The sequence below is a fragment of the Micromonospora sp. SD12 genome, assembly GCF_052068495.1.
GTDB lineage: Bacteria > Actinomycetota > Actinomycetes > Mycobacteriales > Micromonosporaceae > Micromonospora > Micromonospora echinofusca.
The window spans coordinates 56,431-112,198 of sequence record NZ_JBQHDF010000004.1 but is presented as its reverse complement, the minus strand read 5'-3'; the positions used below and the strand labels follow the sequence as shown (position 1 = coordinate 112,198).

51 protein-coding genes (2 of these 51 running past the window's edge) are annotated in these 55,768 nt (G+C 75.4%); 27 read left to right on the top strand and 24 right to left on the bottom strand.

All coding sequences use genetic code 11. From position 1 onward, the window contains the following. On the top strand, nt 1–682 hold the 3' portion of the coding sequence (locus ACTMS2_RS10405; RefSeq protein WP_441175230.1) for an anhydro-N-acetylmuramic acid kinase. Its footprint begins 488 nt before the window's first position; only the last 682 of its 1,170 coding nucleotides appear in the window; the start codon falls outside the window, past its left edge; its stop codon occupies nt 680–682. 117 nt (nt 683–799) lie between these two features. Then, complete coding sequence (gene dxs, locus ACTMS2_RS10400; protein WP_441175229.1) at nt 800–2,752, top strand: 1-deoxy-D-xylulose-5-phosphate synthase; 1,953 nt, start codon at nt 800–802, stop codon at nt 2,750–2,752. A gap of 69 nt (nt 2,753–2,821) precedes the next feature. Here the strand turns inward: dxs and ACTMS2_RS10395 are convergent, their stop codons facing one another. Beyond that, the gene (locus tag ACTMS2_RS10395) at nt 2,822–4,015 is read right to left on the bottom strand and encodes a hypothetical protein (protein WP_441175228.1); all 1,194 of its coding nucleotides are present in this window, start codon (nt 4,013–4,015) and stop codon (nt 2,822–2,824) included. Nucleotides 4,016–4,204: 189 nt separating this feature from the next. Between ACTMS2_RS10395 and ACTMS2_RS10390 the strand changes: the two genes are divergently transcribed. Next, nucleotides 4,205–6,154: a hypothetical protein gene (locus tag ACTMS2_RS10390; RefSeq protein WP_441175227.1), complete on the top strand. Its 1,950-nt coding sequence runs from the start codon at nt 4,205–4,207 to the stop codon at nt 6,152–6,154. Further along, nucleotides 6,154–7,944 carry a hypothetical protein gene (locus ACTMS2_RS10385; protein ID WP_441175226.1) on the top strand — a complete coding sequence of 597 codons (1,791 nt, stop codon included), beginning with the start codon at nt 6,154–6,156 and terminating at the stop codon, nt 7,942–7,944. The genes ACTMS2_RS10390 and ACTMS2_RS10385 overlap by 1 nt, the downstream gene beginning before the upstream one ends. Before the next feature lie 9 nt (nt 7,945–7,953). Here ACTMS2_RS10385 and ACTMS2_RS10380 read toward each other — a convergent pair whose 3' ends face one another. After that, nucleotides 7,954–9,825, bottom strand: coding sequence for a hypothetical protein (locus ACTMS2_RS10380; RefSeq protein ID WP_441175225.1), 1,872 nt, complete (start codon nt 9,823–9,825; stop codon nt 7,954–7,956). A 106-nt stretch (nt 9,826–9,931) separates the two neighbouring features. Here ACTMS2_RS10380 and ACTMS2_RS10375 point away from each other — a divergent pair, with 106 nt between their 5' ends. Next, on the top strand, nt 9,932–11,233 hold the full coding sequence (locus ACTMS2_RS10375) for an outer membrane protein assembly factor BamB family protein (RefSeq protein WP_441175224.1): 1,302 nt from the start codon (nt 9,932–9,934) through the stop codon (nt 11,231–11,233). After that, on the top strand, nt 11,230–12,513 hold the full coding sequence (locus ACTMS2_RS10370; RefSeq protein ID WP_441175223.1) for an outer membrane protein assembly factor BamB family protein: 1,284 nt from the start codon (nt 11,230–11,232) through the stop codon (nt 12,511–12,513). Before ACTMS2_RS10375 ends, ACTMS2_RS10370 begins: the two co-directional genes overlap by 4 nt. A gap of 40 nt (nt 12,514–12,553) precedes the next feature. Here the strand turns inward: ACTMS2_RS10370 and ACTMS2_RS10365 are convergent, their stop codons facing one another. Then, the gene (locus ACTMS2_RS10365) at nt 12,554–13,762 is read right to left on the bottom strand and encodes a peptidase C39 family protein (RefSeq protein WP_441175222.1); all 1,209 of its coding nucleotides are present in this window, start codon (nt 13,760–13,762) and stop codon (nt 12,554–12,556) included. A 151-nt stretch (nt 13,763–13,913) separates the two neighbouring features. Here ACTMS2_RS10365 and ACTMS2_RS10360 point away from each other — a divergent pair, with 151 nt between their 5' ends. The 4 genes from ACTMS2_RS10360 (at nt 13,914) to ACTMS2_RS10345 (ending at nt 16,864) form a co-directional block, all read left to right on the top strand. Further along, complete coding sequence (locus ACTMS2_RS10360) at nt 13,914–14,582, top strand: response regulator transcription factor (RefSeq protein ID WP_441175221.1); 669 nt, start codon at nt 13,914–13,916, stop codon at nt 14,580–14,582. Between the two features lie 74 nt (nt 14,583–14,656). After that, nucleotides 14,657–15,826 (top strand): sensor histidine kinase, encoded by a 1,170-nt coding sequence (locus tag ACTMS2_RS10355; protein ID WP_363897417.1) that lies wholly within the window; start codon nt 14,657–14,659, stop codon nt 15,824–15,826. A gap of 247 nt (nt 15,827–16,073) precedes the next feature. Then, complete coding sequence (locus tag ACTMS2_RS10350; RefSeq protein ID WP_441175220.1) at nt 16,074–16,481, top strand: VOC family protein; 408 nt, start codon at nt 16,074–16,076, stop codon at nt 16,479–16,481. Next, nucleotides 16,478–16,864 (top strand): VOC family protein, encoded by a 387-nt coding sequence (locus ACTMS2_RS10345; protein ID WP_441175219.1) that lies wholly within the window; start codon nt 16,478–16,480, stop codon nt 16,862–16,864. The genes ACTMS2_RS10350 and ACTMS2_RS10345 overlap by 4 nt, the downstream gene beginning before the upstream one ends. Nucleotides 16,865–16,917: 53 nt before the next feature. On the opposite strand, the gene ACTMS2_RS10340 is transcribed toward ACTMS2_RS10345, so the two are convergent. From ACTMS2_RS10340 to ACTMS2_RS10325, 4 genes are all read right to left on the bottom strand, one after another. Further along, nucleotides 16,918–17,955 (bottom strand): hypothetical protein, encoded by a 1,038-nt coding sequence (locus ACTMS2_RS10340; RefSeq protein WP_441175218.1) that lies wholly within the window; start codon nt 17,953–17,955, stop codon nt 16,918–16,920. 158 nt (nt 17,956–18,113) lie between these two features. After that, nucleotides 18,114–20,183: a 3-hydroxyacyl-CoA dehydrogenase NAD-binding domain-containing protein gene (locus ACTMS2_RS10335; protein ID WP_441175217.1), complete on the bottom strand. Its 2,070-nt coding sequence runs from the start codon at nt 20,181–20,183 to the stop codon at nt 18,114–18,116. Further along, the gene (locus ACTMS2_RS10330) at nt 20,180–21,376 is read right to left on the bottom strand and encodes a thiolase family protein (protein WP_441175216.1); all 1,197 of its coding nucleotides are present in this window, start codon (nt 21,374–21,376) and stop codon (nt 20,180–20,182) included. The genes ACTMS2_RS10335 and ACTMS2_RS10330 overlap by 4 nt, the downstream gene beginning before the upstream one ends. Before the next feature lie 259 nt (nt 21,377–21,635). After that, nucleotides 21,636–22,964, bottom strand: a complete 1,329-nt coding sequence (locus ACTMS2_RS10325) for a ribonuclease D (protein WP_441175215.1) — start codon at nt 22,962–22,964, stop codon at nt 21,636–21,638. Between the two features lie 205 nt (nt 22,965–23,169). Between ACTMS2_RS10325 and ACTMS2_RS10320 the strand changes: the two genes are divergently transcribed. Together ACTMS2_RS10320 and ACTMS2_RS10315 are read left to right on the top strand one after the other, a co-directional pair. Beyond that, nucleotides 23,170–24,366: a trypsin-like peptidase domain-containing protein gene (locus ACTMS2_RS10320; protein ID WP_441175214.1), complete on the top strand. Its 1,197-nt coding sequence runs from the start codon at nt 23,170–23,172 to the stop codon at nt 24,364–24,366. Between the two features lie 76 nt (nt 24,367–24,442). Further along, nucleotides 24,443–25,279, top strand: a complete 837-nt coding sequence (locus ACTMS2_RS10315) for a hypothetical protein (RefSeq protein ID WP_441175213.1) — start codon at nt 24,443–24,445, stop codon at nt 25,277–25,279. 17 nt (nt 25,280–25,296) lie between these two features. Here the strand turns inward: ACTMS2_RS10315 and ACTMS2_RS10310 are convergent, their stop codons facing one another. Beyond that, the gene (locus ACTMS2_RS10310; protein ID WP_089001365.1) at nt 25,297–25,869 is read right to left on the bottom strand and encodes a DUF3000 domain-containing protein; all 573 of its coding nucleotides are present in this window, start codon (nt 25,867–25,869) and stop codon (nt 25,297–25,299) included. A gap of 181 nt (nt 25,870–26,050) precedes the next feature. Here ACTMS2_RS10310 and hemE point away from each other — a divergent pair, with 181 nt between their 5' ends. From hemE to hemQ, 3 genes are read left to right on the top strand one after another with little or no spacing between them, the layout of a single operon-like run. Continuing rightward, entirely contained in the window at nt 26,051–27,148 is a 1,098-nt protein-coding gene (gene hemE, locus ACTMS2_RS10305; protein ID WP_441175212.1) for a uroporphyrinogen decarboxylase, read from the top strand. Between the two features lie 5 nt (nt 27,149–27,153). Beyond that, on the top strand, nt 27,154–28,563 hold the full coding sequence (hemG, locus tag ACTMS2_RS10300) for a protoporphyrinogen oxidase (RefSeq protein WP_441175211.1): 1,410 nt from the start codon (nt 27,154–27,156) through the stop codon (nt 28,561–28,563). Further along, a complete protein-coding gene (gene hemQ, locus ACTMS2_RS10295; protein ID WP_101414747.1) occupies nt 28,560–29,261 on the top strand; it encodes a hydrogen peroxide-dependent heme synthase in 702 nt (233 codons plus the stop codon). The genes hemG and hemQ overlap by 4 nt, the downstream gene beginning before the upstream one ends. 69 nt (nt 29,262–29,330) lie before the next feature. Here the strand turns inward: hemQ and ACTMS2_RS10290 are convergent, their stop codons facing one another. The 3 genes from ACTMS2_RS10290 to ACTMS2_RS10280 form a co-directional block, all read right to left on the bottom strand. After that, nucleotides 29,331–30,404: a lytic polysaccharide monooxygenase auxiliary activity family 9 protein gene (locus ACTMS2_RS10290; RefSeq protein ID WP_441175210.1), complete on the bottom strand. Its 1,074-nt coding sequence runs from the start codon at nt 30,402–30,404 to the stop codon at nt 29,331–29,333. Nucleotides 30,405–30,514: 110 nt separating this feature from the next. Further along, nucleotides 30,515–30,973 (bottom strand): GNAT family N-acetyltransferase, encoded by a 459-nt coding sequence (locus ACTMS2_RS10285; RefSeq protein WP_441175209.1) that lies wholly within the window; start codon nt 30,971–30,973, stop codon nt 30,515–30,517. A 37-nt stretch (nt 30,974–31,010) separates the two neighbouring features. Then, nucleotides 31,011–31,271: a Prokaryotic metallothionein gene (locus ACTMS2_RS10280; protein ID WP_089001359.1), complete on the bottom strand. Its 261-nt coding sequence runs from the start codon at nt 31,269–31,271 to the stop codon at nt 31,011–31,013. Nucleotides 31,272–31,432: 161 nt separating this feature from the next. On the opposite strand from ACTMS2_RS10280, the gene ACTMS2_RS10275 reads away from it, so the two are divergent. The 3 genes from ACTMS2_RS10275 to ACTMS2_RS10265 all read left to right on the top strand — a co-directional run bounded on the left by ACTMS2_RS10275 (nt 31,433) and on the right by ACTMS2_RS10265 (nt 33,232). Next, nucleotides 31,433–31,708, top strand: a complete 276-nt coding sequence (locus ACTMS2_RS10275; RefSeq protein ID WP_089001358.1) for an isoamylase early set domain-containing protein — start codon at nt 31,433–31,435, stop codon at nt 31,706–31,708. Nucleotides 31,709–31,829: 121 nt separating this feature from the next. Beyond that, nucleotides 31,830–32,594 (top strand): lytic polysaccharide monooxygenase, encoded by a 765-nt coding sequence (locus tag ACTMS2_RS10270; RefSeq protein ID WP_441175208.1) that lies wholly within the window; start codon nt 31,830–31,832, stop codon nt 32,592–32,594. A 68-nt stretch (nt 32,595–32,662) separates the two neighbouring features. Next, nucleotides 32,663–33,232 (top strand): DUF305 domain-containing protein, encoded by a 570-nt coding sequence (locus tag ACTMS2_RS10265; RefSeq protein ID WP_441175207.1) that lies wholly within the window; start codon nt 32,663–32,665, stop codon nt 33,230–33,232. A gap of 53 nt (nt 33,233–33,285) precedes the next feature. Here the strand turns inward: ACTMS2_RS10265 and msrB are convergent, their stop codons facing one another. Beyond that, nucleotides 33,286–33,699, bottom strand: coding sequence for a peptide-methionine (R)-S-oxide reductase MsrB (gene msrB, locus ACTMS2_RS10260; RefSeq protein WP_441175206.1), 414 nt, complete (start codon nt 33,697–33,699; stop codon nt 33,286–33,288). 47 nt (nt 33,700–33,746) lie between these two features. Between msrB and ligD the strand changes: the two genes are divergently transcribed. Next, a complete protein-coding gene (gene ligD / locus ACTMS2_RS10255) occupies nt 33,747–34,772 on the top strand; it encodes a non-homologous end-joining DNA ligase (RefSeq protein ID WP_441175205.1) in 1,026 nt (341 codons plus the stop codon). A 69-nt stretch (nt 34,773–34,841) separates the two neighbouring features. Here the strand turns inward: ligD and ACTMS2_RS10250 are convergent, their stop codons facing one another. Beyond that, a complete protein-coding gene (locus ACTMS2_RS10250) occupies nt 34,842–35,135 on the bottom strand; it encodes a hypothetical protein (protein WP_441175204.1) in 294 nt (97 codons plus the stop codon). Nucleotides 35,136–35,304: 169 nt separating this feature from the next. On the opposite strand from ACTMS2_RS10250, the gene ACTMS2_RS10245 reads away from it, so the two are divergent. From ACTMS2_RS10245 to ACTMS2_RS10230, 4 genes are read left to right on the top strand one after another with little or no spacing between them, the layout of a single operon-like run. Further along, on the top strand, nt 35,305–38,496 hold the full coding sequence (locus ACTMS2_RS10245; RefSeq protein ID WP_441175203.1) for an FtsX-like permease family protein: 3,192 nt from the start codon (nt 35,305–35,307) through the stop codon (nt 38,494–38,496). Nucleotides 38,497–38,536: 40 nt separating this feature from the next. After that, nucleotides 38,537–41,248 carry an FtsX-like permease family protein gene (locus ACTMS2_RS10240; protein ID WP_441175202.1) on the top strand — a complete coding sequence of 904 codons (2,712 nt, stop codon included), beginning with the start codon at nt 38,537–38,539 and terminating at the stop codon, nt 41,246–41,248. 2 nt (nt 41,249–41,250) lie between these two features. After that, entirely contained in the window at nt 41,251–42,249 is a 999-nt protein-coding gene (locus ACTMS2_RS10235; RefSeq protein WP_441175201.1) for an ABC transporter ATP-binding protein, read from the top strand. Nucleotides 42,250–42,308: 59 nt separating this feature from the next. Next, entirely contained in the window at nt 42,309–43,004 is a 696-nt protein-coding gene (locus tag ACTMS2_RS10230; protein ID WP_441175480.1) for an ABC transporter ATP-binding protein, read from the top strand. A gap of 47 nt (nt 43,005–43,051) precedes the next feature. Here ACTMS2_RS10230 and ACTMS2_RS10225 read toward each other — a convergent pair whose 3' ends face one another. Further along, on the bottom strand, nt 43,052–43,504 hold the full coding sequence (locus tag ACTMS2_RS10225) for an N-acetyltransferase family protein (protein WP_441175200.1): 453 nt from the start codon (nt 43,502–43,504) through the stop codon (nt 43,052–43,054). Nucleotides 43,505–43,578: 74 nt separating this feature from the next. Here ACTMS2_RS10225 and ACTMS2_RS10220 point away from each other — a divergent pair, with 74 nt between their 5' ends. Beyond that, nucleotides 43,579–44,091, top strand: a complete 513-nt coding sequence (locus ACTMS2_RS10220; protein ID WP_441175199.1) for an ion channel — start codon at nt 43,579–43,581, stop codon at nt 44,089–44,091. Here ACTMS2_RS10220 and ACTMS2_RS10215 read toward each other — a convergent pair. Beyond that, complete coding sequence (locus ACTMS2_RS10215) at nt 44,018–45,607, bottom strand: alpha/beta hydrolase (protein WP_441175198.1); 1,590 nt, start codon at nt 45,605–45,607, stop codon at nt 44,018–44,020. The genes ACTMS2_RS10220 and ACTMS2_RS10215 overlap by 74 nt on opposite strands. Nucleotides 45,608–45,640: 33 nt before the next feature. Next, complete coding sequence (locus ACTMS2_RS10210) at nt 45,641–46,753, bottom strand: ATP-dependent DNA ligase (RefSeq protein ID WP_089003615.1); 1,113 nt, start codon at nt 46,751–46,753, stop codon at nt 45,641–45,643. Between the two features lie 136 nt (nt 46,754–46,889). Between ACTMS2_RS10210 and ACTMS2_RS10205 the strand changes: the two genes are divergently transcribed. Both ACTMS2_RS10205 and ACTMS2_RS10200 read left to right on the top strand, forming a co-directional pair. Beyond that, on the top strand, nt 46,890–47,102 hold the full coding sequence (locus tag ACTMS2_RS10205; RefSeq protein WP_089001347.1) for a hypothetical protein: 213 nt from the start codon (nt 46,890–46,892) through the stop codon (nt 47,100–47,102). A 155-nt stretch (nt 47,103–47,257) separates the two neighbouring features. Continuing rightward, a complete protein-coding gene (locus ACTMS2_RS10200) occupies nt 47,258–47,680 on the top strand; it encodes an SRPBCC family protein (RefSeq protein ID WP_441175197.1) in 423 nt (140 codons plus the stop codon). Here ACTMS2_RS10200 and ACTMS2_RS10195 read toward each other — a convergent pair. Continuing rightward, complete coding sequence (locus tag ACTMS2_RS10195) at nt 47,655–48,146, bottom strand: GNAT family N-acetyltransferase (RefSeq protein ID WP_441175479.1); 492 nt, start codon at nt 48,144–48,146, stop codon at nt 47,655–47,657. The genes ACTMS2_RS10200 and ACTMS2_RS10195 overlap by 26 nt on opposite strands. 89 nt (nt 48,147–48,235) lie before the next feature. Between ACTMS2_RS10195 and ACTMS2_RS10190 the strand changes: the two genes are divergently transcribed. Next, the gene (locus tag ACTMS2_RS10190) at nt 48,236–48,739 is read left to right on the top strand and encodes a DUF1990 family protein (protein WP_441175196.1); all 504 of its coding nucleotides are present in this window, start codon (nt 48,236–48,238) and stop codon (nt 48,737–48,739) included. 20 nt (nt 48,740–48,759) lie between these two features. Here the strand turns inward: ACTMS2_RS10190 and ACTMS2_RS10185 are convergent, their stop codons facing one another. The 7 genes from ACTMS2_RS10185 to ACTMS2_RS10155 form a co-directional block, all read right to left on the bottom strand. Continuing rightward, a complete protein-coding gene (locus ACTMS2_RS10185; RefSeq protein WP_441175195.1) occupies nt 48,760–49,680 on the bottom strand; it encodes a DNA-3-methyladenine glycosylase family protein in 921 nt (306 codons plus the stop codon). Between the two features lie 167 nt (nt 49,681–49,847). Next, nucleotides 49,848–50,468 (bottom strand): hypothetical protein, encoded by a 621-nt coding sequence (locus tag ACTMS2_RS10180; protein ID WP_441175194.1) that lies wholly within the window; start codon nt 50,466–50,468, stop codon nt 49,848–49,850. A gap of 253 nt (nt 50,469–50,721) precedes the next feature. After that, nucleotides 50,722–51,501: an anti-sigma factor family protein gene (locus ACTMS2_RS10175; protein WP_441175193.1), complete on the bottom strand. Its 780-nt coding sequence runs from the start codon at nt 51,499–51,501 to the stop codon at nt 50,722–50,724. Beyond that, entirely contained in the window at nt 51,498–52,196 is a 699-nt protein-coding gene (locus ACTMS2_RS10170; protein ID WP_101414767.1) for a sigma-70 family RNA polymerase sigma factor, read from the bottom strand. The genes ACTMS2_RS10175 and ACTMS2_RS10170 overlap by 4 nt, the downstream gene beginning before the upstream one ends. A 108-nt stretch (nt 52,197–52,304) precedes the next feature. Beyond that, nucleotides 52,305–53,162, bottom strand: coding sequence for a spermidine synthase (locus tag ACTMS2_RS10165; protein ID WP_441175192.1), 858 nt, complete (start codon nt 53,160–53,162; stop codon nt 52,305–52,307). Next, on the bottom strand, nt 53,162–54,121 hold the full coding sequence (locus ACTMS2_RS10160; RefSeq protein WP_089001339.1) for a hypothetical protein: 960 nt from the start codon (nt 54,119–54,121) through the stop codon (nt 53,162–53,164). Before ACTMS2_RS10160 ends, ACTMS2_RS10165 begins: the two co-directional genes overlap by 1 nt. A gap of 37 nt (nt 54,122–54,158) precedes the next feature. Further along, a protein-coding gene (locus ACTMS2_RS10155) for an AAA family ATPase (protein ID WP_441175191.1) crosses the window boundary here: on the bottom strand, nt 54,159–55,768 show its 3' portion. It continues 865 nt past the right edge of the window; the window shows 1,610 of its 2,475 coding nt (coding positions 866–2,475); its start codon lies off the right edge, out of view; it ends in the stop codon at nt 54,159–54,161.

Here is a 55,768-nt window from a genome sequence, read left to right as displayed (position 1 = left end):
GCGCGCCGCGCTCAACCTGGGCGGCATCGCCAACCTCACGGTCCTCGCGCCGGGCGCGCCGGTGCTCGGGTACGACGTCGGGCCCGCCAACGCGCTGCTCGACGCGGCGGCCCGCCGCCTCCTGGGCCGGCCCTGCGACCTCGACGGCGCCCGCGCGGCGGCCGGTCGGGTGCACCCCGGCCTGCTGGAGCTGCTGCTCGCCGAGCCGTACTACGCGGCGCCGCCGCCCAAGTCGACCGGCAAGGAGCTGTTCCACGCCGACTACCTGGACGCCCGGCTGGCCGCCCTCGGCGAGGCGGTGCCGGCCGACGACGTGCTGGCCACCCTGACCGAGCTGACCGCCCGGGTGGTGGCCGCCGAGTGCGACCGGCACGCCGTGGCGGAGGTGGTCGCGGCCGGCGGCGGCGTGCGCAACCCGACGCTGATCGCCCGGCTGGCCGCCCTCGGGGCGGGGCGCTGGCGGCTGCGCACCACCGACGAGCTGGGGGTGCCCGCGCAGGCCAAGGAGGCGTACGCGTTCGCGCTGCTGGGCTGGCTCTCCTGGCACGGGCTGCCCGGCGCGCTGCCCTCGGTGACCGGCGCCACCCGGGCCAGCGTGCTGGGCTCCTGGACCCCGTCCGGCCCGGCGTACCGGGGCGTCCCGGCCGTGGCGGCGCCCCGGCGGCTGCGGGTCGTGTCCTGACCGCCCCGGGCGCCCGCGATCCATCCGGCGCCTGACCTGGCGCTCAGCGCCCCCGGCGGGTGGGCGGTCGTCCGGGCCAGGCTGCGGAGTACCGGACGGCCGATAGACTCTTGCGTCATGAGCGTTGAAGAGGGCACGGTCCACCACACCGGGCTGCTGGCCACCGTCCGGGGTCCGCAGGACGTCAAGCGGATGTCCGTCGAGGAGTTGGACGTCCTCGCCGCCGAGATCCGGGACTTCCTGATCGCCAAGGTCTCGCGCACCGGCGGGCACGTCGGTCCCAACCTGGGCGTGGTGGAGCTCACCCTGGCCATGCACCGGGTCTTCGACTCCCCGCGCGACCGGCTCCTGTTCGACACCGGCCACCAGGCGTACGTGCACAAGATCCTCACCGGCCGGCAGACCGGCTTCGACCGGCTGCGTCAGCGCGGCGGCCTCTCCGGCTACCCGAGCCAGGCCGAGAGCGAGCACGACCTCATCGAGAACTCGCACGCCTCCACCGCCCTGTCCTACGCCGACGGCCTGGCCAAGGCGTACGCCCTGCGGGGCGAGCAGCGCAGCGTGGTCGCCGTGGTGGGCGACGGCGCGCTCACCGGCGGCATGTGCTGGGAGGCGCTCAACAACATCGCCACCGCCCGCAACCCGCTGGTGATCGTGGTCAACGACAACGGCCGGTCCTACGCGCCGACCATCGGCGGCCTCGCCGACCACCTCTCCTCGCTGCGGCTCAACCCCGGCTACGAGAAGGTGCTCGACACCGTCAAGGAGGCGCTCGGCTCGACGCCGCTGGTCGGCCGGCCGATGTACGAGGTGCTGCACGCGGTCAAGCGGGGCATCAAGGACGCGGTCGCCCCGCAGGCCATGTTCGAGGACCTCGGCATCAAGTACGTCGGCCCGGTCGACGGGCACGACGTTGCCGCGGTCGAGTCGGCGCTGCGCGCGGCGAAGAACTTCGGCGGCCCGGTGATCGTGCACGCCGTCACCCGCAAGGGCTACGGCTACCGCCCGGCCGAGGAGGACGAGGCCGACTGCCTGCACGGCCCGGGCAGCGCCTTCGACATCGAGACCGGCAAGCTGGTCGCCGCCCCGTCGGTGAAGTGGACCCACGTCTTCGCCGACGAGCTGGTCGCGATCGCCGACGAGCGGCCCAACGTGGTGGGCATCACCGCCGCGATGGCCGAGCCGACCGGCATCGCCAAGCTCGCCCGCAAGCACCCCGACCGGGTCTACGACGTGGGCATCGCCGAGCAGCACGCGGCCACCTCGGCCGCCGGCCTGGCGCTCGGCGGGCTGCACCCCGTGGTGGCGGTCTACGCGACGTTCCTCAACCGCGCCTTCGACCAGGTCCTGCTGGACGTGGCCATGCACCGGCTGCCGGTGACGTTCGTGCTGGACCGGGCGGGCATCACCGGCCCGGACGGGCCCAGCCACTACGGCATGTGGGACATGTCCGTCTTCGGGGTCGTGCCGGGCCTGCGGATCGCCGCGCCCCGCGACGCCGCCACCCTGCGCGAGGAGCTGCGCGAGGCGGTGGCCGTCGACGACGGCCCGACCATCGTCCGCTTCCCGACCGGCACCGTCGCCGCCGACCTGCCGGCCGTGCGCCGCGTCGGCACCGTCGACGTGCTGACCGAGTCGGCGCGCAAGGACGTGCTGCTGGTCGCGGTCGGCTCGTTCGGGCACCTCGGCATGGAGGTCGCCACCCGGGTCGCCGGGCAGGGCTTCGGGGTCACCGTGGTCGACCCGCGCTGGGTGCGCCCGGTCCCGGCCGAGCTGGTCGAGCTGGCCGCCGGGCACCGGCTCGTGGTCACCGTCGAGGACGGCGTCCGCGTCGGTGGCGTCGGCGACGCCCTCGCCCAGGCGATGCGGGACGCCGACGTCCGGGTGCCGCTGAAGGACCTGGGCGTACCGGCCGACTGGCACCCGCACGGCACCCGCGCCCAGATCCTCGCCGACCTCGGCCTGACCGCGCAGGACGTGGCCCGCGACGTCACCGGCTGGATCTCCCGGCTGGACGTCGAGCCGGTCGAGCCGGTGATCACCGCCGACGACGCGACCGCGCAGAACTGAGCTGCCGACCGCCGACGGCGGGTGCCCCGGGCGACCGGGACACCCGCCGTCGGCGTTTCGCGTGCCGGGTCAGCGGCCGCCGAGGGAGCGGTAGTGCGTCTTCTCCGCCTCGGCGAGGCTGAACGTCTCCGAGCGGGTCGGCATCGGCACCACGACCAGCCCCGGTCGGTCCACCAGCCGCAGCGTGTCCGGCGGCGTCGACAGCGAACTGTCGGCGGTCGGCCGCCAGCTCAGCACGGCCAGCGGCTGCCCCGGCACCGGCAGCTTGTACGTCTGCAACGGGTGGGACCGGTCGGCGGGGGAGACCACCGGGGTGCCCCCGTCGGCGGGCCGGTAGACCACGGCGGTCATCGTGCCGTCGGCCGTCTCCCAGGTCAGCTGCTCCAGCTCCGCCGGCTCGCCGCCGCCGAGGGCGACCTCGCCCAGGGTGCGTACGGTCAGCTTGGTCATCGGCCACGACGACGGCACCGAGCGCGGCGCGTCCCGGTCGCCGATGCGCCGGGGGACGCTGCCGAACGGGCCCTCCTCGCCGGCGAGCACGCAGGTGTCCAGGCCGGTGAGGGCCCGCTTGCCGGAGCCGCTCTCGTCGCGTACGAGCGGGTAGCGCGGGTCGGTGGTGCCGGTGCCGAGGTCCAGCAGCCGGTCGGCGGCCCGGCCCCGGGGCAGCGCCCGGGTGGCCTTGAGCGTGGCGGTCACCGGCACCGCCCGGCAGGCCGGCACGTCCACCGGCTCGGTGAGGCCGTCGGTGTCCCGCAGGGCGCGGCCGTCCGGCCCGAGCAGCCGCTGCACCCGGCCCGACGTGAGGTAGCGCCGCCCGTCGGAGGTGTGCACGGGCAGCACGTCGGAGTAGACGAGGTAGCCGGGGTCCGTGTACTCGGCGGCGCGGGTGACCGCGTACCGGCCGCCCTCGGCGGTGACCTGGAGCAGCCAGGAGGCGCTCTCGCCGGGCACGTCGGCGGCCACCAGCGCCAGCGGCGCGCCGTCGACCTCGCCGGACCAGAGGATCCCGGACGTGGGCAGGTGCACCCGGTCGTCGGCCGGTGACCGCCAGTCGCGTACCGCCCCGGTCACGGCCGACCGGACGGTGTCGTCGCCCGCGAGCGTGCCGCGTGGCGGCCAGACCGTGAGGTCGCCGTCCAGGCTGTCGTAGCCGGCCCGCAGGTCGCCCGGCTGCCGGTCGGCCACCGGACCGCAGGCCGTCGTGGTGAGCAGCAGGGTCAGCAGTGCGGTGGCCGTGATGCCGCGCCGGCGGACTGGAGCCACCTGTACGCCCCCTCGATCGCCTCAGCCGTCGTTCAACGGAAAGCGCCATAGTACGAGATGTCGGATCACCGGGACGCGCCACCTCGCCGGCCGCCCGCGCCCAGGTCGGGGCCCCTGACCGACACGAACCACAGAGGACAGTGCCGTGGTTTCAGGGTGAATGTCCCGCTCGGGTAGACTCCGCCGACTGTGACGCCTGCCGAGACCCGCGCCGAATCCTGGTCGGAATCCGACGCCGCCGCGGCCCCCGCGTCCGAACCCGTGGCGCCGTCCGTGGGCCCCGGTGACCGTACGTCGGACGGGGCCGCCCGCGACGCCGAACCCGGCGTGGCCGCCGCGACGACCGACGCCGCCACCGGTTCCGGCGAGGCCGGCGGGGCGGACGCCGCGGCCCGGCCGCGACGGTGGGGCCGGCGGCGGCAGGACCTCACGGTCTTCGGCCTGTTCCTGCTCGCCGCGGTGTGGGTGACCAGCCAGATCTGGGTGGACCCGGCCGGCCGGGTGGCCTCGCTCTACAGCAGCGACCCCGCCCAGGTGCAGTTCTTCCTCGCCCACTCGGTACGTGTCGTGCTGCACGGCGAGTTCCCGTTCTTCACCGAGCAGTTCAACTACCCCGACGGGGTCAACCTGATGGCCAACACGGCCATCCTCGCGCTGGGCATCCCGATGGTGCCGGTGACGCTGCTCTTCGGGCCGGCCGTGACCTTCGTGGTGCTGGTCACGCTCGCGCTCGCCGGCACCGCCTCGGCCTGGTACTTCGTGCTCTCCCGGCACGTGGTGCGCAGCCCGCTGGCGGCGGCCGTCGGCGGCTGGTTCTGCGGGTTCTCGCCGGCGATGCTGTCGCACGCCAACTGGCACCCCAACATCATCTCGCAGTTCCTGCTGCCGTTCATCGTCTGGCGGGTGCTGGTCATCACCCGGTCCCGGCGACCGTGGCGCGACGGCGTGCTGCTCGCCCTCATGGTCACCGCCCAGGCGTTCATCAACGAGGAGATCCTGCTCTTCACGGCGCTCGCCTGCGGGGTCTTCCTGCTCGCCGTGCTCGCCCAGCGGCCCGCGCTCTGGTCGACGGCCTGGCGGCCCCTGGCCAAGGCCCTCGCGATCTGCACCGTGCTCGCCGGCTCGCTGCTGGCGTACCCGCTCTACGTCCAGTTCGCCGGGCCGATGGCGTACCACGGCCTGAGCGACGCGGTCCGCGACTACGGCAACGACATCGCGGCCTTCTTCGCGCCCGGCTCGCCGACGATCGGCGGCGACGAACGCGCCAACGTCAACCTCGCGCCGAACTACTCCGAGGAGAACGCCTTCTTCGGCTGGAGTCTCGCCCTGATCGCCGTCGGCATCGTGGCCTGGCTGCGCCGGGAGATGCTCGTGCGGGCGCTCGCCGCGACCGGGGCGTTCTTCGCGGTGCTCTCCCTCGGCGAGCGGGTGTCCTGGTGGGACCGCGAGCTGATCACCGGGCCCTGGGAGTGGCTGGTCCGGCTGCCGCTGCTCGACGCGGTGGTGCCCACCCGCTTCGGCCTGATCACCAGCGTGGTGGTGGGCATCCTGCTGGCGCTCGCCGTCGAGCGCTCCCGGGCGCTGCCGCTGGAGCGGCGGACGCTGCGTACGCTCACCGTGGCCGGCCTCGTCCTCGCGCTGCTGCCGATCGCGCCGATGCCGCTGAAGGTGACCTCCCGCCCGCCGGTGCCGGACTTCATCACCGCCGACCGGTGGCGCGGCTACGTCGGTGAGGACCAGACCCTGGTGCCGATCCCGGTGCCGAACATGGGACACACCCACGGCATGCGCTGGGCCGCCTCCACCAACCTCGACTTCAAGATCCCCGGCGGCTACTTCCTGGCGCCGCGCAACGGCAACACCGGCGACCCCGGCCGCTTCGGCGGCCGGCCCAGCGGCGTCGGGCAGCTGCTGGAGGAGGTCGCCTCGACCGGCCGCATCCCGAAGCTGGACGACCGGCAGCGCCGCCGCTCCCTCGACGAGCTGCGGCACTGGCGGGCGGCCATCCTCGTGCTCCCGGTCGGCCAGCACCACTCCGAGCAGCTGCGGCGCACCGTCGAGCAACTGGTCGGCCCCGGCCGCCGGGAGCTGGACGTCTGGGTCTGGGACGTCCGGGCGCTGACGGACCGACCGACCTGATGGCCGCCCCGGCGGCGACCGGCACCGCCGAGGCGACACCCGCCCGGCGGTCCCGCCGGCTGCCGGTACGCGCGCCGGACGCGCTGGTCGTCGCCGGCTACCTCGCCCTGGCGGGGCTGCTGACCGTCGGCCAGTGGGGCCGCCCCGGGCGGCTGTTCCACCAGGCCGGCGACCAGATCCTCTTCGAGTGGATGCTGTCCCGGGCGGCCCGGGCGGTGACCCGCCTGGAGAACCCGCTGTACAGCGCGGAGCTGAACGCCCCGGACGGGGTGAACCTGATGGCCAACACCTCCGTGCTGGGCCTGGGGGTGCCGCTGACGCCGGTCACCCTGCTCTTCGGCTCGCAGGTCGCGTTCCTGGTGGCCGTGGTCTGCTGCCTCGCCGGCACCGCGACCGCCTGGTACGCGCTGCTGCGCCGCCGGCTGGTCGAGTCCCGGGCCGCGGCGGCAGTCGGCGGTCTCTTCTGCGGCTTCGCCCCCGGCATGGTCGCGCAGGCCGGGGCGCACCTGCACATGGCGGCGCAGTTCCTCGTACCGGTGATCCTGGCGCTGGTGTTCCACCCCGACCCGCGCCGGCTGCGGCGGCACGGCACGCTGCTCGGGCTGCTGGTGGCGTACCAGGTCTTCCTCGGCGAGGAGGTGGCGTTCTTCCTGGTCCTCGCCGCCGGCACGTTCGCGGTGGCGTACGCGGCGGCCGACCGGGCGACGGCACGCCGGCTGGCGCCCGCGCTGCTCGGCCGGCTCGCGATCGGGACGGCCGTCGCGCTGCCGCTGCTGGCGTACCCGCTGTGGTTCCAGTTCTTCGGCCCCGGCCACTACCGGGGGATGCCCTTCCACGCGTACGGCTACCAGCTCGACGCCGCGTCCTTCACCGCCTCGGCACGGCAGACGGTGCTCGGCGACGACCACCTGCCCGGCCTGCTCGCGCCGAACCCCACCGAGGAGAACTCCTTCTTCGGCCCCGGGCTGCTGGTGCTCGCCGTGGTGATCGTGATCTGGCTGTGGCGCCGGCCGCTGGTGCGCGCGCTGGCCGCCTGCGGGCTGCTCTTCGCGCTGCTCTCGCTCGGCGAGCAGGTCCGCCTGGACGGCACCTCCACCGGCATCCCCGGGCCGTACCGGCTGGTCGCCGAGCTGCCGCTGCTCGACCACGCGGTGCCGGCGCGCTTCCCGTTGGTCTGCGTCCCGGTGCTGGGCATCCTGCTCGCCCTCTCCCTGGACCGGCTGCGCCCCGAGGCCGGGGCCGAGGCCCGGGTGGGTGCCGTGCCGGTGCGACTGCTCTGGGGCGGGGCGGTGGCCGCCGCGCTGCTGCCGCTGATCCCCACCCCGATCCGGACCGTGCCGGCCTGGCCCGTGCCGGCATTCGTGGCCGAGGGCGGCTGGCGGGCCCACGTGCCGCCGGGCCGGACCCTGGTCCCGGTGCCGCCGGTGACCGGCGCCGGGGTCAGCCCGGCGATGCTCTGGTCGGCCCGCACCGGGCTGGCCTTCCCGGCTCCGGGCGGCTACTTCATCGGCCCCCGGGCCGCCGACGATCCGACCGCCCGGTGGGGCGCCCCGGACCGCCCCACCGCCGCGCTGCTGCGCCGGGTCGCCGAGACCGGCGAGGTGCCGGTGATCACCGACGAGCACCGCCGGCAGGCGGTCGAGGACCTGCGCCACTGGCGCGCCGCCCTGGTGGTCCAGGGCGGCCTGCACCACGGCCACCCGGTGCGCCGTACGGTCGACGCGCTGCTCGGCCCGGGCCGGGAGGTGGCCGGCGCCCACGTGTGGGACGTCCGCCCGCTGGTGGGCTGACGACCCGGCTCAGCCGACGATCGGGCGGACGTCCCAGAGCCACACGTCGTCCACGCGCTGCGGCGGGCCGATCAGCGCGGTCATCAGCTCACGCAGGACCGCCTCGCGGGGATGTGCGCCGAGGACGACCACGGACGCCCGCCAGAAGCGCAGGTCCTCGACGGCCTGGCGACGGTTCTCCTCCGTCAGCGCGGGGACGGCGTTCTTGTCCATCGTGGAGTAGATCAGGGTGCTGGTCGGCCGGTTCGGCGCGCCGAAGACGCCCTCGCCCCGCTCGTTCGGCCCGATGAAGTAGCCGCCCGGGATCGGGAACGCGTGCTGCGTCAGGGCGCTCCAGCGCAGCGTGGGCAGACCGTGCACGTTGCTCGGGATGGGCACCGGCACCAGCGTCCGGCCGTCCGGCACGTACGGGCGCCAGCCGCCGGCGGTGATGAAGTGTGGCGGCGGCTCGACGGGCTGCGCCGGCAGCGGACGCGGGAACAGCGGCAGCACGGCGAGCGCGACGGCCGCGTACCCGACCGGGCGCAGCCAACGGCGGCGCGGCCCGGCGGCGTCGGCACCGGCCGCGCTGTCGTCGCCGTCGGTGCCGGCGCGGGGGGCCGGCACCGACGGGCGGCCGTAGCCGGCGACGGTGTCCCAGGCCAGGGCGAGCAGCACGCCGAGGGCCGCCGCCACCACCAGGGCCAGCCGGGTCGGCATCATCATCTCGACCAGCGGCAGGTCGTCGGAGATGTAGGCCCAGGGACCGTCCGTCTCCGTCTCCACCCCGTTGATCCGCACCTTCGGGCCGATCGAGGCCACCGTGAAGACCACCACCAGCACCGCGAGGATCCGGGCGGCGAGCGAGCGGCGGACCAGCAGCGCCAGGGCCACCACCGACAGCAGCACCAGCGGCCAGCCGAACCAGGTGTTCTGCTCGGTGAGCCCGATGGTCTTCTCCACGGCCTCGTCGCCGGCCACGGTGTCCCGCGCGAAGGTGACGAAGGCGGCCAGGTCCTCGCCCCAACTGTGGAACACCCCGCCCTGCAAGCCCCGGTAGGACTGCGGGCCGTTGAACTGGAACCAGATCGGGTAGGCCGTCAGCAGCAGCGCCAACCCGCCGCCGACGCCGAGCGCGGCGGCGAAGGTGCCGGCCACCGCCCGCGTCCGCGCCGGGCGCATGATCGCGTACGCGAGCACGACGACCAGGCAGGCCAGCGCGGTGAGCAGCAGCATCTCCTCGTTGATGAAGATCTGGTACGCCACCAGCAGGCCGAGCACGATGCCGTTGCGCCGCCACCGGCCGGGCTCGCCGAGCCGGAGCACCCGCACCACGATCAGCGGCAGCAGGAAGTTCGACACGAAGTTGGGCTGGCCGTTGGCGTGGTGCACGATGCCCGGCGCGAAGCCGAGGAACGCGCCGCCGACGAAGGCCGCCGCGCGGGAGCGCACCAGGTGCCGCGACAGCATCCAGTACGACGTGCCGGCGGTCGCGGCCAGCGCGCCGCCCAGGTAGAGCGCGTACATGACCTGCGGGCCGAGGAGCATGGTCAGCGGCGCCAGCGGCAGCGTCACCCCGAGCAGCGAGGTGTTCGCCATCATGTTCACCCCGTCCGGGGCGTTCTGCCGCTCGGTGAACAGCGGGTTCTCCAGGTGCCGCACCGAGTACGCGCCGTGCGAGAAGAGCCACTCGAACCAGCTGTGGTCGGTGGGCAGGTGCGACGACACCCGGTTCTGCACGTCCGCCCAGTAGTTCAGGCACACGAGAACGCCGAGCAGGACATAGGCTCCGATGGCCAGTACGTCGGCGCGGGAGGGCCTACGCCGCAGCCGGCGCGTCGGCTCGGCCGCGACGGGCGCGGAGACGGAGTTCAGCGAGGGGTCTACCACCGGCACAGCCACGACGCGCCATCGTACAGGCGCGGCGGCGTCGCTTTTGCCGGGCCGGTGCCCCCACGGCCGATTTGCCGGCCCGCCGGAGGCCACGGTGTGACGGGGAGGACGGCACGTGACGGTCATCGACCTCGGCGAGCGACGGGACGTCGACGGGGCCGCCGGCCCCGGCCCGAGCCGGTTCCCTCGCCGCTGGGCCCCGGCCCTGGTCGCCCTGCTCTGCCTGTTGACGTCGGCGGCCGCCGCGCCGTGGCCCGCGCAACCGCCGGGCACCACGGTCCCGGCCGGCCCGGACGCGAGCGTCCTGCTCGCCGACGGGGTCCTCCTGGTGGCCGACGCGGCGGGCCCCGGCGCGGTGCCCGACGGGGACCCGGTGCCGCGACTGGCCGCCCACCGGCTGCCCTCCGGCCGTCCCCTGTGGCGGGTGCCGTTGCCCGCGCCGGGTCGGGTGTTCCACGCCGTCCGGGTCGGCGACCTGCTGGCGGTCGGCCTGGCCGGGGACCGGGCGGCGCCCCAGGTGGTCGGGCTCTCCCTCGGCGACGGCGGGGTGCGCTGGCGGGTCGAGGGGCAGCTGCGCGGCGCCACTTCGGTCGGGCACCTGCTGCTGTCGGGCTCCGCCGGGTCGGGCGCGTCCGTGCTGCGCTCGGTGGACCCCGCAACCGGTGCCGTCCGGTGGTCGCAGCCGCTGGCCCTCGAGGACGCGCACCTGTCGCGGCGGGACCAGCGGATACGCCTGCTGACGGTGCTCGCCGGCGGGCGGCTGGAGGTGCGCGACCCCGACACGGGCGCGGCGCGCGCCGCGACGGCCGTGCCCGGCCGCGCCCGCGTGCTGACGGTCACGGAGGAGCTGGTGCTGCTCACCGACGACAGCGGCGCCCTCAGCGGCTACGAGATCGCCACCCTGCGCCGGCGGTGGAGCGTGCCCCGTGGCCCGGCCGACCAGCCGGACGTCTATGACTGCGGCGTACTGATCTGCTTCGACGACGGTTCGCCCGTGACCCGGCTGCTCGATCCCGCCACCGGCACCGTGCGGTGGCGGAGCGAGAACGCGGCCCTGGGGCCGGTCGCCGTCGAGGGCCGGCTGCTGGCCGTCCGGCGCTCCTCCGGTGGTGCCGCGGAGCACGTGCTGCTCGACGCGGCGACCGGTCGGCCGGTGCGGCACCTGGGCCGCTGGCGGGCCGGCGCCCCGGGGATTCTCTCGGCCGACGGGACGACCCTGCACCGCCGGCAGCGCGACGGGCGGTACCTGGTCGGCCGGATCGACGGACGTGGGGAAGGCGTGCGGGTGCTGGCGGCGCTGCGCGCCGTGGTGGGGGAGTGCGGCGCCCACGGGTCGTACGTCGTGTGCCGGCACGAGGACGGCGGGCTCGGCGTGTGGGAACTGCCCGGCGACCGCGACCGGAAGGGGCGGGCGTGACGCTCATCGACCTCGGCGAGGTGCGCGACGAGCCGGAGCGGGAGGCGCCGCCCCGCCCGCCCCGCGCCGTCGGCAGGCCGCTGCGGGTCGCGCTGGCGCTCGCGTTCCTCCTGGCCACCGTGGCGGCGGCCGTGCCGGTGTCGGCACGGGTCGCGCTCGTCGTTCCGGCCCGCCTCGGGTCGGAGGCGTTCCCGCACGGCGACCGGCTCTACGTCGTCGAACCGGCCGAGGGGGAGCCCGAGGGGACCGTCGAGGTGCGCGCGTACGCCCTGCCCGAACGGGCGCCGGCCGACGCCGACCCGCCCCACCCGCTCTGGCGTACCCGGCTCGTGGCCGCCGGCCGGTTCTGGCATGTCCAGACGGGGCCGGGGACGGTGCTGTTCTCCATCACCGGGGACCAGGACGACGGGCAGACGGTGGCCCTCGACGACGGGACCGGCCGCGAACGCTGGCGGCAGCCCGGCCATCCCTGGTTCGACCCGAGCGGGATCCTGCTGATGCAGACCGGCGGGGCGCAGGGCGGCACCGTACGGTCGGTGGATCCGGCCTCCGGCCGGGCGCTCTGGTCGGTGCCGACGCCGCCCGAGGCCGCGACGTACGCCCTGCGCGACGGGCGTGTCGAGCGGATCGTGCTGGCCCCCGCCACGGGGCGGGTCGAGGTGCGCGACCCCCGCTCCGGCGCGCTGGTGCACGCGGCGGACCTGGGCCTCGGCGAGGCGTCCGGGCACACGGTGGTGGCGCACGACCTGCTGCTGGTCGTCCGGCCGCCTCAGGGCCTGGTGACCGCCTACGGGCTGGACGGGCTGCGGCGGCGCTGGGAGGCGCGCGTGCCCATGGTGGAACACGTCAACGAGTGCGGCGAGCTGCTGTGCGCGCCCGGAGGCAACAGGTTCGTCGCGCTCGACCCGGCGACCGGCGCGCCGCGGTGGACCGGCGAGCGGTGGTTCGGGGTGCTGGCGACCCGGGGCGACCGGCTCCTGGCGGTCGCGCCCGGGCCCCTCGGCGACCGGTTGGGCGTGCTCGACGCGGCGACCGGCCGGCAGGTGGCCGACCTGGGCAGCTGGCAACTGCTGCCCTGGTACCCCGACGAGCGGCTCCTGACCGTGCGGGCGGCCGTCGCCGGCGGCGGGCTGGTGGTGGCCGAGCTGGACGTCGCCGCCGGTCGGGCCGGGGTGCTGGACGTGCTCCGGGAGGCCTCCGGCAACTGCCGCAGCCGGGCCGACACGGTGGTGTGCCGGCTGCGCACCGGCGAGCTGGGCGTCTGGCGCTATCCCGGCTGAGCCCGCCCTCCGGCACGGTGTGCCGGCTGCGGTGCCGGGGTCACCAGTTGGGCTGCTCCGGCGCCGGGGGCAGCGGCACGCCGGGCGGCCGGAGCACGTACGCCACCCCGCCGCTGCCGCCCTGCCAGGCGGCCTCGAAGCGGTCCCGGTCGACGATCCGGCGCACCGCGTCGTCGTCCGGCGCGTACGGGTCGTTGAGCACCGGAGCACCCGTGTCGGTGAAGCCCACCAGCACCATCAGGTGCCCGGCGGTGTCGTAGTCCAGCCCGGGCACCTGGCCGGCGGTGAACGCGGCGGAGACGATCAGCGGGATGCCGGCGGCCACGAACGCCTCCGCCTCGGTCAGTGAGCGCAGCCGGGTGACGAAGGCGTCCACACCGTGCAGGCCCGCGTACGCGGTGTTGAACGCCCAGTTGCCGGCCCCGGCGTAGGCGTGGTCGTAGCAGTGCCGTGCGGCGTGCACCACCACCGGGCGGGGGCCGGCCGGGGCCACCCACGCGTACCGGGTCGGGGCCGGGGCGGCACCCCAGAAGGCCAGCACCATCGAGGTGCAGGTGGGGCTGCACCAGGAGTCTCCGCCGCCGCCCCACTGCGGGTGGCTGCCGGCGTGCAGCCGCTGCGAGTAGCGCGGCACGTCCAGCACGGTGCCCCAGGCCGTGGGCGGGGCGTCCTCCCTGGCCGGGCGGGACGGTCCGGTCGTCGCCGCCGGGCGGGGGCCTGCGGCGACCGCCCCGACCGCGCGCAGCACCGGGGTCCCGTCGGCGTCCTCCGGTCGGAGCAGGGTCACCCGCACCTGCCAGCCGGTGACCGTCGCGTCCGTCACCAGCAGGGTGTCGGTGTCCACCCGGGCGTCGGCGTCGCGCTGCCCCGGTACGGTCGTCCGGCGGATCGCGTGGTCGTCGGCCGCCCAGTCGGCGAGGACGTACCACCCGGTGGCCGGGGCGTCGTCGTGCCAGCCGCGCAGCTCCACGCGCAGCCAGCAGTCGCCGGGGGTGTCGCCGGTCCACGAGGGCACCACGTCGCGTACGGCGAAGCCGACCGGCACCGGCGGGGACGTCCAGCTACCGGCCGCGTACCGGCGGGTGCGGCCGTCGGCGTCGGTGTGTTCGAGCCGGTCGGCCGGCTCGGCCAGTTCGAGGCCGCGCCCGCCCGCGCGCAGCCCGGACAGGTCGCCCAGCCCGGCGTCGTCGGGGAGGCGGAAGCCCCGGTAGGTGACGTCCCGCCGGATCGTCGGCGCCGCGTCGGTCATGCGTCTCCCCGTCCGTCGCACGAAGCTTGGTGCCGAGAGCATTGCGTACGACGAAGGTTTTCTGCAACGGGGTCGGCCGGGGACGCCGGGTGCGGACCGGTTTGGCTACCGCCACTAGGTTGTCAGTGGTCAGGGGCGCGAGGAGGCCGGGATGCGGGTACTGGTGGTCGAGGACGAGCGCAACCTCGCCGACGCGATCGCGCGGGGGCTGCGCAAGCGGGGCATGGCGGTGGACGTCGCCTACGACGGCGACAGCGGCCACGAGATGGCGTTCGTCACCCGGTACGACGTGGTGGTGCTGGACCGGGACCTGCCCGGCGTGCACGGCGACCAGATCTGTGCGGAGCTGGCCGCCTCCGGCACCCTGACCCGGGTGCTGATGCTGACGGCCAGCGGCACCGTCGCCGACCGGGTGGAGGGGTTGCAGCTCGGGGCCGACGACTACCTGCCGAAGCCGTTCGCCTTCGACGAGCTGGTGGCCCGGGTGCAGGCCCTCGGCCGCCGGGCCACCCCGGCCGCGCCGCCGGTGCTCGAACTCGCCGACCTGGTCCTCGACCCGGCCCGCCGGGTGGCCACCCGGGGCGGCCAGCCAATCGACCTGACCAACAAGGAGTTCGGCGTGCTCTGCGAGCTGCTCAAGGCGCGCGGCGCGGTGGTCTCCAGCGAGGAGCTGCTGGAACGGGTCTGGGACGCCAACACGGACCCGTTCACCACGATCGTCCGGGTCACCGTGATGACGCTGCGCAAGAAGCTCGGCGACCCGCCGCTGATCGAGACGGTGGTCGGCGCGGGCTACCGCACGGCGGAGACGCCGGCGTGAGCGCGCGGAGCGAGCCGGCGCTGAAGGCCGGGCGGTCGCGGACGAGGGCCGACGCCACGAGCCGGCGGGCCCGGCTGCGGCCCACGCTGCGGCTGCGGTTGACCCTGCTCAACGGGGTGCTGCTGGTCGGCGCGGGCGCGATCCTGGTGCTGCTGGCCTGGCTGCTGGTCCGCGACGCGCTGCGACCGACCGACGAGCTGCTGCCCGGCACCACGGTGGTGCTGGCCGACGGCCGGTCGCTGGACGCCGCGCAGTGGCAGCGTCAGCTGGTGGACGCCGCCAGCGGGGAGCTGCTGGTCAAGGGGCTGGTGGCGCTGCTGGCGATCAGCGTCGTCGGGGTGGCCGGCGCGTACGCGGTCGCCGGGCGGGCACTGCGCCCGCTGCACCAGGTCACCGCCACCGCCCGTCGGCTCGGCGAGACCACGCTGGACCAGCGCATCGGCTACTCGGGCGCCGACGACGAGGTCGCGGAGCTGGCGGAGACCTTCGACGAGATGCTGGACCGCATAGCCGCCGCGTTCGAGGCGCAGAAGCGGTTCGTGGCGAACGCCTCGCACGAGCTGCGGACCCCGCTCGCGGTGATGCGCACCGAGATCGACGTGACGCTGAGCGACGACGAGGCGGACGCGGCCGAGTACCGCCGGATGGCCATGGTGGTCCGGGACGCCTCCGAGCGGGCCAACGGGCTGGTCGACGCCCTGCTGGTGCTCGCCCGCAGCGAGGCCCAGGCGGGCCGCCGGCTGGGCCGGCGCACCGAGTGCGACCTCGCCGCCGGCACCGCCAACGCCCTGTCGGCCGTACGCCGGGAGGTGGAGCGGATCAAGCTGCGGGTGCAGACCTCGCTGGAGTCCGCACCTGTCGTCGGCGATCCCGGGCTGCTCGACCGGCTGGCGGGCAACCTGATCGAGAACGCGATCCGCTACAACCATCTGCACGGCCGGCTCTGGGTGCGTACGGGGTCGGACGGGTGCCGGTCGTGGCTGGTGGTGGGCAACACCGGCTTCGAGGTGGACCAGGCCGACGTGCCCGGCCTGTTCGAGCCGTTCCGGCGCGGCGGCCGGGAGCGTACCGGCGCACGCGGCTCCGGTCTCGGGCTCTCCATCGTCCGGGCGGTCTGCGACGCGCACGGCGGCACCGTGAAGGTGATCGCTCAGGCCGGCGGGGGGTTGGAGGTCACGGTGACCCTGCCGGCGGCGGAGGCCGCACCGGCGATCACCGCCGAGGAGCCGGCGGCCCGTCGCTGACGGGCCGGCGGGGTTTGCGGCTCGCGCCGTGGGGGTGCGGCTCGCGCTGCGGGGGTGCGGCTCGCGCTGCGGGGGTGCGGCTCGCGCCGTGGGGGTTGCGGCGGGAGCCGGCCCGGTGGAAGGATCATGCCGTCAGCTCGAGGACCGGAGGGGGGTGCGTCGATGTCCACCGTCATGACTTCCGCGCCCCGTCTCGCCGGCTGACTCTCACGCACGCGGGGCGCCTCCATCCCTAGCGGAGGAACCCGTGTATCCACGGATCCAGAACATCAGTTTCGACTGCCACGACACCTACGCCCTCGCCGGCTTCTGGTCGGCGGTGCTCGGGTACGCCCGGCACGCCGACGACGCCCCGGGCGATCCGGAGGCGGTGCTGCTGCCCCCGGACGACTCCACCCCGCACGTCTTCTTCCAGCGGGTTCCCGAGGCCAGGACGGTCAAGAACCGGGTGCACGTCTGCCTGCGACCGACCGGCCGGACCCGGGAGCAGGAGGTCGAGCGGGTGCTCGGCCTCGGCGCGGTCGCGGTGAGCGACCGCCGGCGCGCCGACGGTACGGGCTGGGTGGTGCTCGCCGACCCGGAGGGCAACGAGTTCTGCGTCCTGCGCGGCGCGGCGGAGCGGGCGGGTACGACCATCGAGGAGGAACACCCGTGAGCGCACGGATCCACAACGTCAGCATCGACTGCCGCGACACGTACGCGCTGGCCGGCTTCTGGGCGCAGGTCTTCGACTGCCCCCGCCAGCCGGACGACTTCCCCGGCGACCCGGAGGCCATGCTGCTGCCCCCGGGTGGCCCGGAGGTGCTCTTCGTGGCGGTGCCCGAGGGCAAGCAGGTGAAGAACCGCCTCCACCTCGACCTGGAGCCCGCGGACCGCACCCGGGACGAGGAGGTGGCGCGCCTGCTGGCCATCGGTGCGACCCAGGTCGCCGACCAGCGTCGCGCCGACGGCTCGGGCTGGGTGGTGCTCGCCGACCCGGAGGGCAACGAGTTCTGCGTGCTGCGCAGCGCCGCCGAGCGGGCCGCCACGGCGGGCTGACGCGAGGGGGCCCGTCCACGTCGTGGACGGGCCCCCGCGCACCGCCGTACGGCTCAGTACTTCTGCTCGATCTGGCTGCGGATGGCGACGAACTCCGCCGCCGAGGCGGCCGCGGAGGAGAAGAACATCACGATCATGCCGACGCTGCCGTGGTCGGCCCACGCGCAGACGCCCAGGGGGACGCCGGCGGACTCGCCGTCGCCGCACTTGGCCAGGCCGCCCTGCGGTCCCGGGGCGATGGTGGTCATCTTCGTGACGGCGAGGTCCTTGGAGATGCCCTTGATCGCGTCGTCGAGTTCCCGCTCCGGATTGAGCACGAAGGTGGAGGCGGCGATCACCATGACCATGTTCCGCTCGTCGGCGCTGCCGTAGAAGGCGCCGGCTACGCCGGTCGCGCCGCGTACCGAGGTCCGCAGCTCGCGGACCATGTCGTCGGCGGCCTTACGCAGGGTCGGCTCGGTGCTCTTCGGGCGGCCCGCGAGCGTCTCCGGCGTGACGACCCGGATCTGCGGGGCGTCGCTGGACGACTCCGGTGACGGGGCGGCCTCGGACGACGTGGCGGCGCTCGGGGTGGCGCTCGACGCCGACGCGGTCGGGGACGCGCTTGGGCTGGGCCGGGGGTCGGCGCCCTGATCGCCCTCGTAGGCGAGGTAGGCGATGCCGCCGCCGCCGAGGCAGAGCACCAGCAGCCCGACCAGGCCCAGGGTCAGCATCAGCTGGTGGGGCCTCGCCGGCTGGCCCGCGCCCTGCGCCGGCGGCGCATAGCCCGCGTACGGGCTGGTGGGGAAGCCGGCCTGGGGCGTGACGGGGTAGCCGCCGTAGGGCTGGGTGGGGTGCGGCTGGGCCGGCGGCGGGCCGGGGTACGGCTGGGTCGGCGCGGGGCCGGGGTGTGGCGTGGCGGGCCACCCTGCGCCCGGCGAGGGCTGGCCGCCGGACGGGTGCTGACCGCCGGACGGGTGCTGGCCGCCGGACGGGGGAGTCCAGCCGCTGGGGGGCGGTGCCGGGTAGCCGTCCGGCCGCGGCGGGTGGAAGTCGTAGTGCGTGTCGTGCTCCGGCTGCCCGGACCAGGGATCGACCGGCGGTTGGGACATGATCAGCTCCAGGCGAGTCTGCGAACGGGTGATCGTAGCCAGCCACGGCACGGTACCGCTGTCCCGATCCCGACCGTATCGGCCGCAACGACGATCGCGGTGGCCACCACCATCCAAGCTGGACGGGGCAACCACCGCGAACGCGGGGGCGGTGCGGATCAGGCGGGCAGGCTCGCCACCCCGTGCGGCAGGAACCGGCGGCCGGTGACCCGCTCGGAGGTGCCGGTCCGGTCCAGGTACGGCGTGACGCCACCCAGGTGGAACGGCCAACCCGCGCCGAGGATCATGCACAGGTCGATGTCCTGCGCCTCGGCGACGACGCCCTCGTCGAGCATCAGCCGGATCTCCTGTGCCAGCGCGTCGAGCGCGTTCTGGCGTACCTGCTCCTCGGTGAGCGGCTGGTCGCCGACCACGAGCAGCTTGGCGACCTCGTCGTTGATCTGGTCGTCGACGACGATGGGCTGACCGGAGTCGGCGATCCGCTTGAGGTTCTCGCTGACGCCGAAGCGGTCCGGGAACGCGGCGTGCAGGGTGCCGCCCACGTGGTATGCGACGGCCGGCCCGACGAGCTGGAGCAGGGCGAGCGGGCGCATCGGCAGGCCCAGCGGGTCCAGCGCGCTGTTGGCCACGTCCAGCGGGGTGCCGGCGTCCACGGCGGCGAAGACGGTGCCGAGGAAGCGGGTGAGCAGCCGGTTGACCACGAACGCCGGGGCGTCCTTCACCAGCACGCTCGACTTCTTCAGCTGCTTGCCGACCGCGAACGCGGTGGCGAGCGTGGCGTCGTCGGTGCGCTCGCCCCGGACGATCTCCAGCAGCGGCAGCACCGCCACGGGGTTGAAGAAGTGGAAGCCGACCACCCGCTCGGGGTGCTCCAGCTCCTCGGCCATCGCCGTGATCGACAGGGAGGAGGTGTTGGTGGCCAGCACCGCCTCCGGCTTGACGATCTTCTCCAGCTCGGCCCAGACCTGCTTCTTGACGGCCAGGTCCTCGAAGACCGCCTCGATGACGAAGTCGGCGTCCGCGAAGACGCCCTTGTCGACGGAGCCGCTGACCAGGCCGTACAGCTTGGCGGCCGTGCCCTTGTCCATCCGGCCCTTGCTGACGGCCTTCTCGATCTGGGTGTGCACGTAGCCGACGCCCTTGTCCACCCGGGCCTGGTCCAGGTCGGTCATGACGACCGGCACCTGGAGGCGGCGGGCGAAGAGCAGGGCGAGCTGGCTGGCCATCAGCCCGGCGCCGACGATGCCCACCTTGGTGACCGGGCGGGCCAGGCCCTTGTCCGGTGCTCCGGCCGGCCGCTTGGCCCGCCGCTGCGCCAGGTCGAACGCGTAGAGGCCGCTGCGCAGCTCCTCGGAGAAGACAAGGTCCGCGAGGGCCTCGTCCTCGGCGGCGGTGCCGGTGGCGAAGTCGGCGTCCTTCGCCGTCTCCAGCAGGTCCAGCGCCTTGTACGCGGCCGGGACCGCGCCGTGCAGCCGCGCGTCGAGGGTCTGCCGGGCGAAGTAGAGCACGCCCGCCCACATGTCCTTGTCGACCTCGGGCCGGGTCACGGTGACCTCGCCCCGGACGACGCCGGCCGCCCACTCCAGGGACCGCTCCAGGAAGTCCGCCGGCTCCAGCAGCACGTCCGCGATGCCCATCTCGGCGGCCTGCTTCGGCTTGAGCATCTTGTTCTGCATCAGCGGGTTCTGGATGATCACCTGGGTCGCCGCCGGGATGCCGATCAGGTTCGGCAGCAGCTGCGTGCCGCCCCAACCGGGGACCAGGCCGAGGAAGACCTCGGGCAGCGCCAGCGCCGCCACCCCGCCGGAGAGCGTCCGGTAGTGGCAGTGCAGCGCCAGCTCCAGGCCGCCGCCCATCGCCGCGCCGTTGACGAAGGCGAAGGTCGGGACCTCGCTGTCCTTGAGCCGGGCGAAGACCCGGTGGCCGAGCCGCCCGATCTCCAGTGCCTGCTCGCGGTCGGCGAGCTGCGGGAGGCTGGTGATGTCCGCACCCACGCAGAAGACGTACGGCTTGCCGGTGACCGCGACGAACGCCGGGTTCGCGGCGAGGGCGGCCGTGATCGCCTCGTCCAGGCTGGTCAGTCCGCCCGGGCCGAAGCTGTTCGGCTTGGTGTGGTCGAAGCCGTTGTCGAGGGTGATCAGGGCGGCCGGCCGGTCCAGCCCCGGTACGTTCACCTGGCGCAGCAGCGCCCGGGTGACGACCTCGTTCGGTGCGGCGAGCGCGCTCACTTGTCTCCACCCTCCCAGTGCGGGTTCTCCCAGATGACCGTGCCGCCCATGCCGATGCCGATGCACATGGCGGTGACGCCGTAGCGGACCTCGGGGTGCTCGGCGAACTGCCGGGCGAGCTGGGTCATCAGCCGCACGCCCGAGGACGCGAGCGGGTGCCCGATGGCGATCGCGCCGCCCCACGGGTTGACCCGCGGGTCGTCGTCGGCGATGCCGAAGTGGTCGAGGAAGGCGAGCACCTGCACGGCGAACGCCTCGTTCAGCTCGAACAGGCCGATGTCGTCGATGGTCAGGCCGGCGATGCGCAGCGCCTTCTCGGTCGACGGGATGGGGCCGACGCCCATCACCTCGGGCTCGACGCCGACGAAGCCGAACGACACCAGCCGCATGGCGACCGGCAGGCCCAGCTCGCGGGCGACGTCCTCGGAGGCGAGCAGGCTGGCGGTGGCGCCGTCGTTCAGGCCGGCCGCGTTGCCCGCGGTGACCTTGCCGTGCGGGCGGAACGGGGTCTTCAGGGTGGCGAGCTTCTCCAGCGAGGTGTCCCGGGGCGCCTCGTCGACCGTGGCCATGCCCCAGGCGTTCTCCTCGTCGCGGACCGCCACGGACACCAGGTCGTCCTGGAGCTTGCCGTTGGCGTACGCCTTGGCGGTCTTCTGCTGCGAGGCGAGCGCGAACGCGTCGGTGCGCTCCTTGGTGATGTGCGGGACCCGGTCGTGCAGGTTCTCCGCGGTCGCGCCCATGACCAGCGCGGACGGGTCGACCAGCTTCTCGGCGACGATCCGCGGGTTGGGGTCGACGCCCTCGCCCATCGGGTGGCGGCCCATGTGCTCGACGCCGCCGGCGATGGCGACGTCGTAGGCGCCCATGGCGATGCCGCTGGCGACGGTGGTCACCGCGGTCATGGCGCCGGCGCACATGCGGTCGATCGCGAAGCCGGGGACGGTCTTGGGCAGGCCCGCCAGCAGGGCGGCGGTCCGGCCGATGGTCAGGCCCTGGTCGCCGATCTGGGTGGTGGCGGCGATCGCGACCTCCTCGACCCGCTCCGGCGGCAGCTGCGGGTTACGGCGCAGCAGCTCGCGGATGCAGCGGATCACCAGGTCGTCGGCGCGGGTGTTGGCGTACATGCCACCCGCCTTGCCGAACGGGGTACGGACGCCGTCGACGAAGACGACATCCCGAACTTCACGGGGCACTTGAGCCTCCTCTTCGACCACGATTCGGCCGCCGCGCCGACGGGCGGCACTACGGACCGAACGAAGGTCGCCGGCACGGGCGTGTTCCCCCGGATGCTACTCGCCAGTAACCATCGCCGGCACCCGCCCCCGTGTGGCCCACCCCACACCACCCTGCCAGCGACCGGCGTGTTGATCATGAAGTTGTCGTGCCGACACACCGGATCGGGCGACGACAACTTCATGATCAACGGGGAGGCGGGGCGGGGAGGTTGGGGGGTCAGGGGGTGGGGGGTGGGTCTGTGAGGGCCTCGGCGAGGGCGGGGAGGAGGAGGGTGATCTGCCATTCGCGGGCGTTGAGGCCCCGGAGGGTCTCCGCGACCGTCGCCTCCGTGACCTCCTCCGGGGGCACCCAGGCCAGGCGGCGGATCGAGTCGGGGGCGATCAGGTTCTCGGGCGGCAGCTGGTGCGCGCCGGCGACGCGGACCACGACCTCCCGGCAGCGGGCCAGCCGGGCCGCCGCCACCGGGTCCCGCTCGGCCCAGCGGTGCGGCGGCGGGGGACCCTCGACCGTCGGGGCGACCGGCAGCGCGTCGTCGGGCAACTGCCGCGCGTCGTCCAGCGCGGCCAGCCAGGTGCGGGCCAGCCGGCGCACCGAGCGGCCGCCGAAGCCGGGCAGGGTGAGCAGGGTCTTCTCGTCCTTCGGATCCAGCTCCGCCGCCGCGACGATGGCCGAGTCCGGCAGCACCCGCCCGGGAGCGGCGTCGCGTCGGGCGGCGATCTGGTCCCGCGCGTACCAGAGGGAACGGACGCGGGCCTGGGCCCGTGCCCCGCGCACCCGGTGGATGCCGGACGTGCGACGCCACGGCTCGGCGCGTGCCCGCGGCGGGCGGGCCCCGGTGCGCACCAGCGCGGCGAACTCCTCCGCCGCCCACGCGGACTTGCCCTGCCGGGTCAGCTCCTCGTCGAGCGCGTCGCGCAGGTCGACCAGCATCTCCACGTCGAGCGCCGCGTAGGTCAGCCAGGACTCCGGCAGCGGGCGGCTCGACCAGTCGGCTGCCGAGTGGTGCTTCTCCAGGCTGAACCCGAGTAGCTGCTCGGTCAGCGCGGCCAGGCCGACCCGCTCGAATCCGGCCAGCCGGGCGGCCAGTTCGGTGTCGAACAGCCGGCGCGGGCGCAGGCCCACCTCGGCCAGGCAGGGCAGGTCCTGGCTGGCCGCGTGGAGCACCCACTCGGCCTCGCCGATCACCGCGTCGAGGGCGCTCAGGTCGGGCAGCGGCAACGGGTCGATCAGCGCCGTACCGGAACCGGCCCGGCGCAACTGCACCAGGTAGGCGCGCTGGCTGTAGCGGTAGCCCGAGGCGCGTTCGGCGTCCAGGGCGACAGGGCCGCTGCCCGCCGCGAAGCGGGCCACGACCTCGGCAAGCTCGTCGGGCGTGGCGGCCGGCTGGGGTGTGCCCTCGCGCGGCGCGGTCAGCGGCACGGGCCCGTCGGCGGTCGGTTCGGTCCCCGCGGCCTCCGGCTCCGGTCGGGCCGACGGCGGGTGGGGCGCATCGTTTCCCGTACGGCTTTCGGCGGGCCGACGGCGCAGGGGTGGTTCGTCGGTCACCTGACAACCCTAGTGCGCGACGCGACGCGGTGGGTGAAGCCGGTCCGGTGTGTGTCGACGGGACGACCGCCACGCGTCCCCGCAGGAGCCGGACATAGGGGAAGACAAAGACCGTTGGCGCAGGTACGGTCCATCGAGCCGTTGCGCGGGTAGGGCATCATCAGGTCCCGGAACGGAGCGGGGCGTCTACGGGGAGGCAAGGCGAATGACTGCTGGCTACGGGTCGGCGGACACGGGCCCGGCGGGACCGGGCGACGGCGGGTTCCCGCCGGGGACGGCCCGTCCCGGGCCGCTGCCGCCCCGCATCGAGCCGGCCGCCCCCGCGTACCTGCCGCCGGGCGCCCCCCGGCAGCCCGCGCCCGCCCGACCCGGCTGGTCGCCGCCGGCGCAGCCGGGCCAGTGGGGCGCGGCCCCGGCCAACGCGCCCGCCCCGGCCGCCACGCCCCACGCCGGTGGCTGGCGGCAGGGCGGCGCGCCGTCCACGACCCCGGGCCCGTCGACACCGCCCGGGAACCCGCCGGGGCCCGCCTGGCCCCCCGCGTCCGGGCCCGTGCCGTCGGGCGTCGCCACCCCGGGCCACCCCCAGGGTCCCGGACCGGGCCAGCCCTACCCCGCCCCGGCGACGAGGGGGCGCGGGCTCACCGTCGCCGCGCTCGTGCTCGCCGGCCTGCTCGCCGTCGTGACGGGCGTGCAGGCGTACCAGATCAACCGCCTCTCGAACCGGCTGGGCGACACCGACAGCAAGGTGGCGGCGGGGCAGGCGGCCGACAGCACCCGGCTCGAGGGCCTGGAGTCCCGGGCGGAGGCGCTGGAGAAGCAGGCCGGCGCCGCGTTCAACCCGGAGGCCGTCGCCAGCGCCGTGCTGCCCAGCGTGTTCCGGGTCCGGGCCGGCAACTCCACCGGCACCGCGTTCGCGATCGGCAAGCCGGCCGCGGGCGGGGGCACCAACCTGTTCACCAACTACCACGTGGTGGACGCGCTCTGGCAGACCGGCGAGCGCGAGGTCTTCCTGGAGCGCACCGACCAGCGCTTCCCGGCGACCATCGTCCGGGTCGACGAGGCCAACGACGTGGCCCACCTGCGCACCAACGGCAAGTTCACCGGCCTGGTCGCCGCGCCCGCCGCCGTGAAGTCCGGGCAGCAGATCGTGGTCGTCGGCGCGCCGCTCGGCCTGGAGGACAGTGTCACCACCGGCGTCGTGAGCGCCTTCCGTCAGGCCGGCGGCGGCGAGGGCCCGGTCATCCAGTTCGACGCCCCGATCAACCCCGGCAACTCCGGCGGCCCGGTCATCAACGGCAGCAAGCAGGTCGTCGGCATCGCCACCGCCAAGGCCCGTAACGCCGAGGGGATCGGCCTCGCCGTACCCATCAAGGTGGCCTGCGACGGCTTCAAGATCTGCTGACCCCGTCAGCGCCCAACCCACCCCCTCGGCCCGGCGGAGCATGCCGCCCGGACCAGCACACGTGGAGGAAGAACGAATGTCCCAGCCACCGACCGGGCCGGAGGGCTACCCGCCGTACCCGCCGGCCGCGCCCGGTCAGCCGCCGTCGGGCGGCGCCCCGCACGGCACCACCTACGGCAGCCCGCGCCAGTACTCGCCCGAACAGCCGGACGCCGGCCAGCAGTACGCCGCGACCCCGCAGCAGTACAACCCGGCCCCGCCCGCCGGCTACCCGCAGTCCGCGCCGCCGGCCGGGCCCTCCGGTTACCCGCAGTCCGCGCCGCCGGCGTCGCCCGGCTACGGCCCCGGCAGCGCGTCGCCCCACGCCGGGCAGGCCTCCGGGCCGGCCTTCGGACAGCCGATGTCGGTCCCCCCGGCCTCCGGGCCGGCCTTCGGGCAGCCGATGTCCACGCCGCCCGGCTCCGCCCCGCCCTTCGGCGCCCCCGCGCCGAGTGGCCCCGGCAAGAGCCACAAGGTGCTGATCCTGGCGGTCGTGGCCGGGCTGCTCTTCGTCCTGGGCGGGGTGATGACCGGCCTGTTCGTGTCGACCACGAACGAGCTGGACCGGACCGAGAAGAAGATGGCCAGCGAGGTCAGCCAGCGCGACGGCACCATCGCGGCGAACGGCAAGGAGATCGAGAAGCTCAAGACCGATCTCCAGGCGGTCCGGGACAAGCTCGGCGACACCGAGCAGGACCTCACGGGCACCCGCAACGACCGGGACGAGCAGGCCCGGCAGAAGAAGGTCATCGCGAGCTGCCTCGACAAGCTGACCACCGCGCTCGCCGCGGCGGCGAACGGCAACAAGTCGGCCTACGACAAGGCCATCCAGGGCATGGACAAGGTCTGCAACGAGGCCGAGAAGTATCTGTGAGGTGACCCGAACCGGGGTCAGGCCGCGCCGGCGGGGCGACGCTCCGGCAGCGCGGTCACCCCGGGCGGGGGAAGCCCGGCGGTGGAGGCCAGCAGTGCGCACCACGCCAGCAGGTGCGGGCCGAGGTCGTCGTCGACCGGCGTCCAGGAGGCGCGGATCTCGATGTCGCCGGCCGCCGGCGGGCCGGCCAGGTCACCGAACCGGGTCGACAGGGTCTGCGTGATCGTGCCGCCGATCGCCCGGTGCCGCGCGTCCTGCGCCTCCAGGGCGTCGGTCAGCCACGTCCAGCCCACCCCCGGCAGCAGCGGATCGGCGGCCAGGTCGACCTCCAGCTCCGCCGTCACGTAGGTGACCAGCCGCAGGGTGCCCTGCCACGCCTCGTGGCCGGCCGGATCGTGCAGCAGGATCAGCCGCCCGGAGGCCACCTCGTCGCCGTCGCGTCCGACGGTGGCGGAGAGCGCGAAGGCGTACGGGGCGAGTCGCTGCGGGGCGCCGACCTCCTCCAGCACGATCTCCGACCGGGGCGCCGCGGACCGCAGCCCGGTGACCGCGCGGGCGAAGGTCTCCGGGAGCGCGATCGGGGGGGCCATGCCGGCAGCCTATGCCGCAAGCCACCCGCCCGCCCGAGAGGCGCGCCGAGGCCGCCCACGCCGCGACCCCCTACCGCCTGGGACAGGGGTCCCTCGGTACCCGCGCCCCGCCGGGCCGACCGGGTCACAAAAGGCGGCGGTGCCCGCTGCCGGCCGCGTCCCGCGTGGCACGATGGCCGCGATGAGCACCACGACGACGGGCGCCGACGCCCGAGACGAAGACCCCCGTCCCGGCGGTCCGGCCGACTCGCCCTTCGTCCGGGCCTGTCGTCGCCAGCCCGGCCCGCACACCCCCGTCTGGTTCATGCGCCAGGCCGGCCGGTCGCTGCCGGAGTACCGCGCGATCAGGGCCAACGTGGGGATGCTGGAGTCCTGCCGCCGCCCCGACCTGGTCACCGAGATCACCCTCCAGCCGGTACGCCGGCACGGGGTGGACGCCGCGATCCTGTTCAGCGACATCGTGGTGCCGGTCGCCGCCGCCGGGGTGGACCTCGACATCGTGCCCGGCACCGGCCCGGTGGTCGCCGAGCCCGTACGCACCCTGACCGACGTGGATCGGATCCGGCCGATCACCCGCGACGACGTCTCCTACGTGGACGAGGCGGTGCGGATGCTCGTCGCCGAGCTGGGCGACACCCCGCTGATCGGGTTCGCCGGCGCGCCGTTCACGCTGGCCAGCTACCTGGTCGAGGGCGGGCCGTCGCGCACCCACGCGAAGACCAAGGCCCTCATGTACGGCCAGCCGGAGCTGTGGCACGCGCTCTGCGGCCGGCTGGCCGAGGTGACGCTGGCGTTCCTGCGGGTCCAGGTGGCCGCCGGGGTCTCCGCCGTGCAGCTGTTCGACTCGTGGGCCGGTGCGCTGTCCGAGGCCGACTACCGCCGCTTCGTGCTGCCGCACTCGGCGGGCGTGCTGGCCGGGCTGGCCGACGCGGGCGTGCCCCGGATCCACTTCGGCGTGGGCACCGGCGAGCTGCTCGCCGCGATGGGCGAGGCCGGCGCCGACGTGGTGGGCGTCGACTGGCGTACGCCGCTGGACGTGGCGACCGGGCGGATCGGGCCGGAACGGGCGGTGCAGGGCAACCTCGACCCGTGCGTGCTGTTCGCGCCGTGGCCGGTCGTCGAGGCCGAGGTGCGGCGGATCCTGGAGCAGGGCCGGGCCGCCCCCGGGCACGTGTTCAACCTGGGGCACGGGGTGCTGCCGGAGACCGACCCCGACGTGCTGACCCGGGTGGTCGCCCTGGTGCACGAGCTGTCCGCCCAGTCGGGCGACCGGGGCTGAGCGGCATGCGGGCGCCGTGGCGGGTGGCGGTGGTCGGCGGCGGGATCGCCGGGCTGGCCGCGGCGGTCCGGTTGCGCGACCGGGCCCCCGCCGGCACCGAGATCACGGTGTACGAGCAGTCCGGCCGGCTCGGCGGCAAGCTGCGCACCGGCGAGCTGGCCGGCTCACCGGTGGAGTTCGGCGCCGAGTCGTTCCTGATGCGTGACCCGGCGGGGGGCGAGTCCGCCGCCGTGGCCCTGGTCCGCCGGCTCGGCCTCGGCGAGCGGATCGTGCACCCCACCGTCGGGCAGGCCGCGCTCGTCGTCGACGGCGGGCTGCGCCCGATTCCGGGCGGCACGCTGGTGGGCGTACCCGGGGACCTGGAGCGGGTGACCACGGTCGCGCGCCCGGCGGCGGACGCCGACCCCGACGCCGGCCGTCCGCTGCTCGGCGCGGACGACGACGTCTCCGTCGGCGCGCTGGTGCGGGCCCGGTTCGGCGCCGAGGTGGTCGACCGGCTGGTCGACCCGATGCTCGGCGGCGTCTACGCCGGTCGGGCGGACGACCTGTCCCTGGTGACCACGATGCCGGCGCTGGCCCGGGCCGCCCGGGTGGAACACACCCTGGTCGGCGCGGTGCGCGCCGCGCAGGCGGCGGCCCCCCGCGCGCCCGGGGCGCCGGTCTTCGGCACTCTGGCCGGCGGGCTCAGCACCCTGGTCGAGGCTGCGGCGGCGGCCAGCGGGGCGACGGTCCGGCGGGGCGCGGCGGTCCGCGAGCTGACGCCGGCCGGCCCCGGGTGGCGGCTGACCGTCGGCTCCACCCGGGACGCGGAGCTGGTCGACGTCGACGCCGTGGTGCTGGCCGTGCCGGCCCGCCCGGCGGCCCGGTTGCTCGCCGGCTGGGCGCCGCGGGTGGCCGAGGGCGTCGGCGGGCTGGACTACGCCAGCGTCGCGCTGGTCACCCTGGCGCTGCCCGAGCCGGAACTGCCGGAGCTGTCCGGCTTCCTGGTGCCGAGCACCGAGGGCCTGCTGATCAAGGCGTCGACCTTCTTCACTACCAAGTGGGGCCACCTGCGCCGCACCGACGGGCTGGCGCTGGTCCGCGCCTCCGTGGGCCGCTACGGCGAGGAACGGCAGGTGCAGCGCACCGACGAGGACCTGGCCGCCACCGTGCACCGGGAACTGTCGGCGGTGCTCGGCGTGCCGCTGCCCGCGCCGGTCGCCGGTCACGTGCAGCGCTGGGGCGGGTCGCTGCCGCAGTACACCCCGGGCCACGGCGACCGGGTCGCCGCCGCGCGGGCGGCGCTGCGGGCGGGCCACCCGACGCTGGCCCTGGCCGGCGCCGGGTACGACGGGGTCGGCATCCCGGTCTGCGTCCGCTCCGGCGAGACGGCGGCCGAGGAGATCATCACAGCACTGGGAGGATCGGGGACATGACCGAGCAGACCAACGCGGCCCGGCTGCGGGAACTCAACGACAGCATCCGCTACACGATGTGGTCGGTGTACCGGGCCAGCAGCCCGCTGCCGTCGCTGCGCGAGAACGTCACCGGCGAGGTCGAGGCCCTCTTCGCGGAGCTGGCCGGCAAGGACGTGGTGGTCCGCGGCACGTACGACGTCTCGGGGCTGCGCGCCGACGCCGACCTGATGATCTGGTGGCACTCCGCCTCCAGCGACGACCTCCAGGACGCGTACCTGCGGTTCCGCCGCACGACGCTGGGGCGGGCGCTCACGCCGGTCTGGTCGCAGATGGCGCTGCACCGGCCGGCGGAGTTCAACAAGAGCCACATTCCGGCGTTCCTGGCCGGCGAGGAGGCGCGCTCCTACGTCTGCGTCTACCCGTTCGTCCGCTCCTACGAGTGGTACCTGCTGCCGGACGCCGAGCGGCGCGAGCTGCTCGCCGAGCACGGCAAGATGGCCCGCGGCTACCCGGACGTGCGGGCCAACACGGTCGCCTCGTTCGCGCTCGGCGACTACGAGTGGATGCTGGCGTTCGAGGCCGACGAGCTGCACCGCATCGTCGACCTGATGCGCGACCTGCGGGGCTCCGGCGCCCGCCGGCACGTCCGGGAGGAGATCCCGTTCTACACCGGCCGCCGTCGCTCGGTCGCCGACATCGTCAACTGCCTGGTCTGACGCGCGGGCCGGCCGGGGTCGCGTCCCGGAGGGAGTGGGACGGGGCCCCGGCCGGGGTCCCGGTGCGGATCAGACGACGGTCGTGCAGGTGGGCGTCGGCGTGCCGTTCGTGCCGGACCACGAGCCGAGGAACCCGAAGGTGGTGCTCGCCCCGGGCGCCAACGACCCGTTGTGGGCCGCGTTGCGGGCGACGACCCGCGTGCCGCTGGTGGTGACGGTCGCGTTCCACGCCGACGTGACCTGCTGGCCGTCGGCGTAGGTCCAGGTCACGGACCAGCCCTTGACGGCGCCGCCGCCGGCGGTCACCGTCACCTCACCCTGGAAGCCTCCGCCCCACTGCCCGACGACCCGGTAGGTGGCCGTGCAGGCCCCGGCCGGCGGCGGCGTGGTGGGCGGCGGCGTGGTGGGCGGGGGAGTGGTCGGCGGCGGCGTCGTCGGTGGCGGGTTGGTCGGCCCGCCGGAGAAGTCGACGTCGCTGCACAGGTAGTACGACTGGTCCAGGTGGCTGGCCTGCCAGATGGTGTAGACGACGTGCCGCCCCGTCCGCCCCGGCGCGTTCGCCGGGATCTCGATGGACACGCCGGTGGGCTCCGGCTTCCACCCCGACGCCGGGGTGTTGCCGATCTGGCCGACCAGTTCCAGGTCATCCCAGCCCAACGGCTCGGTGAGTGCGTCGAAGCCCTGCTTCGTCACGTACACCCGGATGTAGTCGGCGCCGTGACTGGCCTGGTCGTACAGGCGGACCCGGAAGTTGCTGGAGACCGGGGCGGTCTTCCAGGCGCCGACCGTGTCGAGGGCGTTGTAGCGGCCGCCCTCGGTGCGGCCGCCGGAGCAGAGCTGACCGTCGGGGATGGCGGCCTGGTGGTTGCCGGCGACGCCCTCGCGGAACAGGCCGTTCCAGTTCCACATGGCGTTCGGGTTGGCCTGCCAGGCCTGCCAGCACATCGGGTCCTCGGTGGCCATCCGGGGATTCTGGAAGTCGCTGCCCCAGCGCTGCCAGCAGCCGTAGTTGCGTGACGCCGGGTCCACCACGGAGCCGTGCGCCGACACGGGGTTGGCCAGGGCGGTGGTCAGCAGCAGCACGGCGGTCGCCGCGACGGCGAGCAGCCAGGCCAGGCGGGATGATCGAAGTTGAGTGGACATGGAGCCCCCGGGGGGAGAGGTCGGACGACGACGCCCGGACGGCGCGGGAGTTGCCCCTCCCGTGCGCGCTGCGTGGCTTCCGCGACGGCTCTGCCCGGAGGCTCCCACATCTATCGGCTCTGGTCAATGCTTTCACGCCGCATGGGGGTGTGCGGGATGCCGTCCTCGACGTACTCGGGGCCGGCGACGGCGAAGCCGTGACGGGCGTAGAGGCCGACCAGGTGGGACTGGGCCTCCAGCACGCAGGGCCGGTCGCCGACCAGCTCCAGCGCCGCGGCCATCAGCCGGCCCGCGTGGCCGCCGCCGCGCGCCTTCGGCGCCACCACCACCCGCCCGATCCGCGCCACGCCGCCCGGGTCGGCGAGGATCCGCAGGTACGCCAGGGGCGCGCCGCCGTCGTCGAGCCAGAGGTGCCGGGTCTCCGGCTCGACGTCGCGTCCGTCGAGTTCCGGGTACGGGCACTCCTGCTCCACCACGAACACGTCGATGCGGAGCCGGAGCAGGTCGTGGAAGGTGCGGGCGTCGAGGTCGGCGAACGAGGCGGCCCTCGTCACGGGGGTCTGCGGCACCCCGCGATGGTAGGCCGCGCCCCCGGTCCCGCCGGCGTCAGGCGGGGCGGGCGCCGACCGCGTCGCGGATCTCGGCGCCCTGGGTGCCCTCCTCGGCGCGGGCGCAGTGCGCGCAGCAGAAGAACCGGCCGGACACCTCCACCCCGTGCCCGACGATCTTGACCTGGCAGTGCTCGCAGATCGGCGCCAACTTGTGCGCGGCGCACTCGAAGCAGTCGAAGGTGTGCACGTCGCCGCTGACGGTCCGCACCTCGAACGCCATCCAGTACTCGTTACCGCAGACCTCGCACGTCGCCACGACAGAACCCCCCGAAACGCGGACACCTTTGCCCCAGCCTGCGGCATCGCGCGTCGCCGGACGGGCGAAACCGCCCAGGTCACCCGGGTCCGGCGGCGTGTCGCCCCCGGCGTGTCGGGCGTTGTACCCGGTGACCGCGTACGACCCCGGAGGAACACGACATGATCAAGCGGAACAAGCTCTTCGGCAACCAGGTGCGGGTGACCTTCAGCCTGCCCCGCGACGCCCCGCCCGGCCCGGTCAGCGTGGTGGGCTCCTTCAACGGCTGGGAGCCGGGGCGGCACGAGCTCGTCCCGCGCCGCGACGGCACCCGCACCGTCACGGTGCGGCTCGGCCCGGGGGAGCACCGCTTCCGCTACCTCGCCACCGGCGGGGTGTGGCTCGACGACGAGTCCGCCGACCGGGTGGACGAGCGGGGCAGCCTGCTGCTGCTCTGACCGGTCACGCTGCGTGCTCGTTCCGTTCGATGTTCCTATCGACAGGAGTCTTTACTGTTAACAAGGTTTAATTTATGTTGGAGGGCACCTCACCAGGCTTAAGTCCGAAGGAGCTGCCACCATGCGCCGAAGAATCACGATCCCGCTCGTGGCGACGGGCGCCGTCGTCTCCGCACTGGCCGTCGCGGCGCCCGCCCAGGCCCACGGCTACGTTTCCGGCCCGCCGAGCCGCCAGGCGCTCTGCGCGCAGGGACGGGTCCCCGACTGCGGGCAGATCAAGTACGAGCCGCAGAGCGTCGAGGGGCCCAAGGGGCTGCGTAGCTGCCACGCGGGGATCGCCCAGTTCGCCGTGCTCAACGACGACAGCCGGGGCTGGCCCGCCACCTCGGTCGGCAGCTCCGTCACCTTCACCTGGACCAACACCGCCCGGCACGCCACCAGCAACTGGGAGTACTTCATCGGCGGGACCCGGGTGGCCGTCTTCAGCGGCGGCGGGCAGCAGCCCGGGGCGAGCGTCTCGCACACCGTCAACCTGGGCGGCTACTCCGGGCGGCAGAAGGTCCTCGCCGTGTGGAACATCGCCGACACCGCCAACGCGTTCTACTCCTGCGTCGACCTCCAGGTCGGCGGGGGCGGCAACCCGTCGCCCACCGCGAGCCCGACGCCGCCGGCCCCGTCGCCCACCCCGACCCCCACCGCCGCCCCGACCCCCACCGCCGCCCCGACCACTCCGCCCGCCCCGGGCGGCAGTTGGACGGCGGGCCGGGCCTACCAGGTCGGTGACCAGGTCACCTACGGCGGGCTGACGTACCGCTGCCAGCAGGCGCACACCGCGATCCCCGGCTGGGAACCGCCGTACGTGCCGGCGCTCTGGACCCAGGTCTGACCGCGCGGGTGCGGCCCGCCCACCGGCGTCCGCCGCACCCGTCACCCCTCTGTGGATCGGAGTACGCCATGCGACGGCTGCGCACGGTCGTCCTGCTCACCGCCCTGCTGCTGGTCCCCGCCTGCGCCCCGGCGCCGCCCGCCCCCGCGCCGACGGGTCCCGCGGCGAGCACCGGGACCGGGATGAACGGCCTCGACGTGGTCTTCCTCGCCACGCTGGCGGCGCACACCGAGCAGACGCTGGAGATGGTGCGGATCAGCCGCGACCGGATCACCGACCGGAAGCTGCGCACCCTCGTCGCCGCCATCGAGGCCACCGAGACCGACGAGCTCGCCACGATGCGCGGCTGGCTGCGCGACGCCGGGCCGGAGGCCGCCGAGGCCGTCCGTCGGCACGACCACGACGGGCACGGGATCGCGGCCGAGGACATGGCACGCCTGCGGACCGCTGCAGACGGGGAGGTAGACCGCGTCCTGCTCGACCTGCTCGCCCCGCACCAGGAGGCGGCCGCCGACCTAGCCCGGGCGCAGCAGACGGTCGGCGCCGATCCGCGCGTACGCGACCTCGCCGGACGCGTCGAACGCTCGCGTACGGCCGAGGTCTCGCTGATGGCCGGGCTGACGCCGGCCCGACCGTGACCCCGGCGGGCGGCGGCCCGGCCGCCCGCCGGGGACACCCGGGGCGTACGCCCTCAGGCGTCGGCGCGCGGCTCCAGGCGGATGGAGACGGAGTTGACGCAGTGCCGGGTGTCCTTCGGGGTGAAGCCCTCGCCCCGGAACACGTGCCCGAGATGGCTGTCGCAGCGGGCACAGCGGATCTCGGTGCGGCTCATCCCCAGGCTGCGGTCCTCGATCTCCTTGACCGCGCCCGGGATGGCGTCGTCGAAGCTGGGCCACCCGCAGTGCGAGTCGAACTTCGTGTCGCTGGGGTAGAGCTGCGCGCCGCACGCCCGGCAGTGGTAGGTGCCCGGCGTCTTCGTGTCGACGTACTCGCCCGTCCACGGGCGCTCGGTGCCGGCCTCCCGCAGCACCCGGAACTCCTCCGGGCTGAGCCGGACCCGCCACTCTTCCTCGGCACGGGGCAGTTCACTCTCGTCAAGACTCACCCGCCAACGGTACGTCGGACGTCGGGGGTGTGGCATATGGTCGCGCAATGGGTGGCACGAAGGCCGCAGCCGAGCAGATCGAGGTGGCCGGGCGCGACGTCCGGCTGACCAGCCCCGACCGGGTGATCTTCCCGCAGCGCGGCTTCACCAAGGGCGACGTCTTCCACTACTACCTGGCGGTGGGCGACGGCATCATGCGCGCACTGCGTGATCGACCCACCACGTTGCAGCGCTTCCCCGAGGGCGTCGAGGGCGAGGCGTTCTTCCAGAAGCGGGTGCCCGCGCGGGGCGTGCCGCCGTGGGTGCGCACCGCCACCATCAGCTTCCCGAGCGGCCGCAGCGCCGCCGAGCTCTGCCCGGCCGACCTGGCCCACGTGGCGTGGGCGGCCCAGATGGGCACCATCGTGTTCCACCCGTGGCCGGTGCGCGCCGCCGACGTCGACCGCCCCGACGAGCTGCGCATCGACCTCGACCCGCAGCCCGGCACGGACTTCGCCGACGCGGCGACCGCCGCCGGCGAGCTGCGGGGGCTGCTCGACGAGTTGGGCGTCACCGGCTGGCCGAAGACCTCCGGCGGCCGGGGCGTGCACGTCTACCTGCGCATCGCGCCGCGCTGGACGTTCACCGAGGTGCGGCGGGCCACCATCGCGCTGGCCCGCGAGCTGGAGCGGCGCCGGCCGGAGCTGGTGACCACCGCCTGGTGGAAGGAGCAGCGGGGCGAGCGCGTCTTCGTCGACTACAACCAGATGGCCCGCGACCGCACGATCGCCTGCGCGTACTCGCTGCGGGCCAACGCCCGGGCCACCGTGTCCACCCCCGTCACCTGGGACGAGCTGCCCGACGTCGACCCGGACGACTTCGACCTGCGTACCGTCCCGGCCCGGCTGGCCGAGCGCGGCGACCCGCACGCCGGCATCGACGACACCGGGTGGGACATCACCCCGCTGCTGGAGTGGGCCGACCGGGACGCCGCCGCAGGCCAGGGCGACATGCCCTACCCGCCGGACCACCCGAAGATGCCCGGCGAGCCGAAGCGCGTGCAGCCCTCCAAGGACCGCGACCGCCCCCGCTGACCGCCGCGCCCCGGCACGGCGTCGTCACCCGACGCCCGCTCGGCGCCCCCAGCCCGGTGGCACGCGCCGTCACCGCCGGCCCTCGTACGCCTCCACCGCCTGCTTGGCCGAGAGCAGGTCCGCGCCGGTTGCCTTTCGGTACGCGGCGATCGCCTTGATCCTGTCGCCCTGGGCCAGGTGCTGCTGCACCTCCGGCGGCACGGGCGAGGGGTCCACCACGCCCAGGTGGTCCATCACCAGCCGGAGCCGGCGCTCGATCTCGGCCAGCCGGTACGCGGTCCGCGCCTGCTCGGTCCTGCCCGGCAACTGGGCGGCCAGCAGCCCGACGACGGCCACCATCAGGAGGGCGAGGGTGATCTCCATCCGGTGATGGAAGCACATCCACACCACCGCGCCGCCGTCGCCCGGTCCGCCCGCGCGGCGACCCGGCCGCGCGCCCGGATAACGATCAAGTAACGGGCGCGAACCTTTCCCGGCCCGTCGCCGCTCTCCCTGATCGTCGGCCCGACCCCGGGCCAGGGGAGGGCGTCGGATGAAGCTGGTGTGGAGGCGGGCCCGCGAGGCACGCGGGCTGCTGCTCGCCGCGGTGGTCGCGGCCCTGGTGGCGGTCGCACTGGTCACCGGCCTGTCCGACTACAACCGGCGGGCCGTCGAGGCGGGCCAGCGCGCCCTGCTCAGCGGCGCGTCGTTCGAGGAGCGCAGCCTCCTGGTGAGCGGCACGGCCGGCCGGGACGCCGCCGAGTTCGCCACCCGGGACCGGGCGATCCGCGACGGGTTCGCCGCCCGCCTCGGCGGGGTGCCGATCACCGTCGGGGCCGCCCGGTACGGCGGTGGCCGCGAGCTGACCGGCGACCTCGGTTCCGTGGTCCGCGACGGCGACGAACCGGTCTTCGCCAGCCTGGCGACCCTCGACGACCTGGCCGGCCACGCCGAGCTGACCGGTGGCGCCTGGCCCGCCCCGGGAGCCACGCCGTTGCAGGTCACGCTGCCCGAGAAGGTGGCCGCCGCGCTCGGGATGGCGGTCGGCGACCAGGTGCCGATGCTGGATCGTCGCTCCGACGAGGCCAGCAGAGTCGTGCTCGTCGGCACCTGGCGGCCCCGCGACCCCGCCGAGGCGTACTGGCGGCTGGCGCCGGGAGTGGGGGCCGGCGCCGTCGAGGCCGACACCTCGTACGGGCCGTTCGTGCTGGACCCGGCGGACTTCGTCGCCACCTACCCGGGCCCGGTCTCGGCGTCCTGGATCGTGGAGCCGGACCTCGTGGCGGTGGCGGGCGCGGGTCGGCTGCCCGACGTGCGGCAGGCGCTGACCACGGCCCTCGCCGAGGTGCCCGAGGCCGCCGGGCTGGGCTCCTCCGGCCAGACCGTCACTGCCGTCGACCGGCTCCTCGACCGGGTCACCCGGGCCGACCTGGTGGGCCGCTCCTCGCTGGCCACCCCGCTGCTGCTGATCGTCGTCCTCGGCGGGTACGCGCTGGTGCTGGTCGCCGCCCTGCTGCACGAGGACCGGCGCAGCCAGACCGCCCTGCTGCGGGCCCGGGGCGCCGCGCGGCGGCAACTCGCCGGCCTGGCGGCCCGGGAGGCCGCCCTGGTCGTCCTGCCCGCCGGCGTGCTGGGACCCCTGATCGCCGGCGAGGCGCTGCGGCACGTGGGCACCGGCGGCGCCGCGCCGCTGACGCTCTCCCCCGGCAACACCACGCTCGTCTGGGCCGCCGCTGCCGCCACCGCCGCCGGCTGCCTGGTCGCGATGGTCGTCCCGACGCTGCGGGGGGCCGGCACGTACGTCGCCGACATGGCGGCCCGGTCCCGTCCCACCCGCGCCGCGAGCGTGCAACGCGCCAGCCTCGACCTGGTGCTGGTCGGCTTCGCGGTGCTGGCCTGGACCCAGCTGCGCCAGTACTCGTCGCCGGTCGCCGGGGCGGCCGGCCGGCTCGGGGTGGACCCGCTGCTGGTCGCCGCGCCGACGCTGGGCGTGCTGGCCGGCGCGGTCGTGGCGTTGCGGCTGCTGCCGCCCGCGACCCGCTTCGCCGAGCGGTTCGTCGACCGCAGGCCCTGGACCGCGACCATGTTCGGCATGTGGCAGGCGGGCCGGCGCCCGCACGCCGGCCCGGTGCTGCTGCTCGCCCTCGCCGTCGGCGGCAGCACCCTGGCCTGGTCGCTGGTGACCACCGGCGAACGGTCGCAGGCCGACCAGGCCGACCACAGCGTCGGTGCCGACCTGCGGGTGGTCGAGCGCACCGGCGCGGCACCCGACGAGCGGGCCGCCCAGCTCGGCGCGCTGCCCGGCGTCGACGCGGCGCTGCCGGCCTGGCGGGACGAGATCCGCCTCGGCCGCGCCGACCTGCCGACGACGGTGGTGAGCCTCGACGCCGCGAGCGCGGCCGGTGTGCTTCGGCTCAACGAACGGCTGGCCGACGAGCCGGCCCCGGCGCTGCTGGACCGGCTGGCCCGGGCGCGCGCCGCGCCGACCGGCCTGGAGCTGCCCGCCGGCACCCGGTCGCTCACCGGCACGGTGCGTACGCCCGTGCGCGCCGCCGTCACGCCGCACCAGATCGGCCTCTGGGTGCTGCTGACCCGGGCGGACGGGCAGGCTTTCCGGCTGCCGGCGGGCAGCAGCGGCAGCGACGGGCGGCCGGCGCCGTTCACGGTCGCCGTTCCCGACGGGGAGGGCCCCGTGCGGCTGACCGGCTTCGAGGTCGACGGCGGGAGCGCGCGTGGGCGGGCGTACCGCGTGGAGCTGTCGGACCTGCGGCTGGTCGGCGCCGACGGCGCGGCCCGGCCGGCGTCGCTGGACGGCGGGTGGATCGCCGTCGACGGGCAGGGCGAGGCGGCCGGCGCGGCGGTCACGGCCGCCGGCCTGAGCGCCGAGCGGGAGGTCGACTACCGGGCGGGTGGCCGGTTCGCGTTCCAGCCGCCGAGCCGCTTCGCCGTGGTGCCGGCCGGCGAGAACCGGCCGGTGCCGGCGCTGATGACCCCGGCCGTGCGCGACGCCCTGAGCCTGGACGTCGGTGAGACGGTCGACCTCGTGCTGTCCGGCGCGACGCTGCCGGTCACGCTGGTCGGCGAGCTGGACGAGGTGCCGTCCACGGCCGGCGAGGGCGTACTACTGGACCTGCCGGCGGCGGCGCAGTGGCTGATGCGGGACCGGGGCGGCGTCCGGCCGGTCGCGGAGTGGTGGCTGGGCACCGACGCCGGCGGCCACGCCGAGGCGGCCCGCGCGGCGGCCGGCCTGACCGGCACCACGCTGCTCGACCGGCGGGAGGTGGCCGAGCGGGCCGCCGACGACCCGTACTGGCAGGGGGCCCGCACCGGGCTGCTCGCCGCCGCGCTCGGCTCGGTGCTGCTGGCCCTCGTCGGGCTGATCGTCGACGTCTGGGCGACCGCCCGGCACCGGCTGGGGGAGTTCGCCGTGCTGCACACGCTCGGCGCCAGCCCCCGGCTGCTGGCCCGGGCGCTGCTGGCCGAGCAGACCTTCCTGGCCGGGATCGGCGTCGGCGTGGGCCTGCTGCTGGGCGCCGCGGTCGGCGCGACCATGGCCCCGCTGGTCATCCTCACGCCGTCCGCCGGCCGGCCGGTGCCGGAGGCCGCCTTCGTGCTGCCCTGGCTGCCCATCGGCCTGACCGCGCTCGGCCTGCTGCTGGCGGCACTCGCCTTCAGCGCGTTCATCGCCCTCGGCATCCGGCAGCGGGTGGCCGTGGCGCAGCTGCGGATCGGGGGAGACCGGTGACCGGGTGGAGCGTAGGGACGAGCGGGATCGGAGTCGCGGCGTGGTGAGCATCGGGGCGGTCGCGCGCCGGGTGCGGGCGTACGGCGGGCAGTTCCTGCTCCTCGCGGCCCTGACGCTGGTCACCACGCTGGTGATCAGCGGGGTGCCCAGGATCGTCAACGGGCACGCCCAGGAGGGCCTGCGGGCGCACCTGGACACCGTGGCGCCACAGCAGCGGGACGTGACGTACTCGACCGGCACGCTCGCCGCGACGGACAACGGCACCTCGCTGGTGGCCGCGCACGAGGGCGACCTGGCGGCGATCGAGAGCGCGATGCCGCCGGTCGTCCGGCGGATGGTCGAACAGCGGTGGTACGCCGGGGAGACCCCGGCCAGCCGGGTGCGGGGCCCGGACCTGGCGGCGAAGAACCTCCTGGTCGACCTCGGCCTGCGGTCCGTGACCGGGATCCAGGAGGCCGGCACCCTGGTCGAGGGACGCTGGCCGGCCGACGTGCCGAAGGACGAGCCGGTGCAGGTGGCGCTGGCCGCGGACGTCGCGCGCAAGCTGAACCTGCGGCTCGGCAGCCGCCTCACCCTCGCCGCGCCGGAGCCGCTCACCCCCGACTCCCCGCCCCCCACCCCGATCACCGTGGTCGGTCTGTTCGCGCCCCGCGACGGCGCCGACGGGTTCTGGGACGGCCTGCCGCCGCTGCTGCGCATCGTCGAGCCGGTGGGCGACGGTGAACCCTTCATCGCCGTGGGGGTCGTCGACGGCGCCGCGCTGAACCGCCAGGCCGTCGCCGGCCGGCCCCTGACGTTCAGTTGGCGCTACCGGATGGGCGCCGACCGCATCGACGCCCGCGAGCTGGACCAGGTGCTCGACGCCCTCCAGCAGATGACCCGGGAGGCGGCCGGCCGCAACCTCGTGCAAGGGCTGGACATCCCGCTGCGGCAGTTTGCCGCCGAGGTGGACAGCGCCCGGACGGTGCTCGGGGTCATCGCGGCGGGCGTACTGGCCACGCTGGCCGGCCTCGTCGTGCTGGCCGCCGGGCTGCTGGTGCGCCGGCGCCGGGCGGAGTTCACCCTGCTGCGCGCCCGGGGCGGGGCGAGAACCACGACCGCGGGCCGCAGCCTGGCGGAGGCGCTGCTCGTGGTGCCGCCCGCCGCCGTACTCGGCTGGCTGGTCGGCGGCCTCGTCCCCGGGGCGCCGGGGGAGACCCGGTGGTACGCCCTCGCCGCGGCCGTCCTGGTGGCGGCGGCGCTGCCCGTGGCCACCCTCGCGGCGTCCACCGGCGGCGGCGGGCGGCGCGACCTGGTCCGCGCGCGCCCCTCCGCGCGCCGGCTCACGGTGGAGGCGGGACTGCTGGTCCTCGCCGGTCTCGCGGTCGTGCTGCTGCGCCGCCGCGGCCTCACCTCCGGCGAGGTCGACCCGCTGCTGGTCTCGGTACCGGTGCTGCTGGCCGTCGCCGCGGCGCTGGTCGCGATGCGGGTGTACCCGTGGCCGCTGCGGCTGGTCAGCCGGCTCGCGGCCCGCGCCCGGGGCAGCGTGGCGTTCCTGGGCACCGCGCGGGCCGGCCGGTCGGTCGTCGCCGTACCGCTGGTGGTCGTCGTGCTCGCCATCGCGACGGCGGCGTTCTGCGCGGTGACGGCCGCCGCGATCGAGGCGAGCCGGGACCGGGCCGCCAGCCGGGTGGTGCCGGCCGACGCCCTGATCCTGGGGGAGCGCATCGCCGCGGACACGGGCGTCGAACTGGAGCGGCTGCCGGGGGTACGCGCCGCGAGCCCGGTGCTGCGCGAGGCCGGCCAGCGCCTGGCGAAGGACGCCATCGGCACCGAGACCCGGCTCGGCGGGGTCACCGTGCTCATGGTCGACGGTCCGGCCCTGGCCCGGATGGCCCGGGAGGCCGACGTCGACGTGACGGTGCCGGCGGCGCTGCTCGCCCCCGCCGGGGGCTCCGGCCCGCTGCCCGCCGTGGTCTCCCCGACGGTCGCCGCCGAACTGGCCGACGCCGGCCTGGCCGGCTCCGCCTTCGTCAGCGCCCAGGGCCAGCGGTACGAGTTCCGGGTCGCCGAGCGGGCGGAGAGCTTCCCGCTGTTGCGCGCCGACAGCGCCCGGTTCGTCGTCCTGCCCTGGCAGGCCCTGCCCCGCCGCGACTACGCCGCCGTGCCGACCGGCTTCCTGGTGGCCGGCGACGACCTGGACGCCGGGGCGCTGCGCCGGGCCGGCGACGCGGGACAGTCCCGCTTCCAGACGGGCGGGACGGTCGCCGGCCGGGAGCCCCCACGCGGCGTGGAGGTGCTGACGTACGCGGACACCCGCCGCCAGGTGGGCGAGGGCGGCGCGAACGGCGTACTCGCCTTCGGCTTCACCGCCGGCGCGGCCGGGGGGACGGCGCTGGGGCTGCTCGCGATCGCCTTCACGGTGCTCGCCGGCGCCCGCGAACGCGGCCAGGTGCTGTCCCGGCTGCGCACCCTCGGGTTGTCCCGACGTCAGTGGCGCGGGCTGCTGCTGGTGGAGCTGGCGCCTCTGGTGGGCGTCTCGGTGCTGACCGGAGCGCTGGTCGGCACGGCCCTGCCACTGCTGCTCACCCCGGTGCTCGGACTGTCCGCCTTCACCGACGGTGTCCAGGTCCGGGTGGCGTTCGAGCCCGGTCTGGTGGCCGCCGTCGTCGCCCTCGGGGCGCTCGCCCTCGGCTTCGCGGTCGCCGTCGAGGCCCTGAACAACCGTCGGATGCGCCTCGGCGAGGTGCTCCGGCTCGGAGAGGAGAACTGACCATGACCGCTACCGCGGAGAGCACCGCCGCGCCGGACCTCGCCACCCTGCAACAGCGGGCCGCCCAGCGGGCGGCGGAGCGGGCCGGCGGCCGGGACCGGTTGCGCGGTCACATCGTCTGCGACGGGCTGGTGCGGATCTTCAAGACCGAGGGGGTGGAGGTGGTCGCCCTGCAGGGGCTCGACCTGGTCATCGACCGGGGCGAGCTGGTGGCGATCGTGGGCGCCTCCGGGTCCGGCAAGTCGACGCTGCTGAACATCCTCTCCGGGCTGGACACGCCCACCGCCGGCATCGCCCGCGTCGGCGAGTACGACCTGCTCAACCTCTCCGCGCGGCGGCGACTGAGCTACCGGCGGAGCATGGTCGGCTTCGTCTGGCAGCAGACCGGCCGCAACCTGCTGCCGTACCTGACCGCGCTGGAGAACGTCGAGCTGCCGATGCGGCTGGCCGGGCGGCGGGGCGGCCGGCGGGCCCACCGCGAGCGGGCCCGGGAACTGCTCGACATGGTCGGGGTCGGCTACTGCGCCGACCGGCGGCCCGGGCAGCTCAGCGGCGGCGAGCAGCAGCGCTGCGCGGTCGCGGTGGCCGTGGCCAACGATCCCGAGGTGCTCTTCGCCGACGAGCCGACCGGCGAGTTGGACGAGGCGACCGGGGCCGAGGTCTTCGGGGCGCTGCGCACCATCAACGCCGAGCTCGGCGTCACGATCGTGGTGGTCACCCACGACCACGCCGTGGCCACCCAGGTCCGCCGGACCGTCGCGATCCGCGACGGCCGGACCGCCTCCGAGGTACGCCGGACCGCGCGGATCGGCGCGGACGGCAGCACAGAACTGGTCAGCGAGGAGTACGCCGTGCTGGACCGCAGCGGCCGGTTGCAGCTGCCGGCGCCGTTCGTGGACGCGTTGTCGCTGCGCGACCGGGTGCGGCTCAACCTGGAGCCGGACCACGTGGAGGTGCGGCCGGGCGACCGGGCGCAGGAGGAGCGGGAGGCGAGGCAGTGAGCGAACGGGACGGACGACCGGCCGGAGCGGCGGCGGGCGTGGGCGGTGCCGACGCAGCGGTGGCGGGTGCCACGGTCACCGACGAGGTGGTGCGGGTCGAGGGGGTCAACCGGACGTTCGGTCGGGGCGAGCACGCCGTGCACGCCGTACGGGACGTCTCGTTCTCCGCCGGGCGGGGCGAGCTGGTCGCGGTGCGTGGCCGTTCCGGGGCGGGCAAGACGACCCTGCTGAACCTGGTCGGCGGGCTGGACCGCCCCGACTCGGGCCGGGTGGTGGTGGCCGGGCACGACGTCACCGGCGTCGGCGAGAAGGAGCTGCTGGAGCTTCGCCGGGGCACCGTGGGCTTCGTGTTCCAGACGTTCGGACTGGTGCCGATCCTGTCCGCCGCCGAGAACGTGGGCGTACCGCTGCGGTTGGCGCGGGTCCCGGCGGCCGAGCGGGAGGAGCGCGTGGCGGTGCTGCTGGAGCTGGTCGGCCTCGGCGGGCACGCGGGCCAGCGCCCGTACGAGCTCTCCGGCGGGCAGCAGCAGCGGGTGGCGGTGGCGCGGGCCCTGGCCAACGAGCCGGACCTGCTGATCGCCGACGAACCCACCGGTCAGCTCGACTCCGAGACGGGCCGGTCGATCATGGACCTGCTCCGCGCGGTGGTGCACGCCCGGGGCATGACCGCGCTGGTCGCCACGCACGATCCGGCCCTGATCGACCTCGCCGACCGCGTCCTCACCCTCCGCGACGGCCACCTCCTCCCCGCCTGACCCGCCCCACCCCGCTCTGCGGCGGGGACGGGGCGGGGGTGGGGGGGTCAGAGAGGGAGCTTCAGGCCCTCGTGGGTGGGGAGGAAGCCCAGGTTGAGGTAGAAGCGGTGGGCGTCGTGGCGGGTCTTGTCGGTGGTGAGCTGGACCAGGGCGCAACCACGCTGCCTCGCCTGGTCGATCGCCCAGTTGATCATCTGCCCGCCGACGCCCCGCCCGCGCAGGTCGGAGCGGACGCGGACCGCCTCGATCAACTGTCGCTCGGCGCCGTGCCGGCCCAGGCCGGGGATGTAGGTGAGCTGCATGCAGCCGACCAACTCGCCGTCCGCGTCGGCCACGATCAGCTGGTTGCGCGGGTCGGCGTCGATGTCGGCGAACGCCTTCTCGTACGCGGCGTCGACCTCCGTGAAGTCGCGGGCCCTGCCGAGCACGTCGTCGGCGAGCAGGGCGACCACGGCCGGCAGGTCGGCTCGGACGGCCTCGCGGAAGATCACATCACTCATGCCGCCCAGCGTGGCACAGCGAACCGGACCGATGGGCGGGCGGCGCTTGCCTGAGCCGGGCAACATGACTGTCCATGGACGCCCTGCTGCTGCCGTTCCGGCTGATCTACCGGGGGCTGGTCTGGTTCGCCAACTCGCCCCGGACGCTGATCATCTCGTACCTGTTGATGATCGTGGTGGCCGGCGTGATCTACGGCCGCGTGGAGAACCGCAGCCCGGCGGACGCCGTCTGGTGGGCGGTGGTGACGGCGTCCACCGTCGGCTACGGCGACATCTCACCGGTGAGCTGGCAGGGCCGCACCCTCGCCGCGCTGCTCATCTCCACCATGGTGCTGCTGGTCATCCCGTTGATCACGGCGCACTTCGCCAGCCAGCTCATCGTCGACGACGACGCCTTCGAGCACGAGGAGCAGGAGCAGCTCAAGGCCGACGTACGCCGGATGCGGGCGCTGCTGGAGGAGATCGCCGCCCGGCAGGGCATCGACCTGCCGGACCTGCCGCCGGAGCGGCCGGTCAGCGGGCCGGGCAGCGCAGCCCCTCCCTGGGCACGGTCAGGTCGATCAGATAGGCGTCGACGGCCTCAGTGATGCATGAGGTCTGCGGGTACGCGGTGTGCCCCTCGCCCTCCCAGGTGAGCACCCGGCCCACGCCCAGCATCGCGGCCAGCGCCGGGGTCTGCTCGTACGGCGTCGCGGGATCGCCCGTGGTGCCCACCACCAGGATCGGCGGCGCCCCGGTGGCCGGGCCCGTCGGGTACGGGTCGCGACCGCCGGGCCACTCGGTGCAGGAGAGCAGGCCGACGGCCAGGGCCGGCCCGAACAGCGGGTACTTCGCCCGCCACTGCGACTGGAGCTGCCGGATCCGCTCGCGGCTCGGCTTCTCCTCCTCGTCGGCGCAGTTGACCGCCAGGTTGGCGTCGAACATGTTCGAGTAGCGCCCGTCGGAGTCCCGGTCGGCGTACGCGTCGGCGAGGCGGAACACGTCCTGCGGGTCGCCGCCCTCCAGCTTGTCGATGGCGCCGGCCAGCTCCTGCCACCCCGACTCGGTGTAGAGCGACGAGATGATCGCGTAGAAGACCCAGCCCGCGGTGGCCTCCCGGCCGTCGTCCCCGCGTACCGGCGACACCCGCGCCTTGTCGATCGCCGAGGTGACCGCGGCCCGGGCGTCCGGGGCGATCGGGCAGCGCCCGGCGTTGGCCGCGCACCACGTGGTGAAGTTGCCGAAGGCCCGCTCGAAGCCCTTGGCCTGGCCCTCCGAGCCGGCGACCAGGCCCTGCCGGGGGTCGACCGCGCCGTCGAGGACCAGCGCCCGCACCCGCTGCGGGTAGAGCTGGGCGTAGGTGGCGCCGAGCAGGGTGCCGTAGGAGTAGCCGAGGTAGGTCAGCTTGTCGTCGCCGACGGCGGCGCGGACCGCGTCCATGTCGCGGGCGGCCTGCTCGGTGCCGTAGAGCGGCAGCTGGTCGCCGTAACGGTCGCCGCAGCCGCGCCCGATCCGCTGGCTGAGCGCCACGAACCCGTCGAACGACTCCTGGCTGCGCGGGTCGGGGTCGTAGCCGAAGCTGGCGTCGAGGTCCTTGTCGGGGATGCACTCGACCGGGCTGGAGCGGGACACCCCGCGCGGGTCGAAGCCGACGATGTCGAACCGGTCGGTGATCGAGGCGGGCAGACCGCCGAACGCCGGGCCGAAGGAGAGGTAGACGGCGGTGTCCACGCCGGAGCCGCCGGGCCCGCCCGGGTTGACGACCAGCGAGCCGATCCGGTCGCGCTGCTTGGTCGACCGGGCGCGCAGCAGCGCGATCTCGAAGGTCTGCCCGGCGCCGGGGCCGGCGGTCGCCCCGCCGGCCGCGCCCGTGCCCCAGTTGCGGGGCACCTTGATCCGCGCGCACTCGTAGCGCATGGTGGCCGCGCCGCGCCCGACCAGTTCCTCGGCCACCTCGGGACAGGCCCGCCAGGTGGGCGCGGTGCCGGGCGCGGCGGCCTCGCCGCCGGCCTCCGTCCGGGGTGCGATCGCCGGCAGGGTGCAACCGGCGGCGACCAGCGCGGCGGCGGCCAGCCCGGCGAGGGTGAGCCGGAACCGGCGGATCCGGGCGGGGGTGCGGGTCACGAGCGAGCCTCCGTGGTCGAGTCGACGGCCAGGCTACGCCGGACCGGTGGCGGGCCCCACCGTCGCCGTGGGATCGCCGCGCAGCACCTGGTCCACATCGAACCGTACGGGCCGGTCGAGCTGGTCGTAGCGGCAGGAGCGGGGATCGCGGTCGGGCCGCCAGCGGACGAAGCGGGCGGTGTGCCGGAACCGGTCGCCCTCCATGGCGTCGTAGCCGACCTCGACCACCAACTCGGGGCGCAGCGGCTCCCACTCAAGGTTGCGGGTGCCCGTCCAGCGGCTCACCCCGCCGGGGAGGCGCTGGCCGCGTTCGTGGTCGCCGTGCACCCACGGGTGGTCGGCGCCCACCTCGCGGTAGGGCTCCAACTCCTCCAGCAGCTCCGCCCGGCGGGCCATGGTGAACGAGGCGCTCACCCCGACGTGGTGCAGGACCCCGTCGTCGTCGTAGAGGCCGAGCAGGAGCGAGCCGATCACCGGGCCCGACTTGTGCCAGCGGAAGCCGGCCACCACCACGTCGGCCGTACGGGCGTGCTTGACCTTGAACATGAGCCGCTTGCCCGGCTCGTAGGGCAGGTCGGCCGGCTTGGCGATCAGGCCGTCCAGGCCGGCGCCCTCGAAGACGTCGAACCAGCGGTGCGCGGTGTCGACGTCGGTCGTGACCTGGGTGACGTGCACCGGCGGGCGGACCCCGGCCAGGGCCGACTCCAACCGGGCCCGACGCCGGGGATAGGGCTCACCGAGGAGCGTCTCGTCGTCGAGGGCGAGCAGGTCGAAGGCGACGAAGTCGGCCGGCGTGGTCTCGGCCAGCAGCTTCACCCGCGACGCGGCCGGGTGCACGCGCTGGGCCAGCAGCTCGAAGTCGAGCCGGGGCTGCCCGCCCGGGCCGTCGCGCCGGATGACGATCAGCTCGCCGTCGACCGCGCACCGCTCGGGCAGTTGGCGGCGGGCCTGCTCGACCACCTCGGGGAAGTAGCGGGTCATCGACTTGCCGCCCCGGCTGGCCAGCTCCACCTCGTCGCCGTCGCGGAACACGATGCACCGGAAGCCGTCCCACTTCGGCTCGTAGGTCATCCCGGGCGCGGTGGGGACCCGCGGGACACTCTTGGCCAGCATCGGTTCGACGGGCGGGGAGATCGGCAGCTTCACGGCGACCAGTCAACCAGACCGCACCGACAGTGGTGAGGCAGATCACGGCCGGTGCACGGGCGGCGTGTCCGGCCGAGCGCCGCTCGTGCCGCACCGGGCGAATCAGGAAACCGCAGGTCAGAGCTACTTTCGCGGGGTGTCGGAGTGGGTCTGCGGGTGCTGCGGGCGGTGGCGGGTGAGCGTCGAGCTGATCCGGGGCCGCTACCGGTACCGCCTGGTGCGCCGCTACCCCCGCCAGTTCGGCGGGGGCAAGGACGTGCTCGGCGAGGTCGGCTCCGTCGAAGAGCTGGCGGAGCTGCTGCGTCGGCGTACCCCCCTCGGGCTGGCCGACCTGCGCGAGGCCGCCTGACCCGGCGCCGGCCGAGCCCGGCGGACACCCCGGCGATCCGCCGGCCCGGCACCCGGGCGGACCGGCCGGTGCCCGCCGCTGTCACGATCGGTGGGGCAGCGTCGTCGGGACGGGCAGCGGCGTCGGTCGGGCGCCGCCCACGGGGAGGGGGCACGATGCGGTTCGAGGCCGGTACGGAGGTGGCCGCCGAGGCCGGACGAGTCTGGGCGGTGCTGGTGGACGTCGAGCGGTGGCCGGAGTGGACGCCCTCGGTGCGCCGGGCACGACGGGGGGAGTCCGGGCCGCTAGCGGTGGGCGCCACCGCCCGGCTGGAGCAGCCGAAGCTGCGACCGGCGGTGTGGCGGGTCACCGAGCTGGCCGAGGGGCGGTCGTTCTCCTGGGTGTCGGGCAGCCCGGGGGTGCGCACCCTCGGCGAGCACCGGGTGCTGCCGCTGCCCGGCGGGCGCAGCCGCGTCGAGCTGGCCATCACGCAGACCGGGCCGCTCGCCGGGCCCGTCGGCTGGCTCTACGGCGACCTGATGCGCCGCTACCTGTGGCTGGAGGCCGACGGGCTCAGGCGTCGCTGCGAGCGGGACTGACCGGCGTCTTCTCCAGCATGGCGAGCCGGATGCCGTTCGCGTCCGGCCGGTGCCCGACGACCCGGTAGCCGTGCCGCTGGTACAGCCGCAGGTTCTGTGCGCTGTCGGCGCCCGTGAGGAGCGCGAAGCGGCGTACCCGGGCGGCGCAGACCGCCTCCACGGCGCGCAGCAGCCGCCCGCCGACGCCCCGGCCCTGCTGGTCGGGGGCGACGGAGAGCCGACCCACGTGCGCGGTGTCGCCGTCGACGTGCGCCCGCACGGAACCGACCAACCGGTCGCCGAGCCGGGCGGTGAGCACCGTCGCCGGCCCCGCCAGCGCGGCCCGCACCTCGTCCAGGGTCTCGGTCAGCGGGGGCAGGAACGGGTCCGCGTAGTGCTGTGCCTCGGTGAGGAACGCGGCGCGCTGCACGGTGAGGATCTCGCCGGCGTCGGCGACGTCGGCGGGGGCGATGCGCGGCTCGGTGATCACCTCGACAGCCAACCACAGGCCGCCGGGCGGGCCGCCCGCACCGCCCGTACGCTGGCGGTGGTCCCGTCGAGTCGTGGGGGTACGTCGTGCCGGCACTGACCTATCCGCACGTGGGCGCCACCGAGACCGGCGAGCTGCCGCCCGGCTGGCGGCACGTGCGGCACCGGGTCCGGCTGCCCGACTCCTGCTTCGCCACCGCCGGGGACGCCGTGCTCGGCTGGCGGCTGCACCGGGCCGCCGGCATCCGGATTTACGCCGACGCCGAGCGGGCCGCGCCCGGGGTCCGGGTGGTCTCCGGTCTGGGCGTCGGCTCGCTGCGGCTGGCCGCGCCCTGCGAGGTGGTCTGGGCCGTCGACGACGGGCGGCGGGTCGGCTTCGGCTACGGCACGCTGCCCGGGCATCCGGCGCGCGGCGAGGAGGCGTTCGTGGTCAGCTGTGACGCCGCCGGCCACGTCTGGTTCGAGGTGCTCGCGTTCAGCCGGCCGGACCGCTGGGTCATGCGCGCCGCCGGGCCCGCCGGCCGGGCCTTCCAGCAGGCGTACGCCTGGTGGCTCGGGCGCACCCTGCGCCGGCTCTGCGCCCGGCGCTGACCTCGCGCCGCCGTCGCGCGTCAGAAGCGGGCGAAGGAGCGGATCGGCATCCGTGGACCGTACTTCGGTGCCTGGACGCCACCGGCCGCCAGCAGTACGCAGACCCGCCCCCGGTGACCCCGGAACGGCTCCAGCAGGGCCAGCATCCGGGCGTCGTCGCCGCGCGGCTCGCCCGCCAGCGCCCACGCCACCGTGTTGGGCACGTGGAAGTCGCCGACGCTGACCGCGTCCGGGTCCCCGTACGCGATCCGCACCACCTCGGCGGCCGTCCAGGCTCCGATGCCGGCGATGGCGGTGAGCCGGCGGGTGGCCTCGGCGGAGTCCGCGCAGCGCTCCAGCCGGTCCGCGACGGCCGCCGCGCGGCGCAGCGTCTCGGCCCGGCGCTGCTCCACGCCGAACGGGTGGAACACCCAGTACCCGGCGGCGGCCACCGCCGCCGGGTCCGGCGGGAGCAGCAGCGGCTGCATCGGACCGGGCGCCGCCTCGGCGAAGTGCCGCACCGTCGCCGCGTACGCCCGGTACGCCTCCTTGCCGGTGACCTTCTGCTCGAAGACCGCCCGCAGCAGCTGGCGGAAGACCTGCCCGGTGGCCGGCATCCGCAGCCCCCGGTGCTGGGCCGCGAGCCGCGCCACCACGGGATGGGCCGCGGCGAGCGCCGCGAACCCGCTGACGTCGTCGCGCAGCCCCGCGATCGCGTCCGCCCGCTGCACCACCCGGTCGGCCCCCGGGCCGTAGCCCTCGGCCAGCAGGGCGCCGCCCGACGGCCGCAGGGCGAGGGTGGCCGGCCCGTCCGGGGTCCGGGTGGCCCACCAGAAGGTGCCGGCCGCCACGCGCGCGCAGGGGTCGTACGGGCTGAAGGTCAGCGCCCGCACCGAGGCGGCCAGCCGGTACCCGGCCGGCGGGCGCAGCTCCCGACGCGCGGTCGGTTCGGTCCCGGTCACCCGCACATGCTGTCACGCCCCGGCCCCGTGACCGGCGACACGGCCGACGCGTCCTGCCTCGTCGCCGGCGACCCGGCGGGTCCACGGCGTCGGCCGGCCGCGCCCGCCCGGCACGGGGACCGGTCGCGCCCGTCGAGGCTGCGACCGGCCCGCCGGGCCCGTTCGGGTCAGTACGAGTAGTTCGAGTCGGCCTTCTCGTCCGCCGGCGGGGCGACCGGCTTCGGGGTGCCCGTCGGCAGGCAGCTCAGGTTCTTCCTGCCGTCCGGGGCGACCACGAACCAGGTGCCCCCGACGCCCTGGCCCTTCCACTGGCCGGGCTTCTTGTCGCCGACGTAGCGGTAGAGCGGCCAGCCGTCCAGGGTGATCTGCCGGGTGCCGTCCTGCCGGGTGACGGTGCCGACCTTGTCGTCGGAGACGCCGTTGAGGTCCGGGGCGCCGTCGGTCAGCGCCGGCGGCCACACCTGGGCGCACTTGTCGACGCAGTTCGACGAGGGCGGGTCGTTGGTGTCCTTGTCGAAGCGGTAGAGGATCCAACCGTCCTGGTCCGTAACCACGCTGCCCATCCGGGCGACCTTCCTGCCGTTGAGCTCGTCGGTCAGCTCCGCGTCGGACGGCGCGGCGGTGGGGGACGGCGACGCCTCGGGCTCGACGGCCGCGCTGGGCTCGGCGGCGGTCACGGCGACCGGCTCGGCCGCGCCCGAGTTCGCCCCCTCGTAACCCGCGGGAGCGCAGGCCGTCAATGCGACCATCGCGCTCGCGACGATGACGGTTCGCTTCATCTGTGCCACGTGCCCTCCTCGGTTATGGCGGTTCACCGATTGATACGGAGGGGGCGTTGTCAAGGTTGAACGCGCGATCGTGGTCGATGTCACCGGAAACCGTTTGAACCGAACGGGCCGGAAATCCGTTTCCCGCCACGAGGGCAGTTCCTCCCCGGAAAGGACCGCCCGGCCATCCACCCGCGACCGGGAGACCGTGCCGCGACGGCACGCGGGACCGGCGCCGGCCGTCGTGCTGCCGGCGCCGGTCCCGCGGCGGTTGCTACAGCTGCACCGTGACCAGCGGGCTCGCCACCCCGCCGGCGTCCACCGACTGCACCTGGATCTGCTTGATGTCGCCGAGGCGCGTCGACGTCGACGCCGACAGGCTCAGCTTGTCGGCGCGCGCGTTGGTGCCGTACCCGGTGGCGGGCACCGACCAGCTGGAGATCACCTCGGTGCTGTTGTTCTTCCGCACCACGACGAGCCGGCACGTCCGGGGCCCGGGCAGCTTGGCGAGGATGAAGTCCACCCCCGTGCCGAAGTCCTTCGACACGACGAAGAACGTCGCCTCGACGCCGGTGGTCGGGTCGACGACGTTGACCGGGTCGCCCTCCGGCAGCGTACCGCCGATGTTCGGGTCGTTCGGGTCGCTGGAGCGGCTGGCCGTCGGCGGAGCGACCAGGGCGGTCGCGGTCGGCTCGGCCGCCACCTCGGGCGCGCTGTCACCGGCGATCCGGGCGAAACCGAGCCCCGTCAGCCCGCCCAGGACCAGCACCGCGGCGGCCGTGGCCAGCAGCTGCCGGACCCGGTTGCGCCGCCGGTGGGCGCGGACCGCGACCAGCGTCCGGTCCAGCAGGGCCGGATCGGTGCGGGTCTGCTCCAGCGCGGCCATCGTCTCGCCGTCGATGTCGGAGAGCAGGCCGACGACGGGCACCATCGTCTCCAACTCGGCGGCGCACGCCCAGCAGGCGGCGAGGTGCTCCTCGAACCGTTGCGTGTCGTGCTCGTCCAGCACGCCGAGCGCGTACGCCGCTACGTCCATGTGGTCCGCCCGGCTCATTCCGTCACCCCCCGTTCCTGTAGAGCCGTGCGCAGCGCGCGCAGCGCGTAGTAGACCCGCGACTTCGCGGTGCCGAGCGGCAGGCGCAGCTCCTCGGCCGCCTCCGGCACCGTCCGACCCCGGAAGTACGTGGCCACCAGGATCTCCCGGTGCGACTGGCTCAGCGTACGCAGCGCGTCCGCCACCGTCATCGTGCGCAGGACCCGGTCGGTGCTGTCCGCCTCGGCGAACGCGGTCAGGTCCCGGTCGTACGTCTCGGCCGGCCGGGCCTGCTCGCTGCGGTGCTCGTCGATGGCGATGCGGCGGGCCACCGTGACCAGCCACGGCCGCAGCGAGCCCTGCCCCTGCGCGCCGAGCCGGTGCGCGTTGCGCCACGCCCGCAGCAGCGTCTCCTGGACGATGTCCTCCGCCCGCTGCCGGTCGCCGCCGGTGAGCCGCATGACGAACGCCAGCAGCGGCCCGGCGTGCTCGGCGTAGAGCAGCCGGATCAGCCGGTCCGAGTGACCCGCCTCGGTGGACGGTGCCGCCTGGTGGCGTCCGGGGGCGGATCTCGGCGTCACCGGCCCATTCTGGCGAGGCGCCTCGCGGGCGTCGACCCCGCGTGCCGCCGTGCCCGGCCGGGACTGGGACCGCGCGGACATCCAGTCCCCCCGCGCCCCGTCGCCGGGCCAACCGGCCGCCGCCACCGCATGCATGCAGACCTCCGGGTGTCCGATGACATCGGCCGTCCCCCGCGGGCACGGCCGCCCGGTGGTACGCGGCCACGGGGCGAACGGATCAACGGCGCGCGGAAAAGATTCCGCTCACCGGCCCACGGAGAAGATCCCGGGCGGCGGCGGGGTCGAGTCGGTGGCGTCGACGTCGCGGACCACCGCCGCGCCGCCCGCGAAGCGGTCGAGTTCCTCGCCGGCCAGGACCCGGCCCGGGAACCAGTCCCCGGCCGCGCGCCGGGTCAGCTCCGGCACCGGCGGCTCGACCCGGCCGGCCACCAGCACCAGGTTGCCGTAACGACGTCCGCGCAGCACCGCAGCGTCGCCGACGAGGCAGGCCCGGGGCAGCACCGAGCGGACCGTGGCGACCTGCGCCCGGGCGTGGCGCAGCGGCGGGCCGTCGGCCACGTTGGCCAGGTGGAAGCCGGCGGGACGCAGCACCCGGGCCACCTCGGCGGCGTACTCCACCGAGGTCAGGTGCGCCGGCGTACGGGCACCGGCGAAGACGTCGGCGAGCACGACGTCGTAGCTGGCGTCCCGGCTGGCGGCGAGCACCGCCCGGGCGTCGGCCACCCGCACCTTGAGGCGGGGGTCCGGCGGCCACGGCAGGGCCCGGCGGACCAGTTCCACGAGCGCGCCGTCCACCTCGACGACCCGCTGGGTGGAGCCGGGCCGGGTGGCCGCCACGTAGCGGGGCAGGGTGAGCGCGCCGCCGCCGAGGTGCAGCACCCGCAGCGGCGCCCCGGCCGGGGCCATCAGGTCGATCGCGGCGGCGAGCCGCCGGACGTACTCGAACTCCAGGTGCGTGGGATCGGCCAGGTCCACGTGCGACTGCGGGGCGCCGTCGAGCAGCAGGGTCCACGATCCCGGCCGGTCCGGATCGGGCACCAGCTCGGCCTGGCCGGTGTCCACCCGCGCTGCCACCGTGTCGGCCGCCCGCTTGCGGCCCATCAGCGCCGGGCCCGGGCGGCGGTGGTGAGCACCCGGTGCAGCAGCCGCGCGTCGCCGAGCAGCGACCGCAGCCGGCGCTCCAGGCCGGCGATCGGGATCAGGTTCTGCGGTGCCCGCGGGTCCTTGTAGGGGGTGGACGCGAACCGGGGCAGCGTGACCAGCGACAGGTCGGCGAGCCCCACCGCCTCGTCGATGCCCAGCTCGGCGGAGCACTCCATCCGGACGATGCCCGCCCACGGCGCGCCGAGGGCCACCGGCAGCCGCAGGTACCACGACCAGCCGCCCCAGGCCGTGCCGAGCTTGAACACCGGGGAGCGCTCGCCGGCCGCCAACCCGGTGACCACGGCGGTCAGCCGGGCGTCCAGGTATTGGCTGTGCTGCGTCTTGATGTAGCCGAGGGTGCGCGGCAGCTGCCGCCGGTTGCGCAGCGGGCCGTCGACCACCAGCAGGTCGCCGTCGGTGCGGGCCGCCCCCGAGACCTCCACCTCCAGCGCCGTCAGCGGCCCCTGCACGGCGGCCGGGAGCTTGTTCAGCTCGCCCGTGCCGCTCACCCGGTGCACCGGGTAGCGGACGCTGCCGGCCACCACGTCCACCGCCGACGGACTGGCGGTGAACAGGCCCCGGCCCACCTTCGCCCCGGCGAGCTGCGCCGCGCCGCGCTCCAGGTCGCACCGGACCACCCCGGCGGCGTACGACGCGGCGAGGCCGGGGAAGGACGCGCCGTCGTCCTCGGCCGTCCACACGCTCGCGTCGATGCGGCGCACCCCGTCGACGAGCAGCACCACGTCGGGGGCCCGGACGTCGGAGCGCGGCCCGATCGCCCGCCAGTCCACCGCCGGCAGTTCGGCGTCCGCGTCGACCTGGGCGCTGCTCGGCGCGGCGGGACCGCCGCCGGACGCCTCGAACGACGCGCCGTACGCCGGGTCCCACGCGTCGACGAAGAACCGGGGATCGGTCACCGCAGCGGACCTCCCGTCGCGCGCGCCGGGGCCCCGCTCACCGGCCGGTCCGTTCGACGCGGGCCGACCGGGCGTCCTTGCTGACCTCGAACCGGACCGGGATGCGCTCGGCCAGGGCCGGCACGTGGGTGACCACGCCGACCATCCGGTCGCCCCGGGCGGCCAGGTTCTCCAGCGTGGCGGCCACCGTGTCGAGGGTGGCCGCGTCGAGCGTGCCGAAGCCCTCGTCCAGCACGATCGACTCCAGGCTCGCCGCCGTGGTGGACATCCCGGCGAGCTGCTCCGACAACGCCAGCGCCAGCGCCAGCGACGCCTGGAAGGTCTCACCGCCCGACAGGGTGCGCACGCCCCGGCGCAACCCCGCGTCGTGGTGGTCGACCACGAAGAACTCGCCCTTGTCGTGCACCAGGTCGTACTGCCCGCCGGAGAGCTCCCGCAGGATGCCCGAGGCGCCGTCGACCAGCAGGTCCAACGCCTCGGCGAGCAGCCACCGCTCGAAGTTGTTGGCCCGCAGGTGCCCCGCGAGGGCCCGGGCCACCTGCGCCTCGCGCTCGTAGCCGGCCCGCTGCTCGCGCAGGCCACCGGCCTGCTCCCGGCGCCGCTCCAGCTCGCGCAGGTCTGCCTCGGCCCGCTCGAGGGCGCGGTCGGTGGCGCGCAGCGGATCGTCGGCGGGCGGCAGCCCGGCGGCGGCGAGGACGCCCGCGATGCGCTCGCCGACCTCGGCGGCCGCCGCCTCGGCCTGCGCCACCGCCCCGGCCCGCCCGGCCCGCTCGGCGCGGCGACGCTCCGCCTCCTCGCCGGCCCAGCCGGTGAGGGCCGCCCACGCGGCCCCCAGGTCGTCGCGGTCCGCCGTCGGCGGCCCGAACCGGGCGAGCCCGTCGCGGGCCGCGTCGAACGCGCGCCACGTCGCCCGCAACCGCTCCTCGGCGGCGTCCACCGCCGCCCGGGCCCGCCGCGCGGCCTCCCGGCCGGCCCGCACCGCCGCCGCCGACTCCTCCAGCGCCCGGCGCAGCCGCGCGTGGTCGTCCAGCTCGCGGCGCAGCACCACCGGCTCGGCCGCCCCGGCCAGTTGGTCGTCCAGCTCGGCCAGCCGGGCCTGCACCTGGTCCTGCCGGGCCCGCGCGCGCAGCAGCACCCGCTCCAGCTCCCGGGCCGCCCCGTCGCGCTCCTGCACCACCGACTGGGCGGCCTTGCTGGCGGCCCGCGCCGCCCGTCCCGCCGCCGTCGCGGCGGCCACCGCCGAATCGGCCGGCACCGCCGGCACCGTCGCGACGGTCTGCTCACAGACCGGGCAGGGCGCCCCGGCGCGCAGGTGCGCGCGCAACGCCACCGCCTGGTCGGTCGCCTTCGCCTCCTCGTGGGCGCGGAAGGCCGCCTCCAGCTCCGCCTCGGCCCGCTCGGCCGCCGCCCGCGCCTCGGCCAGCGCCGCCACGGCCGCGCCGTGCTCGGCCTGCGCCCCGGTCACCGCCGCGCGGACCGCCGCCGCCTCGCCGGCCAGCTTCTCCCGGTCGGTGTACGCCCGCAGCAGCAACCGCAGCGCGCTCTCGTCACCGGCGGCGGCCAGCTCGCCGCGCAGCTTCTCCTCCCGCTCCTCGGCCAGCGACACCGCCGTCGCCGCCTCGTCCGCGCCGGCCCGCGCCGACGCCA

What these genes read in the sequence shown, in the direction of transcription:
- dxs (WP_441175229.1), top strand. Translation starts at nt 800, where the DNA reads ATGAGCGTTGAAGAGGGCACGGTCCACCACACCGGGCTGCTGGCCACC.
- ACTMS2_RS10385 (WP_441175226.1), top strand. Translation starts at nt 6,154, where the DNA reads ATGGCCGCCCCGGCGGCGACCGGCACCGCCGAGGCGACACCCGCCCGG.
- ACTMS2_RS10365 (WP_441175222.1), bottom strand. Translation starts at nt 13,762, where the DNA reads ATGACCGACGCGGCGCCGACGATCCGGCGGGACGTCACCTACCGGGGC.
- ACTMS2_RS10360 (WP_441175221.1), top strand. Translation starts at nt 13,914, where the DNA reads ATGCGGGTACTGGTGGTCGAGGACGAGCGCAACCTCGCCGACGCGATC.
- ACTMS2_RS10340 (WP_441175218.1), bottom strand. Translation starts at nt 17,955, where the DNA reads ATGTCCCAACCGCCGGTCGATCCCTGGTCCGGGCAGCCGGAGCACGAC.
- ACTMS2_RS10320 (WP_441175214.1), top strand. Translation starts at nt 23,170, where the DNA reads ATGACTGCTGGCTACGGGTCGGCGGACACGGGCCCGGCGGGACCGGGC.
- ACTMS2_RS10315 (WP_441175213.1), top strand. Translation starts at nt 24,443, where the DNA reads ATGTCCCAGCCACCGACCGGGCCGGAGGGCTACCCGCCGTACCCGCCG.
- ACTMS2_RS10310 (WP_089001365.1), bottom strand. Translation starts at nt 25,869, where the DNA reads ATGGCCCCCCCGATCGCGCTCCCGGAGACCTTCGCCCGCGCGGTCACC.
- hemE (WP_441175212.1), top strand. Translation starts at nt 26,051, where the DNA reads ATGAGCACCACGACGACGGGCGCCGACGCCCGAGACGAAGACCCCCGT.
- hemG (WP_441175211.1), top strand. Translation starts at nt 27,154, where the DNA reads ATGCGGGCGCCGTGGCGGGTGGCGGTGGTCGGCGGCGGGATCGCCGGG.
- hemQ (WP_101414747.1), top strand. Translation starts at nt 28,560, where the DNA reads ATGACCGAGCAGACCAACGCGGCCCGGCTGCGGGAACTCAACGACAGC.
- ACTMS2_RS10290 (WP_441175210.1), bottom strand. Translation starts at nt 30,404, where the DNA reads ATGTCCACTCAACTTCGATCATCCCGCCTGGCCTGGCTGCTCGCCGTC.
- ACTMS2_RS10275 (WP_089001358.1), top strand. Translation starts at nt 31,433, where the DNA reads ATGATCAAGCGGAACAAGCTCTTCGGCAACCAGGTGCGGGTGACCTTC.
- ACTMS2_RS10270 (WP_441175208.1), top strand. Translation starts at nt 31,830, where the DNA reads ATGCGCCGAAGAATCACGATCCCGCTCGTGGCGACGGGCGCCGTCGTC.
- ACTMS2_RS10265 (WP_441175207.1), top strand. Translation starts at nt 32,663, where the DNA reads ATGCGACGGCTGCGCACGGTCGTCCTGCTCACCGCCCTGCTGCTGGTC.
- ligD (WP_441175205.1), top strand. Translation starts at nt 33,747, where the DNA reads ATGGGTGGCACGAAGGCCGCAGCCGAGCAGATCGAGGTGGCCGGGCGC.
- ACTMS2_RS10250 (WP_441175204.1), bottom strand. Translation starts at nt 35,135, where the DNA reads ATGGAGATCACCCTCGCCCTCCTGATGGTGGCCGTCGTCGGGCTGCTG.
- ACTMS2_RS10245 (WP_441175203.1), top strand. Translation starts at nt 35,305, where the DNA reads ATGAAGCTGGTGTGGAGGCGGGCCCGCGAGGCACGCGGGCTGCTGCTC.
- ACTMS2_RS10235 (WP_441175201.1), top strand. Translation starts at nt 41,251, where the DNA reads ATGACCGCTACCGCGGAGAGCACCGCCGCGCCGGACCTCGCCACCCTG.
- ACTMS2_RS10225 (WP_441175200.1), bottom strand. Translation starts at nt 43,504, where the DNA reads ATGAGTGATGTGATCTTCCGCGAGGCCGTCCGAGCCGACCTGCCGGCC.
- ACTMS2_RS10220 (WP_441175199.1), top strand. Translation starts at nt 43,579, where the DNA reads ATGGACGCCCTGCTGCTGCCGTTCCGGCTGATCTACCGGGGGCTGGTC.
- ACTMS2_RS10200 (WP_441175197.1), top strand. Translation starts at nt 47,258, where the DNA reads ATGCGGTTCGAGGCCGGTACGGAGGTGGCCGCCGAGGCCGGACGAGTC.
- ACTMS2_RS10175 (WP_441175193.1), bottom strand. Translation starts at nt 51,501, where the DNA reads ATGAGCCGGGCGGACCACATGGACGTAGCGGCGTACGCGCTCGGCGTG.
- ACTMS2_RS10170 (WP_101414767.1), bottom strand. Translation starts at nt 52,196, where the DNA reads ATGCATGCGGTGGCGGCGGCCGGTTGGCCCGGCGACGGGGCGCGGGGG.
- ACTMS2_RS10165 (WP_441175192.1), bottom strand. Translation starts at nt 53,162, where the DNA reads ATGGGCCGCAAGCGGGCGGCCGACACGGTGGCAGCGCGGGTGGACACC.